This window comes from Brevundimonas sp. (genome assembly GCF_036963785.1).
Classification (GTDB): Bacteria; Pseudomonadota; Alphaproteobacteria; order Caulobacterales; family Caulobacteraceae; genus Brevundimonas.
This window is the reverse complement of sequence record NZ_JBALUS010000005.1, coordinates 55,458-111,856: the sequence shown is the minus strand read 5'-3', so window position 1 is coordinate 111,856 and position 56,399 is coordinate 55,458. Positions and strand designations below refer to the sequence as shown.

Annotated in this window: 53 protein-coding genes (2 of these 53 cut by a window edge); 26 read left to right on the top strand and 27 right to left on the bottom strand. The window is 69.0% G+C overall.

All coding sequences use genetic code 11. The annotated features are described in order from the left end of the window. From V7672_RS12485 to gyrB, 3 genes are all read left to right on the top strand, one after another. Positions 1–343, top strand: partial view of an SseB family protein gene (locus V7672_RS12485; RefSeq protein WP_335624927.1) — the 3' portion only. It extends 74 nt beyond the left edge of the window; the window shows 343 of its 417 coding nt (coding positions 75–417); its start codon lies beyond the left edge, outside the window; it ends in the stop codon at positions 341–343. A gap of 99 nt (positions 344–442) precedes the next feature. After that, positions 443–1,576, top strand: coding sequence for a DNA replication/repair protein RecF (gene recF, locus V7672_RS12480; RefSeq protein ID WP_335624926.1), 1,134 nt, complete (start codon positions 443–445; stop codon positions 1,574–1,576). Positions 1,577–1,732: 156 nt separating this feature from the next. Next, complete coding sequence (gene gyrB, locus V7672_RS12475) at positions 1,733–4,162, top strand: DNA topoisomerase (ATP-hydrolyzing) subunit B (protein WP_335624925.1); 2,430 nt, start codon at positions 1,733–1,735, stop codon at positions 4,160–4,162. 51 nt (positions 4,163–4,213) lie between these two features. Here gyrB and V7672_RS12470 read toward each other — a convergent pair whose 3' ends face one another. From V7672_RS12470 to V7672_RS12435, 8 genes are all read right to left on the bottom strand, one after another. Then, complete coding sequence (locus V7672_RS12470) at positions 4,214–5,488, bottom strand: bifunctional folylpolyglutamate synthase/dihydrofolate synthase (protein WP_335624924.1); 1,275 nt, start codon at positions 5,486–5,488, stop codon at positions 4,214–4,216. Between the two features lie 5 nt (positions 5,489–5,493). Next, on the bottom strand, positions 5,494–6,393 hold the full coding sequence (accD, locus tag V7672_RS12465; RefSeq protein ID WP_335624923.1) for an acetyl-CoA carboxylase, carboxyltransferase subunit beta: 900 nt from the start codon (positions 6,391–6,393) through the stop codon (positions 5,494–5,496). A gap of 10 nt (positions 6,394–6,403) precedes the next feature. Then, on the bottom strand, positions 6,404–7,234 hold the full coding sequence (trpA, locus tag V7672_RS12460) for a tryptophan synthase subunit alpha (protein ID WP_335624922.1): 831 nt from the start codon (positions 7,232–7,234) through the stop codon (positions 6,404–6,406). Between the two features lie 130 nt (positions 7,235–7,364). Next, positions 7,365–8,579 carry a tryptophan synthase subunit beta gene (gene trpB / locus V7672_RS12455; protein ID WP_335624921.1) on the bottom strand — a complete coding sequence of 405 codons (1,215 nt, stop codon included), beginning with the start codon at positions 8,577–8,579 and terminating at the stop codon, positions 7,365–7,367. After that, positions 8,576–9,244, bottom strand: a complete 669-nt coding sequence (locus V7672_RS12450; protein WP_335624920.1) for a phosphoribosylanthranilate isomerase — start codon at positions 9,242–9,244, stop codon at positions 8,576–8,578. The genes trpB and V7672_RS12450 overlap by 4 nt, the downstream gene beginning before the upstream one ends. Positions 9,245–9,275: 31 nt before the next feature. Then, a complete protein-coding gene (locus V7672_RS12445) occupies positions 9,276–10,490 on the bottom strand; it encodes an NAD(P)/FAD-dependent oxidoreductase (RefSeq protein ID WP_335624919.1) in 1,215 nt (404 codons plus the stop codon). Positions 10,491–10,547: 57 nt separating this feature from the next. Beyond that, on the bottom strand, positions 10,548–11,279 hold the full coding sequence (locus V7672_RS12440; RefSeq protein ID WP_335624918.1) for a 16S rRNA pseudouridine(516) synthase: 732 nt from the start codon (positions 11,277–11,279) through the stop codon (positions 10,548–10,550). Then, complete coding sequence (locus V7672_RS12435; RefSeq protein ID WP_335624917.1) at positions 11,276–12,175, bottom strand: class I SAM-dependent methyltransferase; 900 nt, start codon at positions 12,173–12,175, stop codon at positions 11,276–11,278. Before V7672_RS12435 ends, V7672_RS12440 begins: the two co-directional genes overlap by 4 nt. Positions 12,176–12,247: 72 nt before the next feature. Between V7672_RS12435 and recQ the strand changes: the two genes are divergently transcribed. Then, complete coding sequence (gene recQ / locus V7672_RS12430) at positions 12,248–14,113, top strand: DNA helicase RecQ (protein WP_335624916.1); 1,866 nt, start codon at positions 12,248–12,250, stop codon at positions 14,111–14,113. Between the two features lie 15 nt (positions 14,114–14,128). On the opposite strand, the gene V7672_RS12425 is transcribed toward recQ, so the two are convergent. Then, complete coding sequence (locus V7672_RS12425) at positions 14,129–15,106, bottom strand: alpha/beta fold hydrolase (RefSeq protein WP_335624915.1); 978 nt, start codon at positions 15,104–15,106, stop codon at positions 14,129–14,131. A gap of 109 nt (positions 15,107–15,215) precedes the next feature. Between V7672_RS12425 and V7672_RS12420 the strand changes: the two genes are divergently transcribed. After that, entirely contained in the window at positions 15,216–15,668 is a 453-nt protein-coding gene (locus V7672_RS12420; RefSeq protein ID WP_335624914.1) for a surface-adhesin E family protein, read from the top strand. Positions 15,669–15,719: 51 nt separating this feature from the next. On the opposite strand, the gene trxA is transcribed toward V7672_RS12420, so the two are convergent. The 7 genes from trxA to V7672_RS12385 form a co-directional block, all read right to left on the bottom strand. Next, on the bottom strand, positions 15,720–16,061 hold the full coding sequence (gene trxA / locus V7672_RS12415) for a thioredoxin TrxA (RefSeq protein ID WP_209119994.1): 342 nt from the start codon (positions 16,059–16,061) through the stop codon (positions 15,720–15,722). A gap of 112 nt (positions 16,062–16,173) precedes the next feature. After that, entirely contained in the window at positions 16,174–19,599 is a 3,426-nt protein-coding gene (gene addA, locus V7672_RS12410) for a double-strand break repair helicase AddA (protein WP_335624913.1), read from the bottom strand. Next, a complete protein-coding gene (gene addB, locus V7672_RS12405; protein WP_335624912.1) occupies positions 19,596–22,664 on the bottom strand; it encodes a double-strand break repair protein AddB in 3,069 nt (1,022 codons plus the stop codon). Before addB ends, addA begins: the two co-directional genes overlap by 4 nt. Continuing rightward, positions 22,661–23,380 (bottom strand): N-acetylmuramate alpha-1-phosphate uridylyltransferase MurU, encoded by a 720-nt coding sequence (gene murU, locus V7672_RS12400; protein WP_335624911.1) that lies wholly within the window; start codon positions 23,378–23,380, stop codon positions 22,661–22,663. The genes addB and murU overlap by 4 nt, the downstream gene beginning before the upstream one ends. Next, positions 23,377–24,465, bottom strand: a complete 1,089-nt coding sequence (amgK, locus tag V7672_RS12395) for an N-acetylmuramate/N-acetylglucosamine kinase AmgK (protein WP_335624910.1) — start codon at positions 24,463–24,465, stop codon at positions 23,377–23,379. The genes murU and amgK overlap by 4 nt, the downstream gene beginning before the upstream one ends. Continuing rightward, positions 24,458–24,937, bottom strand: coding sequence for a tRNA (adenosine(37)-N6)-threonylcarbamoyltransferase complex ATPase subunit type 1 TsaE (tsaE, locus tag V7672_RS12390; protein WP_335624909.1), 480 nt, complete (start codon positions 24,935–24,937; stop codon positions 24,458–24,460). Before tsaE ends, amgK begins: the two co-directional genes overlap by 8 nt. Further along, entirely contained in the window at positions 24,921–25,766 is an 846-nt protein-coding gene (locus V7672_RS12385; RefSeq protein ID WP_335624908.1) for a GNAT family N-acetyltransferase, read from the bottom strand. Before V7672_RS12385 ends, tsaE begins: the two co-directional genes overlap by 17 nt. A 123-nt stretch (positions 25,767–25,889) precedes the next feature. On the opposite strand from V7672_RS12385, the gene V7672_RS12380 reads away from it, so the two are divergent. Next, positions 25,890–27,998, top strand: a complete 2,109-nt coding sequence (locus V7672_RS12380; RefSeq protein ID WP_335624907.1) for a S9 family peptidase — start codon at positions 25,890–25,892, stop codon at positions 27,996–27,998. 73 nt (positions 27,999–28,071) lie between these two features. On the opposite strand, the gene V7672_RS12375 is transcribed toward V7672_RS12380, so the two are convergent. Further along, entirely contained in the window at positions 28,072–28,383 is a 312-nt protein-coding gene (locus tag V7672_RS12375; protein WP_335624906.1) for a hypothetical protein, read from the bottom strand. 254 nt (positions 28,384–28,637) lie between these two features. Here V7672_RS12375 and V7672_RS12370 point away from each other — a divergent pair, with 254 nt between their 5' ends. The 3 genes from V7672_RS12370 to V7672_RS12360 are packed head-to-tail and all read left to right on the top strand — an operon-like array spanning position 28,638 to position 32,129. Further along, positions 28,638–29,507 carry an alpha/beta hydrolase gene (locus V7672_RS12370; protein ID WP_335624905.1) on the top strand — a complete coding sequence of 290 codons (870 nt, stop codon included), beginning with the start codon at positions 28,638–28,640 and terminating at the stop codon, positions 29,505–29,507. A gap of 38 nt (positions 29,508–29,545) precedes the next feature. Further along, positions 29,546–30,640, top strand: a complete 1,095-nt coding sequence (locus tag V7672_RS12365) for a hypothetical protein (protein WP_335624904.1) — start codon at positions 29,546–29,548, stop codon at positions 30,638–30,640. Between the two features lie 43 nt (positions 30,641–30,683). Continuing rightward, complete coding sequence (locus V7672_RS12360) at positions 30,684–32,129, top strand: AMP nucleosidase (protein WP_335624903.1); 1,446 nt, start codon at positions 30,684–30,686, stop codon at positions 32,127–32,129. Here V7672_RS12360 and V7672_RS12355 read toward each other — a convergent pair. Continuing rightward, the gene (locus V7672_RS12355) at positions 32,126–32,872 is read right to left on the bottom strand and encodes an SAM-dependent methyltransferase (RefSeq protein WP_335624902.1); all 747 of its coding nucleotides are present in this window, start codon (positions 32,870–32,872) and stop codon (positions 32,126–32,128) included. The two genes, V7672_RS12360 and V7672_RS12355, sit on opposite strands and share 4 nt — an antisense overlap. A 128-nt stretch (positions 32,873–33,000) precedes the next feature. On the opposite strand from V7672_RS12355, the gene V7672_RS12350 reads away from it, so the two are divergent. The 4 genes from V7672_RS12350 to V7672_RS12335 are packed head-to-tail and all read left to right on the top strand — an operon-like array spanning position 33,001 to position 36,074. After that, positions 33,001–33,627, top strand: coding sequence for a hypothetical protein (locus tag V7672_RS12350; protein WP_335624901.1), 627 nt, complete (start codon positions 33,001–33,003; stop codon positions 33,625–33,627). Positions 33,628–33,629: 2 nt separating this feature from the next. After that, the gene (locus V7672_RS12345) at positions 33,630–33,944 is read left to right on the top strand and encodes a winged helix-turn-helix domain-containing protein (RefSeq protein WP_335624900.1); all 315 of its coding nucleotides are present in this window, start codon (positions 33,630–33,632) and stop codon (positions 33,942–33,944) included. A gap of 55 nt (positions 33,945–33,999) precedes the next feature. Continuing rightward, a complete protein-coding gene (locus V7672_RS12340) occupies positions 34,000–34,779 on the top strand; it encodes a tyrosine-protein phosphatase (RefSeq protein ID WP_335624899.1) in 780 nt (259 codons plus the stop codon). After that, a complete protein-coding gene (locus tag V7672_RS12335; RefSeq protein WP_335624898.1) occupies positions 34,776–36,074 on the top strand; it encodes an anthranilate synthase component I family protein in 1,299 nt (432 codons plus the stop codon). The genes V7672_RS12340 and V7672_RS12335 overlap by 4 nt, the downstream gene beginning before the upstream one ends. Here V7672_RS12335 and V7672_RS12330 read toward each other — a convergent pair. From V7672_RS12330 to V7672_RS12320, 3 genes are read right to left on the bottom strand one after another with little or no spacing between them, the layout of a single operon-like run. Beyond that, complete coding sequence (locus tag V7672_RS12330; RefSeq protein ID WP_335624897.1) at positions 36,071–36,619, bottom strand: TadE/TadG family type IV pilus assembly protein; 549 nt, start codon at positions 36,617–36,619, stop codon at positions 36,071–36,073. The genes V7672_RS12335 and V7672_RS12330 overlap by 4 nt on opposite strands. Beyond that, positions 36,616–37,155 carry a TadE/TadG family type IV pilus assembly protein gene (locus tag V7672_RS12325; protein ID WP_335624896.1) on the bottom strand — a complete coding sequence of 180 codons (540 nt, stop codon included), beginning with the start codon at positions 37,153–37,155 and terminating at the stop codon, positions 36,616–36,618. The genes V7672_RS12330 and V7672_RS12325 overlap by 4 nt, the downstream gene beginning before the upstream one ends. Positions 37,156–37,157: 2 nt before the next feature. Then, positions 37,158–37,544: a pilus assembly protein N-terminal domain-containing protein gene (locus V7672_RS12320; RefSeq protein ID WP_335624895.1), complete on the bottom strand. Its 387-nt coding sequence runs from the start codon at positions 37,542–37,544 to the stop codon at positions 37,158–37,160. Positions 37,545–37,829: 285 nt separating this feature from the next. Here V7672_RS12320 and V7672_RS12315 point away from each other — a divergent pair, with 285 nt between their 5' ends. The 10 genes from V7672_RS12315 to V7672_RS12270 all read left to right on the top strand — a co-directional run bounded on the left by V7672_RS12315 (position 37,830) and on the right by V7672_RS12270 (position 47,498). Continuing rightward, positions 37,830–38,009, top strand: coding sequence for a Flp family type IVb pilin (locus tag V7672_RS12315; RefSeq protein WP_123288020.1), 180 nt, complete (start codon positions 37,830–37,832; stop codon positions 38,007–38,009). 229 nt (positions 38,010–38,238) lie between these two features. Then, complete coding sequence (locus tag V7672_RS12310; RefSeq protein ID WP_123288020.1) at positions 38,239–38,418, top strand: Flp family type IVb pilin; 180 nt, start codon at positions 38,239–38,241, stop codon at positions 38,416–38,418. 120 nt (positions 38,419–38,538) lie between these two features. Next, positions 38,539–39,054 (top strand): A24 family peptidase, encoded by a 516-nt coding sequence (locus V7672_RS12305; RefSeq protein ID WP_335624894.1) that lies wholly within the window; start codon positions 38,539–38,541, stop codon positions 39,052–39,054. 209 nt (positions 39,055–39,263) lie between these two features. Then, the gene (gene cpaB, locus V7672_RS12300; protein ID WP_335624893.1) at positions 39,264–40,184 is read left to right on the top strand and encodes a Flp pilus assembly protein CpaB; all 921 of its coding nucleotides are present in this window, start codon (positions 39,264–39,266) and stop codon (positions 40,182–40,184) included. Further along, a complete protein-coding gene (locus tag V7672_RS12295; RefSeq protein ID WP_335624892.1) occupies positions 40,181–41,614 on the top strand; it encodes a type II and III secretion system protein family protein in 1,434 nt (477 codons plus the stop codon). Before cpaB ends, V7672_RS12295 begins: the two co-directional genes overlap by 4 nt. A gap of 8 nt (positions 41,615–41,622) precedes the next feature. After that, complete coding sequence (locus V7672_RS12290) at positions 41,623–42,303, top strand: CpaD family pilus assembly protein (protein ID WP_335624891.1); 681 nt, start codon at positions 41,623–41,625, stop codon at positions 42,301–42,303. 6 nt (positions 42,304–42,309) lie between these two features. Next, on the top strand, positions 42,310–43,869 hold the full coding sequence (locus V7672_RS12285) for an AAA family ATPase (RefSeq protein WP_335624890.1): 1,560 nt from the start codon (positions 42,310–42,312) through the stop codon (positions 43,867–43,869). Between the two features lie 8 nt (positions 43,870–43,877). Further along, positions 43,878–45,515, top strand: coding sequence for a CpaF family protein (locus tag V7672_RS12280; RefSeq protein ID WP_335624889.1), 1,638 nt, complete (start codon positions 43,878–43,880; stop codon positions 45,513–45,515). 5 nt (positions 45,516–45,520) lie between these two features. Next, on the top strand, positions 45,521–46,498 hold the full coding sequence (locus V7672_RS12275) for a type II secretion system F family protein (protein WP_335624888.1): 978 nt from the start codon (positions 45,521–45,523) through the stop codon (positions 46,496–46,498). Between the two features lie 28 nt (positions 46,499–46,526). Beyond that, entirely contained in the window at positions 46,527–47,498 is a 972-nt protein-coding gene (locus V7672_RS12270) for a type II secretion system F family protein (RefSeq protein WP_335624887.1), read from the top strand. Positions 47,499–48,125: 627 nt separating this feature from the next. Here the strand turns inward: V7672_RS12270 and V7672_RS12265 are convergent. From V7672_RS12265 to V7672_RS12255, 3 genes are read right to left on the bottom strand one after another with little or no spacing between them, the layout of a single operon-like run. Further along, entirely contained in the window at positions 48,126–48,554 is a 429-nt protein-coding gene (locus V7672_RS12265) for an SRPBCC domain-containing protein (RefSeq protein WP_335624886.1), read from the bottom strand. Positions 48,555–48,594: 40 nt separating this feature from the next. Beyond that, positions 48,595–49,890, bottom strand: coding sequence for an MFS transporter (locus V7672_RS12260; protein WP_335624885.1), 1,296 nt, complete (start codon positions 49,888–49,890; stop codon positions 48,595–48,597). Positions 49,891–49,929: 39 nt separating this feature from the next. Beyond that, a complete protein-coding gene (locus V7672_RS12255) occupies positions 49,930–50,289 on the bottom strand; it encodes a hypothetical protein (RefSeq protein WP_335624884.1) in 360 nt (119 codons plus the stop codon). A gap of 81 nt (positions 50,290–50,370) precedes the next feature. Between V7672_RS12255 and V7672_RS12250 the strand changes: the two genes are divergently transcribed. Then, positions 50,371–51,693 (top strand): amidohydrolase, encoded by a 1,323-nt coding sequence (locus tag V7672_RS12250; RefSeq protein WP_335624883.1) that lies wholly within the window; start codon positions 50,371–50,373, stop codon positions 51,691–51,693. A gap of 5 nt (positions 51,694–51,698) precedes the next feature. Here the strand turns inward: V7672_RS12250 and dapE are convergent, their stop codons facing one another. Beyond that, positions 51,699–52,859, bottom strand: a complete 1,161-nt coding sequence (gene dapE, locus V7672_RS12245; RefSeq protein WP_335624882.1) for a succinyl-diaminopimelate desuccinylase — start codon at positions 52,857–52,859, stop codon at positions 51,699–51,701. A 43-nt stretch (positions 52,860–52,902) separates the two neighbouring features. Here dapE and V7672_RS12240 point away from each other — a divergent pair, with 43 nt between their 5' ends. Together V7672_RS12240 and V7672_RS12235 are read left to right on the top strand one after the other, a co-directional pair. Beyond that, positions 52,903–53,373 carry a cupin domain-containing protein gene (locus tag V7672_RS12240; protein WP_335624881.1) on the top strand — a complete coding sequence of 157 codons (471 nt, stop codon included), beginning with the start codon at positions 52,903–52,905 and terminating at the stop codon, positions 53,371–53,373. Beyond that, positions 53,370–54,638 carry an MFS transporter gene (locus V7672_RS12235; protein ID WP_335624880.1) on the top strand — a complete coding sequence of 423 codons (1,269 nt, stop codon included), beginning with the start codon at positions 53,370–53,372 and terminating at the stop codon, positions 54,636–54,638. The genes V7672_RS12240 and V7672_RS12235 overlap by 4 nt, the downstream gene beginning before the upstream one ends. 15 nt (positions 54,639–54,653) lie before the next feature. On the opposite strand, the gene V7672_RS12230 is transcribed toward V7672_RS12235, so the two are convergent. After that, on the bottom strand, positions 54,654–55,418 hold the full coding sequence (locus V7672_RS12230; RefSeq protein ID WP_335624879.1) for a hypothetical protein: 765 nt from the start codon (positions 55,416–55,418) through the stop codon (positions 54,654–54,656). Between the two features lie 887 nt (positions 55,419–56,305). Further along, a protein-coding gene (locus V7672_RS12225) for a 2'-deoxycytidine 5'-triphosphate deaminase (RefSeq protein WP_335624878.1) crosses the window boundary here: on the bottom strand, positions 56,306–56,399 show its 3' end. 932 nt of this gene lie beyond the right edge of the window; only the last 94 of its 1,026 coding nucleotides appear in the window; the start codon falls outside the window, past its right edge — the gene reads right to left on this strand; its stop codon occupies positions 56,306–56,308.

Sequence of the window (56,399 nt, the reverse complement as noted above, 5' to 3'; positions counted from 1 at the left end):
CCTGGATGACCTCGCGGCGGTGTTCATGCGGGCGCAGGTCGTCGTCATGCTCGCGGAAGACCCGGGGCCCGAGCCCCGGACCCTGTCCCCGCTGACGGTATCGACGCCGCAGGGCTATCCTGCGCTGGTCGTCTTCACCACCGCCGGCAAGTGTTCGACCTGGGCCCATAATGCGCCCCAGTACCCCTATGCGCGTCAGGTTCGCGCCGACTGGGTCCTGAACGTCGTCGGCGATGAGTACGGCGTCATGGTGAACCCCGGCCACACCCTCGGCTTCAGCATGCCGCCGCACGGCGTGGCCCGGATGAAGGCGCGCGGGGCCGCGGCGGGTCAAAGCGTATAGGCCCTGCCATCGTCGGCTTGGGATGGCCCTCAATAGGGATTAGGGAAGGGGGCGGACGACCTTGAGCCCTCCGCGCCTTACCAGCCCCTCGTCGAAGCCGTGATCACCACCCTCACCCTCACCGATTTCCGTTCGTACGGGACCGCGCGGCTGGAGCCGGGGGCGGGGCCTGTGGTGCTGCATGGGCCGAACGGGGCGGGCAAGACCAATCTGCTGGAGGCGCTGAGCCTGCTGACGCCCGGCAAGGGGCTGCGCGGGGCGACGGCGGCCGAGATGGGGCGGCGCGAACCGGGCGAAGCCTCCGGGCGGCCCTGGGCAGTGGCGGTCGAGCTGAACGACGACACCCGGCTGGGCACGGGCGTTCCCGGCGGCGGCGCGGCGCGGCGGATCGTGCGCATCAATGGCGAGACGGCGCAGCCCGGGCGGTTGCTGGAGTATCTCAGGCCCGTCTGGGCGACGCCCGAACAGGACCGGCTGTTTTCCGATGCGCGGGCCGACCGGCTGCGCTTTTTTGACCGGCTGGTGTTTGCCGCCGTGCCCGACCATGCGGCGGCGGTCGCCGCCTACGACAAGGCCCTGCGCGAGCGGCTGCGCCTGTTGCTGCAGGCCGCCGAGGGGGGCGAGGCCGACCCCCTGTGGCTGGACGCGCTGGAGGCCCGGCTGGCCGAGGCGGGCGCGCGCATGGCCGGGGCCCGGGTGGCGGCGCTGTCGGCGCTGCAGGACGCCATCGATGCCCGCGCGGGTCGCCCTTTCCCCCAGGCGGATCTGGGTCTCGCCGGCGAGACTGAGCGGCGCGCAGGAGCAGGCGAGGCGGCGGAGGCGGTCGAGGGCTTTCTGCGCGACGGGTTCCGGACGGCCCGAGCGCGTGACGGGGCGGCGGGTCGCTCGCTGTTCGGCCCGCACCGGACCGACCTGACGGCGCTTCACCGCGAGAAGAACCGCCCGGCGGCCGAGGGGTCGTCGGGTGAGCAAAAGGCGCTGGTGCTGAACCTGATCCTGGCCCAGATCGCCCGGCTGGCCGACCAGACGGCCCGGCCCCTGTTGCTGCTGGACGAGGCCCCGGCCCACCTCGATGCCGACCGCCGCGCGGCCCTGTTCGACGAGATCGAGGCGCTGGGCCGCGAGCGCGGTCTGCAGGCCTTCATGACCGGCACAGAACGCGTGCTGTTCGAGGGTCTGGAGGGGCGGGCGCGGTTCGTGCGCGTGGCCGGGGGCGCCCTCGTCGCCGAGTGAATTCAGGGCGGGCTCCGCCACCCCTTTTCCTCGCAATTCCCGTCCAATTTCCTATATATTTAGCCGGTTCGATACGGGGCAGATTCGTCTGGCCAATCTTCCGTGTCCGCCCCTGTTTTCCGGGCCCGCCAGGCGGGCGTCTTATTGACCGACTTCATGACCGATCCGACTGCCGAGATGCCCGAATACGGCGCCGATTCCATCAAGGTTCTCAAGGGGCTGGACGCTGTTCGCAAGCGCCCCGGCATGTACATCGGCGACACCGACGACGGCTCGGGCCTGCACCACATGGTCTATGAGGTGGTCGACAACGCCATCGACGAGGCCCTGGCCGGGCATGCCGATCTGGTGCAGGTGATCCTGAACGCCGACGGATCGGTCACCGTCACCGACAACGGTCGCGGCATTCCCACCGACATCCACGAGGGCGAGGGCGTCTCGGCGGCCGAGGTCATCATGACCCAGCTGCACGCCGGCGGGAAGTTCGACCAGAATTCCTACAAGGTCTCCGGCGGTCTGCACGGAGTCGGCGTGTCCGTGGTCAACGCCCTCAGCGACTGGCTGCAGCTCAAGATCTATCGCCACGGCAAGTCGCACGAGATGCGCTTCGAGCGCGGCGACACGGTCAAGCCGCTGGTGGTGACCGGCGACGCCCCGATCCGCGAGGATACGGGCAAGCCCCTGACCGGCACCGAGGTGACCTTCTATCCGTCGGTCACGACCTTTTCGCACATCGATTTCGACCTGAAGACGCTGGAACATCGCCTGCGCGAGCTGGCCTTCCTCAACTCGGGCGTGGTCATCAAGCTGATCGACCGCCGCCATCCCGAGCCGGTCGAGATCCTGCTGCACTATGAGGGCGGCGTCGGGGCCTTTGTGCGCCACCTGGACAAGTCCAAGTCGCCGATCCTCAGCGACGTGATCGTCATTCGGGGCAAGAAGGAAGGGATCGAGATCGATCTCGCCCTGTGGTGGAACGACAGCTACCACGAGACCATGCTGTGCTTCACCAACAACATCCCCCAGCGGGATGGAGGCACCCACCTGTCGGCCTTCCGCGCCAGCCTGACGCGCGTCATGGGCGCCTATATCGAAAGCTCGGGCCAGGCGAAGAAGGAAAAGGTCTCCGTCTCGGGCGAGGATGCCCGCGAGGGTCTGACCTGCGTCCTGTCGGTCAAGGTGCCCGACCCGAAATTCTCCAGCCAGACCAAGGACAAGCTGGTCTCGTCCGAGGTGCGCCCGGCGGTCGAGGGCCTGTGCTCCGAGGGCCTGTCGACCTGGTTCGAGGAACACCCGGTCGAGGCCAAGCTGGTGGTCGCCAAGATCGTCGAGGCCGCCGCCGCCCGCGAGGCCGCGCGCAAGGCCCGCGACCTGACCCGGCGCAAGTCGGCGCTGGAAATCTCCAGCCTGCCCGGCAAGCTGGCCGACTGTCAGGAACGCGACCCGGCCAAGTCCGAACTGTTCATCGTCGAGGGCGATTCCGCCGGCGGCTCGGCCAAACAGGCCCGCAACCGCGAGAACCAGGCCGTCCTGCCCCTGCGCGGCAAGATCCTGAACGTGGAGCGCGCCCGCTTTGACCGGATGCTGTCGTCCGACCTGATCGGCACGCTGATCCTGGCGCTGGGCACGGGCATCGGTCGCGACGACTTCAACGCCGACAAGCTGCGCTATCACAAGATCATCCTGATGGCCGACGCCGACGTCGACGGCGCCCACATCCGGACCCTCCTGCTGACCTTCTTCTACCGCCAGATGCCCGAGCTGATCGAGCGCGGCCACGTCTTCATCGCCCAGCCGCCGCTCTACAAGGTGACCAAGGGCAAGCACGGTCGCTATCTGAAGGACCAGTCCGAGATGGACGCCTATCTGATCGAGGAAGGCGTCAGCGAGGCCTCGCTGGACCTGGCCGACGGCGAACGCCGCACCGGCATGGACCTGCAGGGGCTGACGCGCGAGGCCAAGGCCTTCAAGGCCAGTGTGGACCGGCTGTCGCAGCGTGCGCCGGCCTTTGCCATCGAACAGGCGGCGCTGGGCGGCCTGTTCGACGAGAATGCCGTGCTGGATCAGGCCCTGCTGGATCGGGTCTCGACCGGGCTGGACCGTTATGCCGAAGAGGGTGACGGGCCGTGGTCCGGGGCTCCGGGCGATCAGGGCGCCGTGGTGTTCAACCGCGTGCGCCGCGCCGTGGCCGAGACCATTGTGCTGGAAGAGGCGCTGATCCGCTCGCTGGACGCGCGTCGTCTGGGCGAGCGCGCCCATGCCTTTGACGGGGTGTTCGACGTGCCTGCCACCTATCGCCGCAAGGAGCGGACGGCGACCGTGCGGGGCCCGCTGGACCTGTTTTCCGTGGTGCTGGAATCGGGCCGCAAGGGCCTGTCGATCCAGCGCTACAAAGGTCTGGGCGAAATGAATCCGGACCAGCTGTGGGAAACCACCCTGGACGCCAATGCCCGCACCCTGCTGAAGGTGCAGGTCAATCAGGCCGACGAGGCCGACGACCTGTTCGCCAAGCTGATGGGCGATGTCGTCGAGCCGCGCCGCGAGTTCATTCAGGAAAACGCCCTGGACGCCGCCGTCGACGTCTGACGGCCCCGTGCGTCGCTCCCGGCGCTGATCCGGGGGTGATGCGCGGCAGCGTCAGGTCGGCCAGGTATCTTCGGACGCGCCCAGCACTTCCCCCGCCAGATAGAGCGAGCCGCAGATGACGATGCGGCCGGCGCCGAGGTCGAGGGCGCGCCGGACCGCCTCGTCCACGCTGGCGGCGGGCATGGCGCCCAGGCCTTGCCCCCGTGCCACGGCCGCCAGGGCCTCGGCCGGGACGGCAGCGCCCTCAAACGCCACGGTGAGGACCGGCGCATCCAGCAGGCGCAGGGTCTGGAAGAATCCCCCCGCATCCTTTGAGGCCAGCAGGCCGACGATCAGGGCCATGGGCCGGGGGTCGCGGCGCTGGCGTTCCAGCAGGGCCTCGGACAGGGCCCGGCCCGCATGGGGATTGTGCCCCCCGTCCAGCCACAGCTCGGCCCCGGCCGCCTCGGCGCGGCTGCCATAGGGCCCCGCCTTCAGCCGCTGCATGCGGGCGGGCCAGACGGCCGATGTCAGGCCGGCCTCGATGGCGTCCACGGTCAGGCCGAGGTCGAGCGCGGCAGCCACAGCCAGACCGGCATTGTCGATCTGATGCGGCCCGCTGAGCACGGGCACGGGCAGGTCCAGCAGCCGGTCGACGCCTTGGAACACCAGCCGCCCGTGCTCGGTGAAAGCATCGATGTCCTCGCCCATGACCGACAGGGCGACACCTTTCCGGGCCGCGGCGTGGCCGATGACGTCGCGGGCGACCTCGGGCTGGCGGGCGACGACGGCGCGGCCGCCCCGTTTCAGGATGCCGGCCTTTTCGCCCGCAATTCCGGCCAGATCGGTGCCGAGGAATTCGGCGTGGTCGTGGTCCACCGGGGTGATGACGGCCAGCTGCGGCACGGGCAGGACATTGGTGGCATCCAGCGAGCCGCCCAGTCCGACCTCGATCAGGGCCAGATCGGCCTCGACCTCGCTCATGGCGACAAAGGCCGCCGCCGTGGTGCTTTCGAACACGGTCGCCTCGCCGGGAATGGCCTCGATCCGGTCGAGGATCACCGAGAGTGCCGCATCGCTGATCAGCGTCCCGGCCAGCCGGATCCGTTCGTTGAACCGCACCAGATGCGGTGAGGAATAGACATGGACGCGCAAGCCCGCCGCCTCGGCCATGGCCCGCAGGAAGGCGATGGTCGAGCCCTTGCCGTTGGTCCCCGCCACATGGACCACGGGCGGCAGGTTCAGCTGCGGATCGCCCAGCGCCGCGCACAGGGCGGTCATCCGCTCCAGCGACAGATCGATCCTCTGGGGGTGCCGGGCCCGCAGTCGCGCGGAGATCGGGTCCACGGGGCTCAGGCCGCCTTTCGGCCGTCCATCAGCATGGACAGGATCTGGCCCAGCACGCGGGGCAGGTCGGCGCGGGTGACGACGCGGTCGACCATGCCCTTTTCCTGCAGATATTCCGCACGCTGGAAGCCGGGAGGCAGCTTCTCGCGGATGGTGGCCTCGATCACGCGCGGGCCGGCAAAGCCGATCAGGGCCCCGGGCTCGGCCAGATGGACATCGCCCAGCATGGCATAGCTGGCGGTCACCCCGCCGGTGGTCGGGTCGGTCAGCACCACGATGAAGGGCAGGCGGTGGGCCTTCAGGTCCTGGATGGCCAGGGTGGTGCGGGCCATCTGCATGAGGGACAGCGCGCCCTCCTGCATGCGGGCGCCGCCGGCGGCGGTGTAGCAGACCAGCGGCACCTTGCGTTCGATGGCCGCCTCGGCAGCAGCGATGAAGGCTTCGCCCGCCGCCATACCCAGCGAGCCGCCCATGAAGGTGAAATCCTGGACGATGACGACGGCCGGGCTGCCCCCGACCTCGCCATAGCCGATGGCCATGGTGTCCTTGCGGCCCGCCGCCTTGCGCGCCGCAGCCAGACGCTCGCGGTAGGGCTTGCCGTCCGAGAAGTTCAGCGGGTCTTCGGGCACCTCGGGGGTGTCGATCGGCTCATACTCGCCGTCGTCGAAGGTGTAGCGCAGCCGGGTCGGGGCATTGATGCGCATATGGCGCCCGGACGGCGTCACCCACAGGCTGCCCTCAAGGTCCGAGCGATACAGCATCTCGCCGGTGTCGGGGTCCTTGACCCACAGATTGTCGGGCGTGTCGCGGCGGCCGACGATCTTGCGCACGCCGGGCGCAAAGCGGCTCAGCCAGCCACCCCGGGCGGGCGGTTGCGGACGGTCGGGGGTCTTGCGATCAGCCATGGGTCGTCTTCTACACGGTTTCGGCGGCGCGGGCGGTGTGCACGGCGTGCGACAGGTCCCGCGCCAGGGAGAGAACGTCGGCCACCGGGTCGCGGTTCTCGGTCACGGCCGCCTCGATCCGGTCGACGAGGGCCGAGCCGACCACCACCGCGTCAGCCACGCGGGCGATTTCGGCGGCCCGTTCGGCAGTCTTTACGCCAAAGCCGACCGCCACGGGAAGGCCGGTCGCAGAGCGGACGCGCGCCACCGCCGGCGCCACATCGCCGGCCACGGCTTCCTTGACCCCGGTCACACCGGCGACCGAGACGTAATAGACAAAGCCCGAGGTGCCGCGCGCGATGACCTGCAGCCGGTCATCGTCCGAGGTCGGCGTGGCCAGCCGGATCAGCGACAGGTGGGCGGCGTCCAGCGCCTCGACCAGGTCTGCGGATTCCTCCGGCGGGCAGTCGACAATGATGACGCCATCGACGCCGGCCGCGTCGGCCGCACGGACAAAGGTGTCATAGCCCATCTGTTCGACCGGGTTCAGATAGCCCATCAGGATCAGGGGCGTATTGGCATTCCCTTCGCGGAAGCGGCGCGCCAGCTCCAGCGTGCCCTTCAGCGTCAGGCCGGATTTCAGGCCGCGCAGGGCGGCGCGCTGGATGGTCGGTCCCTCGGCCATGGGATCGGAGAAGGGAAAGCCCAGTTCCAGCACATCGGCCCCGGCCTCGACCAGACCGTTCAGGATGTCGAGCGTGGCCTCGGGCGACGGATCGCCGGCCATCACATAGGCGACGAAACCGGCGCGGCCCTCGGCCTTCAGCGCGGCAAAGCGGGCATCGATACGGGCGGTGGTCATTGGGCCTCCGCCGCCGGAAATTCCACGTGAACCCTAAGGGTGCTCAACGGCACGCCGACCAGAACCACCACAGCTGCGACAAGCGTCAGAGCGAGCAGCGGACGTCGGGATGCAAACTCACGAAACGCCCTCACAGCTCCACCCCGAGGTGTTTGGCGACAGAGAAGATGTCCTTGTCGCCGCGACCGCACAGATTGAGGACGACATTGCCGCCCTTGCCGACTTCGGCCGCGATCTCGCCGACGCGGGCCAGGGCGTGGCTGGGTTCCAGCGCGGGGATGATACCCTCCAGCCTCGAGCACAGCTGGAAGGCCTCCAGCGCCTCGGCATCGGTGGCGGCGCGATATTCGGCGCGTCCGGTCTGGTGAAGCCAGGCGTGCTCGGGCCCGATGCCCGGATAGTCGAGGCCCGCCGAGATGGAGTGCCCTTCAAGGATCTGGCCGTCGTCGTCCTGAAGCAGGTATGTGCGGTTGCCGTGCAGCACGCCGGGGCGTCCGCCCTGCAGGCTGGCGGCGTGCGAATTCCCTTCCAGCCCAAGCCCCGCGGCCTCGATGCCGATCAGGCGCACGCCTTCGTCGCCGATGAAGGGATGGAACAGGCCGATGGCGTTCGAGCCGCCGCCGATCGCCGCGACACAGGCGTCGGGCAGACGGCCGTTGCGGGCCGCCAGTTGTGCCTTGGCCTCGCGCCCGATGACGCTCTGGAAGTCGCGCACCACGGCCGGATAGGGGTGCGGCCCCGCCGCCGTACCGATGATGTAGAAGGTGTCGCCGACGTTCGAGACCCAGTCACGCATGGCCTCGTTCATGGCCTCTTTCAGCGTCGCGCGACCGTTGGTGACCGGCCGCACCTCGGCCCCCAGCAGCTTCATGCGGAAGACGTTCGGCGCCTGACGCTCGATGTCGGCGGCGCCCATATAGACGATGCAGGGCAGGCCGAAGCGGGCGCAGACGGTGGCGGTCGCCACCCCGTGCTGGCCGGCGCCGGTCTCGGCGATGATGCGGGTCTTGCCCATGCGGCGGGCCAGCAGGATCTGGCCCATGCAGTTGTTGATCTTGTGCGCGCCGGTGTGATTCAGCTCATCGCGCTTGAACCAGATGTTGGCGCCGCCGTGATGTTCCGTCAGCCGCTCGGCGAAATAGAGCGGGCTGGGCCGCCCGACATAGTGGGTCAGGAAGTCATCCAGCTCGGCCTGGAACGACGGATCGGCACGCGCGGCATCCCAGGCGGCCTCCAGCTCGTGGACGGCGGGCATCAGGGTCTCGGCGACGAACCGGCCGCCGAACGGACCGAACCGGCCCTCGGCGTCGGGCCAGGCGTAAGCGTTTGAGAGCGAAGCGTTCAAGATGACTGTTTCCCGGGGAGGGTACCTACGGCCTCAAGGAAGGCGCGGATGAGGGCCGGTTCCTTAACACCCGGCGCGCGCTCGACGCCAGAGGACACGTCGACCATGGGTGCGCCGGACAGCCGCACCGCCTCAGTGACATTGCCGGGGGTAAGGCCCCCCGCGAGGAACCACGGACGCGGCAGGTGGAGCGCCTGCAGCAGCGTCCAGTCGAAGCTCAGGCCCATGCCGCCGGGCAGGGTCGCGTCGGCCGGGGTGCGGGCGTCAAACATCAGGTGATCGGCCACTCCGGCCCAGTCGGCGACGGGCTTGAGGTCGTCGGGGCCAGAGACCGGCAGGCATTTGATGATCCCGGCCCCGGTCTGCTGGCGCACTGCCGCGGCGCGCGCGGGGGTCTCGTGGCCGTGCAGCTGGATGAGGTCGGGGGCGACGCGGCGGCTCAGGGCGTCCAGCAGGGCATCGTCGGGGTCGACCGTCACCACCACCACCTTCGCGCGGCGGTCCCCGACCATGCCGGTCTGGTCCAGCAGGCGCCGGGCGTCTTCGGGCGCGAGGTGGCGCGGGCTTTTCTCAAAGGCCACCAGACCGATGAAGGCCGCGCCCGCCTCGACAGCAACGGTCAGGGTTTCGGGGGTCGTCAGCCCACAGATCTTGGCCAGGGTCATACCGGTCAGGTGGACCTGCGGGCCCGGACGGTCAAGCCTGATAGAGGTCGGCGTCGGGATCGGCGCGACCCCGGATCGCCGCCGAGACCACCTGGCTGGCGATCACCGAATAGGTGATGCCGTTGCCGCCAAAGCCCATCACGGCCCAGGCGTGCGCCATGTCGGGGACGGGCGCGATGGACGGCAGGCCGGTCGCGCTCTCGCCGAACGCCCCGGCCCAGATGTAGTCGACCTCGAACGCCAGATCGGGCAGCAGGCGCAGAAGCTTCTCGCGGATGGTTTCGCATTTGCGCTTCAGCTTGTCCGGGTCCTCATGCGCGCCGGGGGCGTCCTCGTCCTCGCCGCCCACGATCAACCGCCCGTCGCTGGCCATGCGGAAATAGAGGTAGGGGTCGGACGCTTCCCAGACGAGGGTGTCGCGCAGCCAGGCCGGGCAAGGCGTGCGTTCGGTCGAGGCCAGCGCCCAGGTCGAGATGACCTTTGCACCCGGGGTCGGCACGCCGTCCGGAAACTCATAGCCACAGCAGAACACCACATGACGGGCGCGCACCGCGTGGCCCGCATCGGTCAGCAGGGTCACACCGTCGGGGTCCGAAGCGGCCTGCGTCACCTCGACCGGCGAATAGACCACCGCCCCGTCCGCCTGGGCGCGGCGCAGCAGGGCAGCGGCGAGCTGGGCGGGGTCTGCGCTGGCCGAGCCGGTGGACAGGATCGCCCCGGTCCGGTCGAGGCCGAACCGCGCGCGCAGGTCGGCGGGACCGAGGAAGGTGCTGTCCAGCCCGACGTCGGCCCGCGCGTCGGCCTCGGCCTCCAGCGCGCGACGACCGTACTCATCGCCGGCCAGATAGAGGGTGTCCTTGTCCTGGAGGCCACAGCGGATGCCCTCGTCCGCCACGATCTGCTTCAGCGCTTCCACCGCCGCGCGGGAGCGCAGATACGCCCGGCGCGCATCCGGCATGCCGATCTGGTCGGCCAGCGCCGTCAGCGGCAGGTCGATCTCCCATTGCAGCAGGGCCGTCGAGGCCATGGTCGATCCGGTCAGGGGCGGGCGCCGGTCCAGCACCACCACCGAATGATCGCGGCTCAGCTCGCGCGCCATGAAGGCGCCGCTGATGCCCGCGCCGATGATGGCAATATCGACTGAAACGGCTTCGGTCAGCGCCTTCACCGGCACGCCGAGGCCATAGCTGTCGGCCCAGACCGACCGGCCGGTCCTGAGATCCCGCTTCTGTGTGGCACCGCTCATCGACCGTCCCCTGTTGTGGAGCGATAGAGCCCCAGAGGTCCGGGGGTTCCGGCGGCGTCACTGAAAGATCAGATCGACCTCTTCGGGCGTCAGCAGCCGCCATTCGCCGGGCGCCAGATCGTCGGGCAGGGTCAGGGCGCCGACCCGTTCCCGGTGCAGGGCCTCGACGTGATTGCCGACGGCGGCAAACATGCGTCGCACCTGATGATAGCGGCCCTCGGTCACCGTCAGGGTCGCCTCGGTCGGGGTGATGACCTCCAGGAGGGCAGGCGACAGGGGCTTGTCCTCGCCCTCCAGCACCAGCTCGCCCGAAGCGAACAGGGCACCTTCGCCGCCCTCCAGCGGACGGGCCAGGGTGGCGCGGTAGACCTTGGCCACATGGCGTTTGGGGCTGATGATCCGGTGCAGCAGGGCCCCGTCGTCGGTCAGCAGCAACAGGCCGGTGGTCTGCTTGTCCAGCCGTCCCACGGTCGAGATGGCCGGATCGCGCTGGCGCCAGCGACCGGGCAGAAGGTCGAACACCAGGGCGCCGTCCTCCTTGTGCGAACAGGTCATGCCCAGCGGCTTGTGCATCATCATGACCAGCCCCGGCAGGGGATCGAGCGGTTCGCCGTCGATCTCCATCCGCGACGGCAGGTCGGGCGAAAGCGCGATCCGCTTTGACACATCGGTCAGGTCCACCCCGTCCAGCACAATGCCGCCGGCCTTGGCCATCCGCGCCATTTCGGTGCGCGAGCCATAGCCGAGCGAGGACAGCAGGCGGTCGACGCGGGCGGTGGGGGTCTTCACTTCTTCGCCTCGATGATCTTGTAGCCCTCGCCCTCGACCACGGCGCGGACCGCCTTGAAGGCCGACTTGAGCCCGGCCTCATAGGGCAGGTGCCGGTTGGCCACCATCCACAGCATGCCGCCGGTGCGCAGCGATTTCGCCGCGCGGTCGATGAAGGCCTGCCCCAGCGCCCGGTCTTCGGCTCCGCCGTCGTGGAAGGGCGGATTGGCGACGACGAAATCCAGATCGGTCAGGTTGTCCAGCGTGCGCACATCGGCCCACAGGTGCCGGGCGCGCGGGTCGGTCAGGTTGCGTCGCGCCGCCTCGACCGCGCGGCGGTCCAGATCGATCAGGGTCAGTTCGGTGACGGCCTCCTGCGCCAGGACCACCTGCCCGAGCGCCCCATAGCCACAGCCGAAGTCGGCGCCCCGGCCCTTCAGCGCGCCCACGTGACGGATCAGCAGGGCCGTGCCGGGGTCGACCCGGTCCCAGGCGAACAGGCCCGGCTGGGTCCAGATGCCGGACTCGTGGTCCTGTCGCAGGGCCCCCTCGGCAATCGCGGCCTCGATGCCGGTCAGCGTCTCGGGCCGGACCCCCAGGCAGCGTTTGAAGTGGGCCTTGGACACGACCTCGCTGGCCACGCCAAAGCCGTCCAGCTCCTTCGACAGGCGGGCGCCGCCCCGGGTCTTCAGCGCCATGGCATCGATCCGGCCGCCGGGCTTCAGCGCGCGCAGCACCAGCGCCAGCGTATAGCGTCGCTCGACGGCGCCGGCGGGGGCATGGACCACGGCGTGATCGACGCTTTCCGGCGCGAGGTCTTCCAGCACCTCCGCGCCCGGATGGCGCGGCGAGACCTGCAGGGCATCGCCGGGCGGATCGAAGATGAGGGGCGGGCGACCATAGATCAGGCTGTTCATAGGGCGGCCTATAGCGGCAATTGTCGCGGCGGGCACGGGTGACACGTCCGGCCCCATCCGGCAGAACCGGGCATGGCCTGTGATTCGTCCGCCAACGGGAGCCCCCCGACCGCCCGATCCCTGCTGCAACGCATCTGGGGCCACGACGATTTTCGCGGCCTGCAGGCCCCGGCCATCCAGGCGGTGCTGGACGGACGCGATGTGCTGGCGGTGCTGCCGACCGGCGGCGGCAAGAGCCTGTGCTACCAGATCCCGGCCCTGATGCGGCCCGGTCTGGCGCTGGTGGTCTCGCCCCTCATCGCCCTGATGAGCGATCAGGTGGCGGCGCTGGACCAGCTGGGCGTACCGGCGGCGCGGCTGGACTCCTCGCTCGATTCCGACGCCCGCGCGGCGCTGTGGAGCCGGATACGGGCCGGCAAAATCAAACTGCTGTATGTCTCGCCCGAAGGTCTGGCCCAGTCGTATCTGCTGGACCGGCTGGCCGAGCTGGACCTGTCGCTGATCGCGGTCGACGAGGCCCACTGCGTCTCGCAATGGGGTCATGACTTCCGGCCCGACTATCGCAATCTGGGACGGCTGAAGGCGCGCTTTCCTCATGTGCCGACCGTGGCCCTGACCGCCACCGCCGATGCCCGGACCCGCGCGGACATCCTGCAGTCGCTGAACATCGGCGCGGCCGAGGTGTTCGTCGACAGCTTCGCCCGGCCGAACCTGCGGCTGTCGGCCCTGCCCAAGGCGGGAGGACAGGCGAAGACCGAGGCCCAGGTCGTGGAACTGGTCGAGGCCCGGCGCGGCGTCTCGGGCGTCGTCTATTGCGGATCGCGCAAGGGCTGCGAGCGGCTGGCCGAGGCGCTGGCCAGCGCCGGCCATGACGCGGTCGCCTATCACGCCGGCCTCGAGACGCGCGAGCGCCACGACCGGCTGACCCGGTTTCTGGAGGCCGATCAGGGGGTGATCGTGGCGACCATCGCCTTTGGCATGGGGGTCGACAAGCCGGACGTCCGCTATGTGCTGCACGCCGACCCGCCCGGCTCGCTGGAGGCCTATTGGCAGGAGGTCGGCCGCGCCGGCCGCGACGGCGACCCGGCCGAGGGCATCACCCTTTACGGCTCGGCCGATGTGGCCTGGTCGCTGAAGCGGCTGGACGGCAGCCCCATGGATGCCGAGGTGATGGCCGCCCAGAGCCGCAAGGTCTGGCAGCTGTATGCCATGCTGGACGGGGCCGTCTGTCGGCCGCAGGCGGTACGCCACTATTTCGGGGAAGAGGGCGCGGAGCCCTGCGGCGTCTGCGACCTGTGCCGCAGTCCGCCCGAACAGGTGGCCATAACGACCGAGGCGCAAAAGGCGCTGGCCGCCGTGCACCGGCTGGAAGGCCGCTATGGCCGCGGCCGGGTCATCGACCATCTGACCGGGCGCCAGAAGGACGGCGAGGGACTGGGCCAGGGCCTGTCGACCTGGGGCATCGGGCGCGACCTGCCGGTCAGCGAATGGCGTCGCATTCTGGATCATCTGGTGTTCGAGGGCCTGCTGATTGAGGACCCGAACGAAGGGCGTCCCCTGATCGGCCTCGGCGATCCCGAGGCGGTGCGGGCCGTCTATCGCGGCGCGCATGAGGTGCGGCTGCGGCGGGAAGCCCCCCAGGCGGCGCGGTCCGCCGGCAAGCGGGCCCCGGCCACCGACCTTGTGGCGCGGCTGCCCGCCGGGGCGCGCGAGCGGTTCGAGGCCCTGCGCGGCTGGCGTCGCGAAGTGGCCCACGCCCAAGGCGTGCCCCCCTATGTCATCTTTCAGGATCGCACCCTGCTGGCGCTGGCCGAGGCGCAACCCGCCAGTCTGGAGGCCCTGTCCACCGTGCCCGGCATCGGCAAATCCAAGCTGACCACCTATGGCCGGGCCGTGCTGGAGGTTCTTGGCCGGGCGCGCGACGCCGAGGCCGCCTGAGCGCCGGATCCGGCTTCAGGGCGCGCCCAGAAACTCATCGACCGCCGCCATGAAGCGGACCGGCTGGTCGATCATCACCATGTGCTCGGCCCCCTCGATCGGCACCAGCCGGGCCGGCCGCCTGAGGCCGCGATACGCCTGACTCCAGGACGACTGCAGCTGATAGCGGGGCGAGTCCTCGCGGCGGCTCCAGCCATAGACGACGGTCACCGGCACATCGATGCGCGCCAGATTGGGGCGCAGGTCGACGGTCATGACCTCATACAGGCTTTGCGCCAGCACGCGGGCGTCGCCACCCTGCCAGCCGACCCAGGCCTCCAGCGCACCGACGGTCGAGCCCATGCCCTCGGCCCAGGGCTGGCGCGCCAGGGCGTCGTCTCCCAGAAACAGCACGGCCTGATAGGCGACGGCGGCGATCGGCTCCAGGTCCTGTCCCGTGGCCCGGTCATCGACCAGCGACGGGAAGAAGGGCGCGGCATCGACGATCATCACACGGCCCAGATCGATCCGGGGGTCCGACGCCAGTCTCAGCGCGATCTGCCCGCCCATGGAATGGCCGATGACGGCCGGGTCGCGCAGGCCCCGGCTGCGGATATAGCGGGCGACCTCGGCGGCCACCGGAGCGGCGACCAGCCCGCGCCTGTTATCGCCTGCCCCCAGTTCGCCAAACCCACGCACTGACACCAGATGTACCCGGTGCGTCCGGCTGAGCCGCTCGGCCACCGGCTCCCAGATGAGGGCGGTCGAGGCCAGACCCGGGATCAGGATCACATCGCGGACCGGCTGACCGGGATCGCCCGGGCGCGGCTGACGGACCTCGACGACGATCCGGTTCGAGGTGAACCGCGCCTGCGGAGCGGCGGGACTTGCAGGCTGGCCCGGGACTTCGGTGGCGGGTGTCGCCCGGGCAGGTGCCGACGCTGCATCCGGCGCGTCCGCCAGGGGCGCTGCCAAGGCAAACATCAGACTGATCAGGGCAAGTTGGGAAATCATGAGGCCATCCTCATCATGAACGCGGCCCGGATGAGGCAGATCATCCGGCTCTTGCCAAATTTGCGTGATCGGCTTTTTCTGTCACCGGATCTTCTTGGGGGAGACACTGATGCTGACTTCGATCCTGACTGCCCTGGTCCTCGGCCTGATGCCCGTGGCCGACCAGGACCCACCGATTTCGACCGCGCCGGTTTCCGACTGGCATCCCTTTTCGCGCAGCGCCACCACCGCCTATCTGGCCGATGCCGCCCAGATTGTGCCGACCGAAGGGGGCACCCGGGTCCGTGTGGCGCGCGTGCCGTTGAGCGGCGATGACTTCAGCCACGAGGTCGACACCTACGCCCTGCGTTGCGGCAGCCGCGAAATCCGCTTCCTGTCCACCGACACCTATGACGGTACCGGCGAGCTGGCCGAGCGCTACGAGGAAAGTGTGGAGGCGTGGGACACGGTCAGTGAGGGCACCAACTATGGCTTCCTCTATGAGGTTGTCTGTGAAGAAAAACGGTCCGCCCAGGGGTCCTACCCGAGCGTCACGGCCTTCATCGGCCAGACCCGCAACTAGCTGCCGGGCCCCGGAGTGGGGGACTCAGGCAGTCTGATCCGTCATTCCGGGCTAGGCCGCGTCGCTGCTGCCGATGCCCTGTTCGGCCAGCCATTCGGCGATCTTGCCCTTGGGGATGGCGCCGACCTTCATCGAGGTCATCTGGCCGTCCTTGAACAGCATCAGGGTGGGGATGCCCTTCACGCCCAGTTTTGACGGGGTCATGGGGCTGTCGTCGATGTTCAGCTTGGCGACCGTGACCTGACCGGCCATTTCGTCGGCGATCTGTTCCAGGGCCGGGCCGATCTGTTTGCAGGGACCGCACCACTCCGCCCAGAAGTCGACCAGCACGGGGGTGGAGGCCTTCAGCACATCGGTCTCGAAGCTGTCGTCGGTGACCTTGATCGTCGTCATGGGGAGGCTCTCTGCAGGCGGGGCGACAGGCGCCCCTCGGCTATCGGATGTGGGACGAATCCCGTCCCGTTCAAGGTGAAGACTACAGGGCGGGTGTCAGCGCGTGAAGCGCCTAGTCGATCAGGGCGTCCGGCACGGGCATCAGCCGCGGCCCGTCCGTCCAGACCAGCGCGGCCTCGACCGCCCGCTCGGGATACAGCCGCCGCAGCAGGGCGACATAGGCCGCCATCTGCAGCAGATGGGCGGGATCGGTGCGATCGATATGGTCGGGCGCAGGCCGCTGGGTCTTGTAGTCGATCACAAGCACCCGGTCGGGCAGGACCACCAGCCGGTCCATCCGTCCGGACCAGGCGATGCCCTGAACCGTACCTGTCAGAGCCACCTCGGCGCGCGACCCGCGACCGAACACGGCGGCAAAGCGGGCGTCCTCCAGCACACCGAAGGCCGCGCCGGTCATCTCGGCGATCTGCCCGGGCGTCAGGCCGGGTTCGCGCGCCAGCAGGCGGTCGGCGGCGGCCCCGCGGTCGGCGGCCGGCAGCTCCGGCAGACGCTCGAGCAGCCGGTGGATCAGCGTGCCGCGCCTCAGCCGCGACAGCCCCCCGTCCCGGCCCCGATCCAGCGGTGAGGGCGACGGCGGTCCGGCGTCCTCTCCGACCTCGGCCAGGCGAGAGGGCGCCCGGGCGCGCAGGCCGGCATCGGGCGGCGGCGCGGTGTGCGTCCAGTCCGGCAGGGCCTTGCGGGCGGTCGCAGCAGGCACGGCGCGCAACACCGTCACCGGCGCCGGGCCATAGCGCCGCCGTCCGTCGTCCAGTTCGTCCACATCCGACAGCCCGTCGAAAGTCTGGGAGATAAGGTCCCACCAGCTGCCGTCGGCAAAGCCGTCCTTCCGCCCCGCCATGCCCCGGCCCATGATCACCAGCCGGTCCCTTGCCCGGGTCAGCCCGACATAGAGCAGGCGCAGACTCTCATCGGCCGAGGCCTGCTCGCGGGCCGCGCGCGCGGTGGCCAGTGCCGGGCAGTCCTCGTCCTTCCGGCCCCCCATCAGCCAGGCAGCAGCCGGAGGCGTCAGGCCTTCCTCGACCTCGGGCGCCACCTCGAACAGGGCCGCGCCGCGCGCCCCGGCCTTCGCCGTCGTGTCGGGCAGGAAGACCACCGGCGCCTCCAGCCCCTTGGCCCCGTGCACGGTCATGATCCGCACCTCGCCGCGCGGGCCCTCCAGATCGCGTTTGACCTCGACCTCGGCGGCCTCCAGCCGGTCCAGCACGGTCTCGAGGTCCGACACCCCCTGCCGGTCCAGCGACAGGATCAGCGACAGGGTCTCGTCCAGCGCCTCTTCGGCCTCGCGGCCCAGCCGCTCCAGCATCCGCACCCGGCCGGTCACGCCCTCGCCGTCCGTGCGGTTCAGCAGGCCGGAGACGAAGCCAAAGGCGTCGCGGTCGCGCTGGCTCCGCGCCCAGTCGCCCAGCGCATGGGCCCGCGCCCACAGCGGCTGCTCATGCGCCCGGGCCTGAAGCTCGTCCCACAGCGGCCCGCGCCCCTCGCGCCCCGCCAGGGCATAGAGGCTGTCCGGTCCGTCGAAGTCCGGCAGGTCGCACAGCGGCCCGCGCAGCATTTCGGCGAGACTGAGCTCATCGCCGGGGAACAGGGCAAACCGCATCACGGCCTTGATGTCGTCAAAGGCGATATGGCTGGACAGCTTCAGCCGGTCGGCCCCGGCCACCGGCACGCCCTCGGCCTTCAGGGCGCGGATGATCTCCTCAAAGGTCGGATCGCGCCGCCGGACGAGGATCAGGAAGTCGTCATAGCCACAGGCGCGCCAGGCCTTGTCCTTCGGGTCATAGACGGCGTCGCCCTGATCGACCGCGCGGCGGATTTCGCGGGCCAGTGCCCGGGCCAGCTTCTTCCGGCCATGGGTGGCGGGTTCATGGTCGACCGGCACCCACGGATCCTGCTCGACCGCCTCATCGTCGAAGAACAGGGGCCACAGCTCGATCGAGCCGGCATGACCGGTGCGGGCGGGGACATGTTCGGGCGCCTGCTGAAGCGTCTGGCCGGTCAGGGCGCGCGCCCGCTCGGGGCCTTCAAAGACAGCATCGACGAACTGCAGGACCTGCGGCGTCGAGCGGTAGGAGGTGGTCAGCTCAATGCCCTCGAAGGCACCGCCGGTGGACTTGATCCTCTGGTCATAGGCCTGGGCCTCGCGCCGCAGCCGTTCGGGGCGCGCCCCCTGGAAGGAATAGATCGACTGTTTCTCGTCCCCGACCGCGAAGACGGTTCGCGTCGAGGTCTCGCCGCCGAAGAACTCGCCGGTCAGGGCGGTAATGATGTCCCATTGCTCGGGGGCGGTGTCCTGCGCCTCGTCCACCAGCACATGGTCGATGCCGCCGTCCATCTTGTAGAGCACCCAGGCGGCGGCCTGTGCCTCGGTCAGGAGGGCGCGCGTGCGGTCGACCAGATCGGCGAAGTCGAGGGCCCCCGACCGGTCCTTGGCGTGCTGATAGAGGGCGGCATAGGCGGTCGCGAGCGTCGCCGCATGACGCGACCGCTCGGCCGTGCAGGCCGCACGGCACGCCCCCAGCGTCTGGCAATAGCTGTCCTGAAGCGCGGTCAGGCGCGTCATCACGCCGGGCGGCACCGACTTTGTGCCCATCTTCGCATGGGGCGCGCCGTCGGCCTTCAGGAACAGGCGGCGCAGCCCGGCAAAGCTCAGGCCCTCGGCCAGCGCCTGTTGCAGGACGGCGGCCTTCTTCTGGTCGGTGACGGCGCCTGCTGCCAGTTCTGCCGCAAGCGCCCGCGCTTCCCCCGCATCGAAAGCGGCCAGCCAGTCGCGCTCCAGCCCCTCGACCGTCACGCCGGCTCCGGTGCCGGTCAATGTATGGATGTCGCAGGCCTCGCCCCGCGCGACCGCCTCGACCCAGGCCGAGATCTTCAGCCGTTCGGCCTCAAGCGTCGCCAGCAAGCCCTCGAAGGTCTGGAAGTCGAGCGTAACGGCGAAATGGCGATAGGCCTCACCCAGCGGTCCGTCGCCGTCGGCCAGCGCCGCGCGCGCCAGATCATCGCGCGCCTCGCGGGACAGACGCCGCGCCGCCTCGTCCTCCAGAACGGCAAAGCCCGGCGTCACCCCGGCCTCCATGGGGAAGCGCCGCAGCAGCTTTTCGCAGAAGGCGTGCAGGGTCTGAATCTTCAGCCCGCCGGGGGTCTCGAGTGCGCGGGCGAACAGGCGCCGGGCACGGGACAGGGCCTCGTCGTCATAGTCACCGGGGGCGCCCCCCTCCAGATCGGCAAGGGCGCGGGACAATTTGTCGTCGTCCATGACGGCCCACCCGCCCAGCCGCGCGAACAGCCGGCTCTGCATCTCCGAGGCGGCGGCCTTGGTGAAGGTCACGCACAGGATGGCGCCGGGCGCCGTTCCGCCCAGCAACAGGCGCGCCACCCGGCTGACCAGAGTGGTGGTCTTGCCCGACCCGGCATTGGCCGAGACGAACACCGACAGGGTCGGATCGGCGGCACGCGTCTGGGGGTGCAGCGGCTCGCTCATCCGCCCTCTCCCTCGCCGTCGGCGGCACCCATGACATGCCACTCCCAGACCCGCGCCAGATGGTCATAGTTGCCGCCGCGCAAGGTCATGAATTTCGGCACGGCCCACGACCGATAGGGCGTCTCGTCCCGGTCGAAATGGGCGATGCGCCGGGTCAGCCCCTCCAGCGCGTCGCCGGTCGCGGTGGCGGTGTCCTCAAGCCCGGCGGCCACGGTCTTCCACTCTCCCCCCTCGCCGCGCCCGGTGGGGCGGACATAGGCCAGCTCGGCCACGGGGCCCCGGCCGATCTCCGGGCCAAAGCCCCCGGCCTCCAGTATGGCGGCGGTCAGGGTCAACTGGGGCGCGAGGCCGGCCTCGACCTCCTTCTTCGACGGGGCCATGCCGGTCTTGAAGTCGAGGACGGCGGCGCCACCCGGCCAGGTCTCGATCCGGTCGGCATAGGCCTGCAGCACAAAGTCGCCGCCCGGCAGGGTCAGGGTCATCCGCCCCTTCCTTTCCGCATGCAGGGTGACGGGGCCATCCGTGCGGGCGCGGCGGATGCGCTCCTGCTCCGCCAGCCAGCGGGCCGACGCTTCGGCCAGCGGTTGCTCGCGGGCCAGGGCCGCGTCGTCAAAGCCGGCCTTGACCAGTTCGGCGACAATCCGCCCGGCCAGCGTCTCGGCAAAGTCATCGCCCATGTCGTCGGGGCGCTCCAGCGTCAGGGCCTCGATGGCGGCGTGAATGGCATTGCCCCGTTCCATGGCGGTGGCGGGCTGGCCCGGCCGGTCGAGGGATTCCAGCCCCAGAATCCACTGGGCATAGAGGGCATAGGGATCGCGAATCCAGCGCTCGACCCGGGTGACGTACAGGCTGCGGGGGCGCTGATCGACAGGCGGCCGGGGCTCGGGCCGGCTGGCCGGTCGCGGCACCAGATCGGGCGGGCTGTCCAGCATGCGGGCGAGCTCGCGCACCGGATCGTCCGTGGTCAGGGTCACCGGATGCTTCGCGGTATCGGCCCCGGCTGCCAGCATCTGCAGCCGCCACAGCCAGCGCGAGCGCACGGTCGGCTGGCCGTTCCGCCGCTGGCAATGGACCAGCAGGGCCGCGGGCGCCGAGGCCGCCTGGACGAAATCCTGCGCCGATTGACCGATGCGTTTCTCCGGCGAGGGCAGGTCCATGGTCGCCCGCATGGGCCGGGACAGGAAGGGATCGACCGGCGCGGCGGGCGGCCAGACGGTCTCCTCCAGTCCGGCCAGGATCATCCGGTCCGACCGGACCAGTCGCCCCTCAATGGCGCCGAGAATGCGCAGGCGCGGATGGGTGGCGCCGCCCTGACGCACCGTCTGTTCGTCGAGCAGTGTGCCGATCAGGGCGGCAAACTCGGGCCGGGTGACGGCGCCCAGCGCCCCACCCGCCTCGATCAGTTCGGCCAGCAGGGCGGAGGCGGCGTCGCCATCGCTGCCGGACCAGGCCGAAGGACCGGCGAGGCTCTCGATTGCGGTGACCAGCGCCCGGGCGGCTTCATCCAGCGGGGCCTCGGGCCGGAAGGCCGACCGGGCGGCGGCCGAGAGTGTCTCCAGCCGATCAACCAGAGCCAGGGCTGCGGTCGCGCCTTCGGGCGGGGTGTCGCCGGCGCCGCCGCGCCCTCGCCCCTGCGGCTTGAGAAGCCTGTGGCGCAGAACCGACCCGTCGCGTGGCGCGGCGCCGCGAAAGCCGTACAGTTCCAGATGCGCGACGGCGGCCTCGTCCAGACCGGGGCGCACGCGCGGATGCTTCAGCAGCGACAGCAGCGTCGGGGCATCCAGAGGCCGCTCCATCCAGCGCGCCACCAGGTCGACCAGCCGACCGGCGGGCAGGGTGCGCAGACTGACCCCGGCGGAATTGTCCGGGCGGATGCCCCATCGCTCCAGCCGGGCGGCAACGCGCCGGCCCAGATCCAGATCGGGTGTCACGAGGGCGCAGGTGCGGCCCGGCACCTCCAGCGCCTCGCGCATGGCCAGGGCGAGGGTCGCGGCCGTCGACTCCTCGTCTGGCAGGTCCAGCAGGGTCAGGCCCTCCAGGCCGCGTACCACGGGATCGACCGGATCGCGCGGCGCGGCCTCGGCGCGAAGGCCGGAGATGGCGGTCCGCCAGTCGCCGGTGGTCTCGGCTGGCCTGAGGGCCTCGTTCAGGACCCGCTCGCGGGCCCGACCGCCGGTCTGGTCGACGCCACCGGGCACGGGCCAGGGCCGCACATCGGTGCGCGAGATTCCGCTGCGCTCCAGCAGCAGTTTCAGGGCGCCCTGCGGATGCAGGTCATCGACCCTGCCCCACACATCGTCCGGAAGCGTGCGATCCAGTCCGGGCAGGATGACGGCCCCCTGCGGGGCGTGGGCCACGGCATCGAGCACCGCAGCGGCGGCCGGGACCGTGCCGGTCGATCCTGCGGCCAGAACCGGGGTCAACGGGGGGTGTTTCGACCAGTGCTCGGCCAGCAGGCGCAGCAGGGTCACCCGCCGCCAGGCCGGGTCGACCAGCCCCAGCGCCGCCAGCCGCTTCGGCCAGGCCTCGACCCCGAGGGCCAGGAACCGGGCCTGTTTGCGCCAATGGTCGGCCAGGTCCCCTTCGATCAGATCGGCGACGCGACCGGGGTCCTCGATCTCCTCGATCTGGCAGGACTCGAGGAACTGACCCAGGGTGTCGGCGTGGGCCAGGGCCTCGCGCACCGACAGGCTGCTGTCGAATTCCTCGACGATCATCCGGGCCAGCTCGAACCGGCGATGCAGGGGCGAAATGGCGGGCGGAAGGTCCAGCCCCAGCCCGCCGGGCGTGAAAGGGGCCTCGTCCTCTTCCAGATCCCCGAGCGCGCGCACCTGCGGCATCAGCACAGGCCGACCGTCGCCCACCGCCAGCAGGGCCTGTTCGAACGAGCGCACCGCCCGCCGGTTGGGCAGCAACAGCATGGCGTCGCTCAGGATTTCCGGTGACTGGCGCCCGGACCAGTCCAGCAGGGCCGCCGCCAGATCGTTCAGGAAAGGCCGGTGCGCGTCGATGGAATACCAGCGCGGCGCGAAGATGTGCGGGAAGGGGGCGAATGGGTCCGTCACCCGGCCTCTCGCGCCAGCCGGGCCTCAGCCTCATCGCGCGCTCCGGGATCACCGACGTGCATCCAGTCGCCGTCCAGCACGCAGCCGAACAGCCGCCCTTCCGCGGCCGACCTGCGCCACAACCCGCTGAGCGAGAAGGGGCCGTCAGGCCCGTCGGCAACATAGCCGGGCCGGCAGATGTGCACGCCCATATAGGCATAGGGCGCCTCGGCCGCCTCGCCCCGGAAGGTCAACTGTCCGTCCTCACCGAGGAAGAAGTCCCCGCCGCCCTCGAAGCCGATGGACCCCTCGCGCCGCGCCAGCAGAAGGGCGGCGTCCATCCGCTCGGGGGCCCACAGGCTGGCGAGCTTCGCCAAGGCATCGCTCCGATCGGTCCAGACGCTGTCGATATTGGCGACGAACACCGGATCATCGCCGAGCAGGGGGATGGCCTTTTTCAGGCCCCCGCCGGTCTCGAGAAGCTCGGCCCGCTCGTCCGAAATCGTGATCTCCGGCCCTTGCCCTCGGCCAGCCAGATGCGCCTCCAGCCGGTCGGCGAACCAGTGGACATTGACGACGGCGCGCGCGACCCCGGCGTCGGCCAGCCGGTCCAGCACATGGTCGATCAGCGCCCTTCCGGCCACCTCGACCAGCGCCTTGGGCCGGTCATCGGTCAGGGGCCGCATCCGCGTGCCCAGCCCGGCGGCCAGAACCATCGCTGAGGTCGGACCCGTCATCCGCGCATCTCCTTCGGAACATGACGGTCGAACCAAACCCGGACCTGCGACAGTTCCGGTCGTTTCAGGTTTTGTTCCAGATGGCCCCACATGCGCGGCATGAACTGGCGATAGCGGGGCTTGCCGTCACGCGCGATCAGCCGGGCGAAGACGCCGAGGATGCGCGCCTCATTGAGGGCGGCCAGCGCGGCATAGTCGGCGCGGTAGGCCGCCCCGTCGACCTGCATGATGTCGATATAGTGGTCCAGTGCCGCCCGCTCGATCTCGGGCGACACATCGCGCCGCGCGTCCTGCAGCAGGGAGTGCAGGTCCCAGACGGGATGGGCCAGAACGGCGTCCTGAAAGTCGATCAGGCCGACGCGCCGGAACCCCTCACGCCCGGGCAGCCACAGCAGGTTTTCGGCATGATAGTCGCGGTGCGCCATCACCCAGGCCTTGGCCTCGCCCATGGCCGCGACCGGCGCCCACGCCGCCTGCCACTCCGCCCGGGCGTCGGGGCGGAAATCCAGCGCCGGCATCAGTTTCGGCATCCATTCGGTGAACAGATCGGCCCCGGCCTGCAGCGCGGTCGCGTCATAGGTCAGAAGCGGCCAGTCCCCGCCCGGTCCCGACAGATGATCCGGCAGGGTCGCGGTCAGGTGCAGCCGGGCCAGGGCTTCCACCGCCTCGATATAAAGGGCCCGCTCGTCGGCGCCGTCGGCGATCACCCGGGCATAGAGATCGTCGCCGAGGTCCTCCAGAACCGCCAGACCGTTTCCCGCATCCAGCGCCACGATCTCGGGTGCCGACAGGCCGACCGCGCGCAGATGGTCCGCCACGGCGGCAAAGGCCTCGATCCGTCCGGCGGACAGGCGGGCGGTGGCATTCCAGCCGTGGGCGCGGCGTTCCTCCGGCGTCCACGCCGGGTCGCACGGCGGGCTCTCCAGCGCCGGCGCCTGATCCATCAGCATCAGGGTCGAGCCCGCAGGCGTGGTCAGCCGCTCATAGCGCCGGGTCGAGGCGTCGCCGGGCAGGGGGTCGCGCCGCGCCTCGGCCAGCCCCGCTCCGGCGAGAAAATCGGCGATCAGGCCATTCCGGTCAGACATGCAGTTCCTTCAGCTTTCCGGCCCAGGCCCCGTGGCCTGCCAGGTGGGCCCGGCGGCCCTCGCCCTCGCTCTCCAGCGTGACCGACAGCCGGTCGGGGCTCAAGGCCTCGGCGCCGCCTGTCCCCAGACGTTCGGGCCATTCGATCAGCACGGCCCCATGGTCCAGGGCTTCATAGAGGCCGATCTCCTCGATCTCCTCGGGATCTTCCAGCCGGTAGAGGTCGAAATGGGCCACCGGCGGGTTACCCTCATAGAATTGCACGATCGTGAAGGTCGGGCTGGGCACATCCTCGTCGGGCCGGGTCAGGGCCCGGATCAGGCCGCGCGCCAGCGTCGACTTGCCCATGCCCAGATCGCCGTTCAGCAACAGGGCCTCGCCCGGCGCGACAAACTGCGCCAGCGCCACGCCCAGTCGGGTGGTCGCCGCTTCGTCGGCCAGGGTGATCTCGCGCACCTCAGGCAAAGGGTGCATCCGGCTGTCCTGGCAGGACCCGCTCGACATAGGCCTTCAACGCATAGGTGGCGCGCGCGGCATCGGTATCGAGCCGTCCGGCGGGAATGGTCGGCCCGACCGTCAGGCGAAAGGTGCCGCCGGCCTTGTTCAGCATCTCGTGAAACAGGGTGATGTCGCGCAGCTCGGGCGAAATGCGCGCGAACAGGTGGAACAGCCGCGAATACGGCCCCGACATATGGATCGGCACCACCGGCGCCCCGTATTTGCGGGCGAGACTGACGGCGGTCGGGGGCCATTCGGGGTCGGTCAGACTACCGTCCCTGGCGATGCGCGCCAGCCGCCCGGCAGGGAACAGCACGACCGGCCGCTCGGCCTCGAAGGCGGCGCGGGCGGCCTCCAGGGTAGCGCGGGTCTTTTCGCGGGTGCGCTTGGACGTCACCCATTCGACCGGAATGACCACTTCGCCCAGTCGCGGCGCCACCCGCAGCGCGTCGGCATTGGCAAAGAAGATCGCATCCGGCCGTCGCGCGCGGATGGCGTCATAGGCGGCGATGCCGTCGGCGATGCCGGTCGGATGGTTGCTGATGATCACACAGCGGCCGCTTTCCGGAATCCGGTCGGCGTTCATCACCTTCACATCCAGCGCCAGCAGCTTCGAGACGTAATCCAGCGCCTCGGCCCCGCCCATCGGCGCCACCGCATCGGCCATCCGCCGCGCCTTGCCATAGCCCAGCAGGGCATAGAGGAACGGCCGGATCGCCGGCCAGCCGACCGAGCCGGTCAGCCGCGGCGCGCGCTCGGCGATCAGCACATCGCAGATATGTCGGGAATCGGGGGCCACCGTCATGATCCGGTTGTCGCCGCTCCGGCGCGGTCGGGCAAGCGTGGTTTGCGAGCAGGCTTTGCCGGAGCCGCCCGGCGGTGCTACGCCTTCGCTCCTTCGTTTTGGCAAGCCCAAGAGGTCCGGCGCATGCGATCCCTCCCGACATCCCTGATCCGCTCCACGGCGGCTGCCGCCGCTCTGGCCGTCAGCCTGATGGCCGCCCCGGCGTCGATGGCCCAGGAGCCGTCGCAAGATGGGGCCGCCGAGCCCTTTACCTATGACATCATGCTGGGCCTCAACCGCCTGTCGGACCCGCAGGTCTCGCCCGACGGTCACTGGGTCACCTATCAGGTGCGCGAGGTCGATCCCGTGATGGGCGGCGGCGGCGCCACCGTGTGGCTTCAGGACCTGACCGGCGACGCCGAGGCCCGCCCCCTGTTCCCGAATCGCGGACAGGGCAACACCGTCCGCTGGGCCCCCGACGGCGGCACCCTCTATTTCCTGTCCTCGCGCTCGGGCTCGAACCAGATCTGGGCCACCGACACCGAGGGTACCGATCCGGTTCAGGTCACCGACCTTCCGTTCGACGTTCAGGGCTACAAGGTCTCGCCCGATGGCGAGCGCCTGGTCGTGGCGCTGGCGGTCTATCCCGACTGCGAAACACTGGCCTGTTCGGTCGAGCGGGCGGACGCCGAGGCGGCCCGCGACAGTACCGGCCGCGCCTATGACCGGATGTTCGTGCGCCACTGGGACACCTGGAATGACGGCACCCAGAACCATCTGTTCGTCGTGTCGCTCGGCGCCGACGGCCGGGCCGAGGGTGACCCCGTCTGGGTGACGCGCGGCTTTGACGGCGACACCCCCTCGAAGCCGTTCGGCGGCGAAGAGGACTTTACCTTCACCCCCGACGGCGAGGCGATCGTCTTCTCGGCGCGCGAGGCCGGCACGACCGAGCCGTGGAGCACCGACTTTGACCTGTGGCTGACCGATGGCCTCAGCGACAGCGGCGACTTCACCAATCTGACCGACAGCAATCCCGCCTGGGATGCCGGTCCGGTGTTCTCGCCCGACGGTCGCACCCTGGCGTATCGGGCCATGTCGCGCCCGGGCTTCGAGGCCGACAAGTTCGCCATCATGCTGCGCGACATGGAGACCGGTCAGGTCCGCCAGATCGCCGCCAACTGGGATCGCTCGGCCGACAGCCTGGCCTTCAGCCCCGACGGCAACACCCTCTATGTCGCGGCCCAGGACACCGGCCACCACCGGCTGTTCGCGGTCGATACGCGCAACGGTGCGGTCATCCCCTTCACCGGCGAGGGTTCGGTCGGCAGCCACGCCCTGACCCCCTCGGGCATCGTCTATGCCCAGGCCGCGCTGGATCAGCCCGGTGACCTCTGGTTCAAGACCTACCGCGGCCGCGAAATGCCGCGCCGCCTGACCGAGGTGAATCCGGTCGCGGGCGAGCTGGCCTTCGGCGAGGCCGAGCAGTTCGCCTTCGAGGGCTGGAACGACGAGACCGTCCACGCCTGGGTGATCAAGCCCGCCAACTATGTCGAGGGCGAAAAATACCCCGTCACCTTCCTGATCCACGGCGGCCCGCAGGGCACCTTCAGCAACAACTGGTCATGGCGCTGGAACCCCCAGACCTATGCCGGCGCCGGCTATGCGGTGGTGATGATCGATTTCCACGGCTCGGTCGGCTACGGCCAGGCCTTCACCGACGCGATCAGCCAGCACTGGGGCGACCGCCCGCTGGAGGACCTGCAAAAGGGCTGGGCCCACGCGCTCGACACCTATGACTTCCTCGACGGAGACCGGGCCTGCGCGCTCGGGGCCTCGTACGGCGGCTATATGGTCAACTGGATCGCCGGCAACTGGCCCAATGCCTTCAAATGCCTGGTCAACCACGACGGCGTCTTCGACACCTTCAACATGGGCTTTGCCACCGAAGAGCTGTGGTTCACCGAGTGGGAAAACGGCGGCACCCCGTGGGAAAACCCGCGCGGCTACCAGGAATTCAACCCGGCCAACCACGTTGACAAGTGGAACACGCCGATGCTGGTCATCCACGGCGAGCAGGACTTCCGCATCCCGACCTCGCAAAGCCTGTCGGCCTTCACCGCCCTGCAGCGCCAGGGCATCGAAAGCCGCCTGCTGATCTTCCCGGACGAGAACCACTGGGTGCTCAAGCCCCAGAACAGCCTGCAGTGGCACAATGAAGTGTTCGGCTGGCTGGACAAATACATCGGCGAATAAGCAGTCGCCGGAGGCATGAAAAAGGGGACGCCGGATCAGACCGGCGTCCCCTTCGTCATATCTGGATGGGCGCCTAGCGGCGCAGCTCGGCGTGTTGCTCGCTGATCCGCTCAAAGCGGGCGTATTCGCGCTCGGTCATGCAGCGCGGGGCTTCCCAGCGCTCACCGGCGTCGCGCGCCGCCAGCAGATCCTGGGCCGATACGAACACGGGCCGCTCGCCGTATTCGCGCTCAAAGCTGGCCCGGGTCGCGGCGTCCTCGGCACAGATCATCACCGTCTGGGCAGGGGCGCGCTGGCTCTTCGGGTCGACCGAAGCCGAGGCGGGCGCGGCGGCCGCAAGGGCCAGACCGGCGGCAAGGGACAGGGACAGGGCAGTGCGGATCATGGGCGTAGGCCTCCAGCAAAAAGGGGACGCTCCCGGGCGCCTTCCCACACAGAATGCGCCGATTGATCTCAATGTAAATATTATATGACAGTTTGTGACAGAAAAAATGACATCTGCTTGGTATACGGCCTGTTTTTTCTGCGGGCGCGGCGTCCTTCTCCGCCTTGTCCCACCAGCCAAACGCCCACCCCGGCAGCCAAATCGTCCGTTCGCGCGTATCTAGGGTCCCCATGACGTCAATCCCGAGTGCATCCATGACCCGTCGCGCCACCCTGGCGACCCTGCTGGCCGGGTTTGCTGCCGCCTGTTCGCCGCTGGGCCTGCTGAACAGTCTCGGCCCGCGCGATTCCGGCGCCCGGCGGGTGGCCCGCGACCTTCCCTATGGCGGCGACCCGCGCCAGAAGATGGATGTCTATGCCCCGACCGGCGCCTCTCCCGGTTCGCCCGTGCCGACGCTGGTGTTCTTCTATGGCGGGGGCTGGGATTCGGGCTCGCGCGACGTCTATGGCTGGGCGGCCCAGGCGCTGGCGGCCAAGGGATTTGTCGTCGTCCTGCCCGACTACCGGCTGGTGCCCGAGGTGCATTTCCCCGGATTTGTCGAGGATGCCGCCCTGGCCACGGCGGTTGCCGCTGACCGTGTCAGGGATTTTGGCGGGGACCCCGACCGGCTGGGCGTGCTCGGCCATTCGGCGGGCGCCCACCTGGCCATGATGATCGCCCTGGACCGACGCTATATGGCCGCGGTCGACCGGCCCGGACTGATCAAGGCGGCGGCCGGTCTGGCGGGGCCCTACGAATTCCTGCCGTTCGACGTGAAGGCCGCCGTCAATGCCTTCGGCCGGGCGCCCGACCCCACCCTGACCCAGCCGATCACCTTTGCCCGGGCCGATGCCCCGCCCCTGTGGCTGGGCCACGGCACCGACGACACCGTCGTGCATGCCGAGGACACCCGCCTTCTGTGCGAACGGATGGACGCGGTCGGCGGCACCTGCACCGCCCGCTTCTATGAGGGCCTGGACCACGCGGATCTGGTCGCAACCTTCTCGCCCCTGTTCCGCAAGAAGGCCCCCGTGCTGGCCGAGGTCTCTGACTTTTTCCACCGGACCTTGGATCGTCCGGCCTGAGCGCGCACAGTGCCGCAAAGCTTTGCGGAGGTCCTGACATGAAACGCCCCCTTGCCGCTGTGATCGCCCTGACCGTCCTGATGGCGACCCCAGTCCTCGCGCAGGAAGCGGTGGAGCGCGCCGAGGCCGAGCATCTCGCGACCACGCCCCTGCCGTTCGATGCGCGCGAAGAGGCCCGTGAATGGCGCCTGTGGTGGGATGAGGCCGACCCGTCCGAGCGCCCGGCCATGGAGGCGCAGCGGGTGACCGAACTGGAGGTGGCGGCCTGGAGGGACCGGCAGCTCGCGCGCTATGAGACCGACTTCGACAGTCTGGCGCGCACCTGTCCCGAGGGCGTGACGGATGTCTGTCGCGTCGATGGTGCCGGTGTGACCATCGTACCCGGCGACGCGGAGGCCGGCATACAAGCGCATCCCCTGTACTGGCAGCAGTTGAGGATGGGGGGCGAGTGGGACATGCCCCGGGCGGCGGTCATCCTCTACACCCCCACGGCCGACGGCCGGCTTAAAGCCGCGACCTGGGTCCAGACGGCGATTGTTCACGAGCCGCCGGTGGTGATCGAGGGACAAGGCGACCTGTATGTCGCCGTGCCCGGCTATCATGACGGCACCGGGCGGATGAATGCCGATGTCCTGTTCCGCTGGACCCCCGACGCCGGCCGCCCCTTCACCCAGATCGACGTGACCAGCTGGAAGGCGGACCTCGCGGACCAGCTGCCGCCCGGCCTCGCGGTATGGAAGGGCGTCGGCTATCGCTGGCCGGCCCTGATGGCCGAAACCAGCCTGTGGCAGGACAATGATGCCAACTGCTGCCCGACCGGCGGCGATGCCTGGCTGTCGCTGGCGATTGAGGGGGACCGTCTGGTGATTGAGCACCTGCAGGTCAATGATCCGCTCATCACCGCCGCCACGACCATTCCGGCCGACATTCTGGGCTGGGCCGGCCGCAGGCTGGGCTGCGACCACTGGATGGGCGAAGAGGCCTATGACGCCGAACGCGGCGCCCAGATCGAGGCGGCCGTCACCGAGCTTCAATGCGACACCCTTGAGGCCGACGAGGCGGTGCTCGTCGCCCACTATGCCGACGATGAGGTGGCTCTGGCGCAGGTCGAACGGGTGCGCGGCGGCGAATAGATTGCCGTCTCGCCAAGGTCATACTGTTCCGCTAGAGGAGGCCATGACAGAGCAAATGACCCCCGACGCGGCCATCAGCCGCCTTGAAATCCTTTACGCCAAATCCGTCGACACCCTGCGCCAGGCGGTGCGGGACTTCGTCGATCACGGGACCCGCCCCGATCCGGCCGCCCGGGCCGAGGGCCTGTTCGCCTATCCCGAACTGCGCGTTCGCTGGCACGGGGACCGGCCCCAGGACCTTCAGCCCCGCGCCTATGCCCGGCTGTCGAAGCAGGGATCCTATGCCACGACCGTCACCCGGCCGGATCTGTTCCGCAGCTATCTGAAGGAACAGCTGACCCTTCTGGCCGACGAATATAACGCGACCTTCGAGGTCGGTCTGTCCCGCCAGGAAATCCCCTTCCCCTATGTGCTGGACGGGGCCGAGGTGGCGCTGGACCGCTCGATGACGGCGGCGCTGGCCCGCTGGTTCCCGACCACGGAACTGGCCCACATCGGTGACGAGATCGCCGACGGCCTGTTCGATACCTCCGGCGACTTTCCCCTGTCGCACTTCGACGGGCTCCGGACCGACTTCTCGCTGGCGCGGCTGCGGCACTACACGGGCACGCCGGTCGACGACGTCCAGTCCTACGTCCTGTTCACCAACTACAATCGCTATGTCGACGAGTTCGTCAGCTGGGCCATCGCCGAGCTGAAACGCCCCGGCAGCCCCTATCAGACCCTGTCCTGCGCCGGCGGGGTGGTGATCACGCGCGACACGCCCGACCCCGAGGCCGCGATCAGCGACACGGCCTGGAAGAAGCACCAGATGCCCGCCTATCACCTGACGGCGCCGGGCGCGAAGGGCATCACCCTGGTCAACATCGGCGTCGGCCCCTCGAACGCCAAGACCATCACCGATCATCTGGCCGTGACCCGGCCGCACGTCTGGCTGATGATCGGTCACTGCGGCGGCCTGCGCGCCAGCCAGTCGATCGGCGACTATGTGCTGGCCCACGCCTATCTGCGCGATGACCATGTGCTGGATGCGGTGCTGCCGCCGGACATCCCCATCCCCTCGATCGCCGAGGTCCAGCGCGCCCTCTATGACGCGACCAAGTCGGTCAGCGGCATGCCCGGCGATCAGGTCAAGCTGCGCCTGCGCACCGGCACTGTGGTCACGACCGACGACCGGAACTGGGAGCTGCGCTACACCCGCTCGGCCCTGCGCTTCAACCAGAGCCGCGCCGTCGCCATCGACATGGAATCGGCCACTATCGCCGCCCAGGGCTATCGCTTCCGGGTGCCCTACGGGACGCTGCTGTGCGTGTCGGACAAGCCGCTGCACGGGGAGATCAAGCTGCCGGGACAGGCCAACCGCTTCTACGAAGGCTCGATCTCGGAACACCTGCAGATCGGCATCCAGACGGTCGACCTGCTCCGCGAGGAGGGCGAGCGCCTGCACTCCCGCAAGCTGCGCGCCTTCGACGAGCCGCCGTTCCGCTAGGGCGCGGGCTTGCGCATCAGCTGCAGGGCAAAGCCGGTATAGGGCCGGGCAAAGGTCAGGAAGGACCGGACCCGGTCGGCGGTCGCCTCGATGTGCGGGCGCTCGATCCGGTCGGGATGGGCAGCGATCCACGCCCGGGCGGCGCGGTCCATGGTCTCGATATAGGCCTGCCAGGTCGCATCGTCGGCGATGTGGGTGTCCAGCACCTCCAGCCCGGCGGCCCCGGCGGCGGCCGTCCAGTCCCCAAGCGGCGTGCAGGCATTGGTCAGGGCCATGACCCGCTCCAGCGGTTCGGGCGGGGTTTCGCTCCAGTACAGGTCGCCCCAGACCAGCAGCCCCCCGGGCGCCAGATAGGTCGCCAGCTCGCGGAAGGCGTCGTTCGGGTGGCGGTGCTCCTCGCCCACCGGGTCGGTGGCGCCGACGCACAGGATCACATCCTGGGGCGGCAAATCCTCCAGCAGCGTCAGGGACCGCATCCGGCTGAGCGTCACCCGGTCCGCGACCCCCGCCGCATCGATCCGCGACTGGGCCAGGGCAGCGACGGCCATGTCGACCTCGACCGCCTCGACCTCCATGCCAAAGTCGCGGGCCAGACAGATGGCCAGCGCCGCATTGCCCGCCCCGATCTCCAGCGCCCGGCCGCCCGGCTTCGGGGCGGCCGGCGCCAGAAATCCCCGGAAGGTCTCGAGCGTCAGGGCGTTGCAGACCTCGATGACCTCATAGGCCAGGCGGTGGAAATTCATGCGCATGGGCCAGCCGTAGCGCCATGGCTCATCATGGCCACAAGAAAGTACTTTACATTGCAAAGTTGATGAGGCAATCAAGGGTCACACACGGGGCGCAGTGCCCCCGCTGACTGGAGGTAAGGGCCATGCCCCATCACGACACCGCGTCCCCGCAGGACGACATCGCCTATATCCGCACCCTCGCTGAAGAGGGACGCCACACGCCGCTGCTGAACGGCCCCGTCATGGTGGCTGCGGCCCTGATCTTCGGCCTGGCCAGCGTGGCGCAGTGGGCCATCCAGCAAGGGGTTGTCGCCATCGACCCGTGGGCCCAGCTGTGGGTCTGGGTCGCGGCCGGGGGCCTGTTTGCCCTTGCGCTGATGCTGCTGATCCGGCGGGCCAGCGGCAAGCCCGGCTACAGCTCGACCAGCAATCAGGCCGTCGGCGCCGCCTGGTCGGCGGTGGGCTTCGGCATCTTTGCCACCTGGGTCGCCTTCCTGGCGGTCGGACTGGCCAATGGCGACTGGTCGCTGATGCGGGCCATGCCGATCGTCGTGTTCGCCGCCTATGGATCGGCCTGGACGGTCGCGGGCACCATGACGCGCAAGACCTGGATGAAGCTGACGGCGCTCGCGGCCTATGCCGGTGCCGCCCTGCTGGGCGTCTTCATGAACAGCCCGATCGGCTATCTGGTGTTTGCGGCCCTGCTGGTCTTCGTTGCCCTGCTGCCCGGACTGGCGCTGATGCGTCAGGAGCCCCGGGAGGGGGTCTGAGCATGGCCGATACTCCTCCTGATGTCTTCGACATCAATGAGATCGACGACGTCATTCATGGTCGGGTGCGGCTGGGCATCATGGCCTATCTGTCCAGCGCGGGCATGGCCGACTTCAGCGACCTCAAGACCCGGCTGAAGACGACGGACGGCAATCTGTCGGTCCACCTCCGCAAGCTGGAGGAGGCGGGCTTCGTCGAGATCACCAAGCGCTTCGTGGGCCGCAAGCCCCTGACCGAGGCGCAGCTGACCGATGCCGGACGGACGGCCTTCATGGCCTATCTGGACACCCTGTCGGCCCTGATCCCACCCCGCTGACCCGCCAGACGAACGGTCACGGTGGCATGCCCTCCCGACTGCGCTATGAGAGGGTATGACCGAGCGACTGAGGCGTTTTGAGGCGATCGACAACTTCCGCGACTTCGGCGACTACGCCGGGGTCGCGGGTCGGCATGTGCGGCCCGGGCGGTTGTTCCGCAGCGCCCATCAGGCCCGAGCGACCGAGGCGGATCTTGCGGCGCTTGCGGCCCTGGACCTTGGCGTGGTGGTCGATCTGCGCCGGCCCAGCGAGCGCCGGGGCCAGCCCAGCCGTAGGCCCGAGGGCTTTGCCGCCCGGCTGATCGAGAGTGCCCACGATGACGGGGGTGAGGCGCCCCATATGACCTTCCTTAAGACGGCCGATCTGACCGAGGACTCGGGCCGGGCCTTCATGACCGACACCTATCGGCGTCTGCCGTTCGAGGCGTCGCACATCGATCTGTTCCGACGCTATTTTGAAGCCCTCGCCGAGAGCGACCGGCCGGTGCTGATCCACTGCGCGGCGGGCAAGGACCGGACGGGCCTGCTGGCGGCCCTGACCCACCATCTGCTGGGCGTGGGCCACGACGACCTGATGGCCGACTATCTGCTGACCAATACGGCGGTCGATCTGGAGGGACAGGCCGGCTTCGTGGCAGAACGGCTCAAGGCCATGACAGGGCGCTCGGCCTCGCATGCGGCGGTGGTCGCTTTTCTGGGCGTGGCGCCCGCGTTTCTGGACGCGGCCATGGCCGAGATGAGGGCGGTGCACGGGTCGGTCGACGGCTATCTGGTCGAGGCGCTGGGCATCGATACAGCCCGGCGGGAGCGGATTGTGGAGCGGCTGTCGGCATGATCCGGCCTTATGCGGCGCGGCGGGAACGCGCCCTGCCGTGGCGTGACCCGCTGGAGGTGCTGCAGGCGATCGGGGCGCGAGACGGGATGCTCGGCCTGTTCAGCGGCACCGGGGGAAGGGTGATGATCGCCGCAGATCCCGATGCTGTCCGGCAGATCGACGAGGATACGGCGGCCGTCACGGCCCTGCTGGATGATCCCGCCTGGGCTGAGGGGGCGGTCCAGCTACTGGCCTATGACGGGGGTGCCCGCCCGGCGACGGGGCCGCGGCCGTCGGTCTGGCCCGACCTGATGGCGGCGCGTTATCCGGCCTGGCTGGTGTTCGAGACCGCACCCCGCACCCTGACCGCGATCGGGCGGGGCGAGGACGCAGGCGCGGCCGAGCACGCGCTGGATCAGGCCGTGGGCTGGACACAAGCCGGACGCCCGCAGCTTGCCGTCGAAGGCCCGCTGTCCCCGCGCTTCGACGCGGAGGGCGACGAGGCGGGTTATCGCGCCGCGGTGGCCGATGTCGTGGCGCGCATCGCGGCGGGCGAGCTGTTCCAGGCCAATATCGCCCGGGCCTGGACCGGCGAACTGAAGCCCGGGGCCGACCCGCTGGATGTCTTCCTGCGGCTGGTCAGCGACAGTCCGGCACCCTATGCGGCCTTCTGGCGGCTGGGCGAGCGGGCGCTGGTGTCCAACTCGCCCGAGCTGTTCCTGACGCTTGAGCCGGGCGGGCGGGTCGAGACCCGGCCGATCAAAGGCACGCGCCCGCGCCGCGCCGACCCCGCCCTGGATCAGGCGGAGGCGGAGGCCTTGCGGGCCTCGGCCAAGGATCGGGCTGAAAATCTGATGATCGTCGACCTGATGCGGAACGACCTGTCGCGGGTCTGCGCGCCGGCGTCGGTTCAGGTCGACAGCCTGTTTCAGCTGGAATCCTACGCCAATGTCCATCACCTGGTCTCGACCGTCAGTGGCCGCCTTTCGCCGGGGCAGGGCGTCGGAGAGGTGATGGCCGCGACCTTTCCGCCGGGTTCGATCACCGGTGCGCCGAAGCATCAGGCCATGAAGGTCATCGCCGGCCATGAACCCCCGCGCGGGGCGTGGTGCGGCAGTCTGCTGCTGCGGGAGGGGGCGGGGACGCTGACGGCCTCGGTCCTGATCCGGACGCTGGCCTTCGAGCAGCGGAAGGGCCGCTGGCACTGGCGGACGCAGGCGGGAGCCGGGATCGTCGCCGACAGCGATCCGGCGGCGGAGTCCGACGAGGTCCTGTCCAAGATCTCGGCGATCGAACGCGCGCTGACCGAGGCCTAGGGCACCAGCGCCACGCGCTCGACCGTGCGCGGGCGTAGATAGAAGGTGTGCGAAAAGGTGGTGATGCCCGGCATCATATAGTCGACGGGGGAATCGTAGTCGTAGAGCGACTCGGACACGATCACGCTCTCGCCGATCGCGATCAGGCCAACGGGCACGGTGATGCTGCTGCCGGTCGCCCGGGCGGCGATGCCGCTGCCCCGGCTCCAGTCAATGCGCACCGTGCTGTCGTTGATACGCCGGGCGCTGGAAACCCGGAGGCTCATGCCGTCTGCCGTGAAGGGCGCCATGATCAGCTCGCCGACCTGGAAGATGTCGTCGATCTCGCCGCCTGTGACCCGCTCTTGCTGGGCGATCAGGTCGGCGACCATGGCGGCCGAATGGCTGGCGCGCTTCTGGGCCATATAGCCCTGACAGAACTCGGCCAGACCGAAGTAGAAGAAGATCATCACCGGAGCCAGCATGGCGAATTCGACGGCGGAGACCCCGCGCCGGTCCGCGCCCAGCTTGCGCCACGGACGCCTGAGGATGCCGCGGCTCTTCACCGGTAAGGCTCGTTGCGAAAGGCGGTGGTCGCGGTCAGGATCGCCTTGCCGTCTCCCATCCGGGCCAGCCCCTGTTCGAGGAAGGGGGTGAACAGGGTGTGCCGGTACCAGGCCCGCACCAGCATCAGGCTGCCCGGATTGCCGTGGTCATAGCCCAGGCCCGCTTCGCTGAAGCTCTCACCGGCCGTCGGGTCGGGGGGATTGGGATTGGTGAACTGCGGAATCTCGCGCACATCGACCGTGACCTTGGTCGCGCAGTCGCTGGTGAAGATGCTCATCCGGGCGCACAGGGCGGTCTTGAACTGCTCGGCGTTGAAGTCTTGATTGTCGGCCTGACCGGTGCGGACCAGCCGCCCGCTCTCGATCACGGCGTTTTCGAGCATCGAGTCGAGCACGAAGACAAACGCCAGTTCGAGCACGGCGAACATCATGAAGAAGAAGGGCATGGCCACCATGGCGAACTCGACCGCAGTCGAGCCGCGCCGTGCCGCCAGAAAGCGGTCCAGCGCCGTTCGCGATCGGGCCACTCGAGGCATGACTACGGTGTGCCGGTCGAACGCAGGGTGGGCGAGCAGGTCGTGCCACAGGCCATTTCGGTCACCTCGCCCCCGCGCCAGACCCGCACCTGTCCGGAGTCGCCGGCGCTGACGATGATCTGGCTCTGGAAGACGGTGCGACCGATGCTGTCGACGGCGACGATCTGGGTCACGCCATAGCCCTTGCCGGTCACGAACAGGGTGTTGGCATCGACCACCGTGACGTCGGCGATCTGCGGATTGCCGACGATCACGGATCCGGCGGGGGCGCGCAGCTGGATGCGGGCGGACTGGTCGATGTCGACGCGCAGCGGGTCCTGGGCCAGGGCCGGGGCGGCGACGCCCGAGGCTACGAGGGCCGCGGCGGCGAACATCAGGGAGCGGGGCATGTAGCGAGCCATGGGGCGATCTGCCTTCCAATATCATCAGCGCGCCCGCGTCAGGCGCGCGCGAGGCCCAAGGGACCACTGAATCCTCAAGAAAGGCTGAAAGCCTGTCGGATCGGCATTATTAGAGTAAATGATCTGGTAACCATGAATATAACAAGCAAAGCTGTTCACTTTACTTGTCCTTAAGCCGTGCCGTGCATGATGAGGGTGTAGGGGGTCAAGCGGGCAAAAACCGACGACCCTGATGGTGCAATCGTTAGCTCGCTCAAGGAAAAGGACTATCACATGACCAAGTTTATCTCGCGTTTCGCCCAGGACGAATCCGGCGCCACGGCCATCGAGTACGGCCTGATCGCGGCCCTGATCGCCGTCGTCATCATCTCGGCCGTGACCGCGCTCGGCACGACCATCAAGACCAAGTTCAATGCCGTTGTGACCGGCATGGGCGGCACCGCCGGCGCCTAACGCCGACACGTCTTGAAACCGAATGGGGGGCCGGAGCGGCGACGCTTCGGCCCCTTTTCGTTGATACCCTGTGGAGCCTTGCCTGAACAAAATCAGAGTAAACGACGAATAACCATTACTCTCGACGGCTCCTTAACTGCCTGCCGCTAGTCTGATCGTGCAATCCGGGGGCCGAGCGGGCGACCGTCTCCCCCATTCACGCCCGCAAAGAACCGACCAAGAGGACACCATGACCAAGTTTATCTCGCGTTTCGCCCAGGACGAATCCGGCGCCACGGCCATCGAGTACGGCCTGATCGCGGCCCTGATCGCCGTCGTCATCATCTCGGCCGTGACCGCGCTCGGCACGACCATCAAGACCAAGTTCAATGCCGTTGTGACCGGCATGGGCGGCACCGCCGGCGCCTAACGCCGACACGTCTTGAAACCGAATGGGGGCCGGAGCGGCGACGCTTCGGCCCCTTGTCGTTGGCAGGGGGGCTCCTTCAGGGAAACCCCGTTTTAACGCGTGTCGTGCAAGGGTTCGGCCATGGACACACTGACCCTGATGCTGCTGGCGTCGCTGCCCGCCCTGGTGATCATCGCCGGGCTCAAGGATCTGACGTCGATGACGATCCCGAACTGGATCTCGCTGTTCCTGATCGGGGCGTTTTTCCCAACGGCCCTGGCGGTCGGGCTGCCGTTGTCGACGGTCGCCGCCCATGTCGGGGTGGCCCTGCTGGCCCTGTTTGCCGGCGCCGGGATGTTTGCCCTGCGCTGGATCGGCGGCGGTGATGCGAAATTGATGGCGGCCTCATGCCTGTGGCTGGGGGTTGCGGGGTCCGGCTATTTCCTGCTGTGGACCGGCATCGTGGGCGGGGTCTTCTGTCTGGCCCTGATTTTCGCCCGTTTTCACGCCCGTCCCTATTTGTCCGGGGTGCCCGGCTGGGTGTCGCAGTTGATGGAGCCCAAGGGCGACATCCCCTATGGCGTGGCCATCGCCGTCGGCGCCCTCCTCGCCTATCCGGCCAGCACCATGGTCGAGCGGTTCGCCGCCGGCCTCTAGACCGAAATCGGTCCAGTTTTACCCGAGAGCCTGACTCACGGCATCGGCGGAATCACGAAGCGACTCCCCCTCGACCGATAAGGCTCCAGCCCGGGAAGCACTTGTGAATCCGGGCTTAGGGGAGCGTTAACTCGCGCCCTTCATGGTCGTTAACGGTCAGGTTGCCCGGGGCATGATTCGGGTTGACCGCTTGCCGCCGGAGACCCTGGATGAAGCCCGCCCGTATCGTCGTGATCTGCGTTGCGGCCATCTCTGCCATCGGCCTGGCATTGGTGGTGCGCACGATGGGCTCGTCCTCGGGCCAGCCGACCACGCCTGCCGCCGCTGAATCGCCTGCCCAGCCGACCGAGCCGATGGCCAAGGTGCTGGTCGCGGCCAAGGACCTCCAGGCGGGCAGCCGCCTGACCGCCGCCGACATGGTCTGGAAGGACTGGGCCGTCAGCGCGGTCGACGCCACCTTCGTCACTGACGGCACTGTGCCGATTCCGGCCAGGGGCCAGACGGCGCCCGCGGTCCAGAAACCCGACGGTGCCGTAGCCCGCGTGACCCGGGCCGCCACCGAGGCGGTGACCCAGGCTTCCAAATCCGATTTCGTCGGCGCCGTCGTACGCGAGACCATTCTGGCCGGAGAGCCGATCGTGGCGCGCAAGGTCGTGCCGGCGGGGGACAGTGGCTATATGGCCGCCTATCTGGAGCCGGGCATGCGCGCCATGGCCATCCGCGTGACGGTCGAGACCGCCGCCGGCGGCTTTATCCTGCCCGGTGATCGGGTCGATGTGCTGCTGACGCGCGAGACCAATCTGGCGAATATGGGCGCCCAGGAAGGCGACCGGCCGCGCTTTGCCTCTTCCACGGTGCTGCAGAACGTCAAGGTTCTGGCGATCGACCAGTCGACCCGCGTCTCGGATTCCGAACAGGCTGTGGTCGGCGCGACCGCCACGCTCGAGGTCCGGCCCGGCGATGCCGAAGCCCTGGCGCTGGCCAAGTCCGAGGGTGAACTCAGCCTGGTGCTGCGCTCCTATGCCGACACCGGCGGGCCCTCCGGCCGGGTCGGCGCGGCGCCCAGCGCCGAGAGCGGCACGGTGCGCGTCTATCGCGGCGGCGAAACCGAAGTGGTGGTAGTTCCATGAGCCCGACATCCCGCCTGATCCGAAGCGGAGGCACGGCCCTTGCGGCTGCGGCCACCCTGCTGCTGGGCATGGCGTTCACCGCCCAGCCGGTTCAGGCCCAGAGCCGCGAAGTGGTGACCATGGGCACCGGCACGCGTCTGGTCAGCCTGCCGCGCGGGACGTCGATGGCGGTCGACCTGCCGAATGACGCCCGCGATGTGATCGTCTCCAATCCGACGGTCGCCGAGGCGGTTCTGCATACCCCGCGCCGCATCACCATCATCGGCCTGGCGCCGGGCGAGACCGATGCCGTGTTCCTGGACTCCGCCGGTCGCTCGATCCTGACACTGCGGATCCGCGTCGATGCCGGGGTCAGCGCCCTTCAGGACACGCTGAGCCGCATCCTGCCAGGCACGGACGTGCGCGCCGAGGCCGTCAATGACCGGATCCTGCTGACCGGGACTGTGTCCAGCCCCGGCGAGGCCGACCGCGTCACCCAGATCGCCAGCGCCTTCGTCGATGCCCCGGAAAAGATCATCAATATGATGACCATCACCGGCTCGGATCAGGTGATGGTGCGCGCCCGCGTGATCGAGGTGCAGCGCTCGGCCGTGAAACAGCTGGGCTTCGATGTGACCACCATCCTGGATACGGTCGGCGACGGTCTGCAGCTGACCAACTCGGCGACCTTTGCCGTGGCCGGCAGCCAGCTGGGCGGCGGTAGCCTGCGCTATACCGACGCCAACAATGACGGCGAGGGCCTGACCGGCACGCTTCGGGCGTTCGAGCGGGCCGGCCTGGTGCGGGTCCTGGCCGAACCCAATGCCACCTCGGTGTCCGGCGAGAATGCCGAATTCCTGGCGGGCGGCGAGTTTCCCGTGCCCGTCGGTCGCGATGACCGCGGCAATATCCTGATCGAGTTCAAGCCCTATGGCGTGCGTCTGGCCTTCCGCCCGATCGTGCTGTCGGGCGGCCGGATTTCGCTGCAGCTGTCGACCGAAGTGTCGGAGCTGAGCACCTCCGGCGCCTTTACCCTGGGCGGCACCGCCGACAACGCCCTGGTCATCCCGGCGCTGAATGTGCGCCGCGCCTCCTCGACCGTGGAGCTGCCCTCCGGCGGATCGCTGATGATCGCGGGCCTGCTGCGCGAGGATACGCGCCAGAACATCGACCAGCTGCCGCTGCTGGGGGACATCCCGGTGGCCGGCGGCCTGTTCCGGTCGCGCGACTATCTGTCGAACGAGACCGAGCTGGTGATCATCCTCGAGGCCTATATCGTCTCTCCGACCAGCCCGAACGAGCTGCAGACCCCCGCAGACGGCCTGACCATCGCGGGCGATGCCTCGACCCTGCTGTTCGGCCAGTTGACCCAGACCTATGGCCCGGCGCGCCAGACCGGCGATGCCGCTCCCGCCCGCTGGGTCGGCCCGGTCGGCTATGTGATCGAATGAGGCCGGACATGACCGCACGCACCCCTCGCACCCTGGTTGTCCTGACCGCCGCCGCCGCCGCGCTGGCCCTGTCGGCCTGTGGGGGAGGTGGCGCCGGCGGTATCACGCCGCTGACGCCGATTTCGCAATACTACATGCAGGTCGAGCCGGGCCTCGACCGGATCGCCCTGGCCGTGCACGACCACGGCATGTCCGCGAACCAGAGCGCGGCCATCGATGCCCTGGTCCAGCGCTACTGGGCCTCCGGGACGGGCGGGTTGCTGATCCAGGCCCCGGGCGGCGGCGATGCGGCGGCTTCGGATCTGGCCTGGTCGGTCAAGTCGGCCCTGGCCGCGCACGGCGTGCCCGAAGAACGTATCCGCGTCGAAGGCTATGACGCCCCCGATCCGCGCGCACCGGTGCTGGTCGGCTTCGACATCGTCCAGGCGGTCATTCCCAACTGTGCCGCCGTGAACGGTGCCGGGCGCCCGCGCTATTCCAACGCCCCGTCGCCCGGCCTCGGCTGTGCGGTGACGGCCAATATGGCCGCCCAGATCGACGATCCGCGCGACATCGTGCGCCCGCGCGCCATGACGCCCGCAGACTCCGGCCGCGCCGCCGTGGTCTTCCAAAGCTACCGCGCTGGCGAGGCGACGTCGGCACCCCAGGATGAATTGGTCAGCGGCCGCATTGCGCGGGCGGTGGATTAGGGCCCGATGAACGCCTCAGCCTTTCCCCGACCTGAAGACGCCTATGACGCGGACGTGGACGAGTCCTTCGACCTCGACATGAGCTATGCCCGGACGGACGCGCCCGCGCCCGCGCCCGCGCCCGCCCCTGTGCCCGCGCCTCAGCCCGCTCATGAGCCGCTGCAGTTCACCGCCCCGATCGGCAGCGCGCCGTCGGCCTTCCCGGCGGCGACCGTGCCTGCCGACCCCTATGGTCAGGGTGAGTCCTTCAACCCCGTCGGCGAACTGGTGGCCGGGGCGTCGGCGGCGCTGGCCCCTCTCGAACCGGCCCTGCCCGAGGTCGCCTCCAGCCCCGGCTATGGACAGCCCGACTCGTCCGGCGTGTCGATCCCGCGCATCGCCATCCACGTCTTCGCCGAGCGCCAGGACACGCTGGCCGCCGCTGACCGGGCGGGAAAGGACCGGCGCATGGCCCGCGCCACGACCCACATCCGTGTGGGCGGTATTCCGGCGGCGATCGAAACCTATGCCCATGAGCCGACCCCGCCGCTGATCATCGTCGAGTGCCTCAAGGACCCCCACAGCCTGCTGGCCGAGATCGACAGCCTGGCCGAGGTCTGCGACGCGGGCACCAAGGTGGTGGTGATCGGCGCCACCAACGACATCCTGCTGTTCCGCGAGCTGATGCGGCGCGGGGTCAGCGAATATCTGGTCGCGCCTCTGCAGCCGCTGCAGCTGATCGCGGCGATCGGGGGCCTGTTCTCCGACCCGGCCCAGCCGTTCGTCGGCCGCTCGATCGCCTTTGTCGGCGCGCGGGGCGGAACCGGCTCGAGCTCGGTGGCGCACAACACCGCCTATGCGATGAGCGAGCGGATCGGCGCCAATACGGTGATCGTCGACTATGACCTGCCGTTCGGCACCGCCGGTCTGGATTTCAACCAGGACCCCCTGAACGGCGTCGCGGATGCGCTGAGCCAGCCGGATCGTCTGGACGCCACCCTGCTGGACCGGATGATGGTCCGCTGCACCGACAAGCTGAGCCTGTTTGCCGCCCCGGCCACACTGGAGGCGGACTGGGACATCTCGGTCGAGGCGTTCGAGGAGGTGACCAGCCGCATTCGCGCGACCGCGCCCTTCGTGGTCCTGGACCTGCCGCACATCTGGAGCGGCTGGATGCGCCGCAGCCTGATCTCGGCCGACGAGGTGGTGGTGGTGGCAACCCCCGATCTGGCCTCGCTGCGCAATGCCAAGAATATGATCGATCTGGTCCGTCAGGGCCGGCCGAATGATGCACCGCCGCGTCTGGTGCTGAACCAGGTCGGTGTGCCGGGGCGGCCCGAGATCCCGGCCAAGGACTTCGGCGCGGCGCTGGGGGTTCACCCCAGCCTGATCATTCCGTTCGAGCCCAAGGTGTTCGGGACCGCCGCCAACAACGGGCAGATGGTGCTGGATCTGAACGACAAGTCGAAGTCGGCGGCCGCCTTCCAGACCCTGGCCCAGATCGTCTCCTGCCGTGAGATGCCGGCCGTGGCCGGACCCAAGGCCAAGGGCAAGTCGATGTTCGGCAACCTGTTCAGGAAGGGCTGACGGGACCCGTGTTTGGCAAGCGCACACAGTCGACGGCCCCGGGAGGCGCGGCCCCGCGTCCGGCTCCCACCGCGCCGGCCGCGGCTGAGGCGCGCGAGCCCAAACCCGGCATCCAGACAGAGGCCTTTGCCTTTGGCTTTGACGAGGCCGAGGCGGCGCCCGCGGGCCAGACCGCCGAGGCCCAGGCGACACGGCCGCCCTCCGAACATGCCGACCGGCTGGACGCCCTGGCGGCCCGCCCGCAGGCGCGTCCGCAGGCCAAGGCCCCGCCGGCCCCCGACCCCGCCCGCGCCAAGGGGCCCGGCCCCCGCGCCACTCCCGCCTTCGAGCAGATGAAGAAGGTCCAAACGGTCACCGAGATCGTCCGGGAGCAGTCCGACTATTATCACGCGACGAAGACGACCATCTTCAACGCCTTGATGAACACCATCGATCTGTCCCAGCTGGCCCAGCTGGACCAGAAGGCGGCGTCCGAGGAAATCCGCGACATCGTCGCCGAACTGGTGGCGATCAAGAACGTCTCCATGTCGGTGGCCGAGCAGGAGCATCTGGTCCAGGACATCGTCAACGATGTGCTGGGCTATGGCCCGCTGGAGCCGCTGCTGGCGCGCGACGACATCGCCGACATCATGGTCAACGGCGCCGGCCGGGTGTTCATCGAGGTCAATGGCAAGGTCCAGCTGACCAATGTCCGCTTCCGTGACAACACCCAGCTGATGAACATCTGCCAGCGCATCGTGTCGCAGGTCGGCCGCCGCGTGGATGAAAGCTCCCCGATCTGCGACGCCCGCCTGCCCGACGGCTCGCGCGTCAACGTCATCGCCCCGCCGCTGGCCATCGACGGCGCGACCCTGACGATCCGGAAGTTCAAGAAAGACAAGCTGACGATGAAGAATCTGGTGGAGTTCGCCTCCATCAGTCCTGAGGGCGCCCGCGTGCTCGGGGTCATCGGGGCGTCGCGCTGTAATCTGGTCATCTCGGGCGGCACGGGCTCGGGCAAGACGACCCTGCTGAATACGCTGACGGCCTTCATCGACCCGACCGAGCGGGTCATCACCTGCGAGGATGCGGCCGAACTGCAGCTGCAACAGCCGCACGTCGTTCGGCTGGAAACCCGCCCGCCCAACCTTGAGGGGCAGGGCCAGATCACCATGCGCGATCTGGTCAAGAACTGTCTGCGGATGCGTCCCGAGCGGATCATCGTCGGTGAGGTCCGCGGACCCGAAGCCTTCGACCTGCTGCAGGCCATGAACACCGGCCACGACGGCTCCATGGGCACGCTGCACGCCAACAGCCCGCGTGAGGCCATCAGCCGCATGGAGTCGATGATCACCATGGGCGGCTATGGCCTGCCGTCCAAGACCATCCGCGAGATGATCGTCGGCTCGGTGGATGTCATCATCCAGGCCGCCCGCCTGCGCGACGGCTCGCGCCGCATCACCCACATCACCGAAGTGGTGGGGCTGGAAGGCGACGTCATCGTCACCCAGGACCTGTTCGTCTATGAGATCACCGGCGAGGACGAGAACGGCAAGATCATCGGCCGTCACCGCTCGACCGGCATCGCCCGCCCGCGCTTCTGGGACCGCGCCCGCTACTATGGCCTTGAGCGCGAGCTGGCCGAAGCCCTCGACGCGGCGGAGTAGCGCCGATGCTGGCTCTTCTCGCAGCGGTGCTGGCCTTCATCACCATCGGCTCGGTCGGCTGGGTGCTGGTCGGCGGCGACGATTCGAGCGCCCAGGCCGTCAAACGTGCCCAGACCTTCGGTGGCCCCAAGGTCGACAATGGCCGTCTGAAGAAACAGGCCGCCGCCAACACCCCCGAGTCGCGCCGGAAGCAGATCGTCGACCAGCTGCAGGAAGCCGACCGCGCCGACCGCAAGGCCCGGATGTCGCTGAAGGCGCGCATTCGCCATGCGGGGCTGAGCCTGACCGTCCGCACCTTCTGGATCATCAGCGGCGGGCTGGGCGTCACCGCCCTGCTGGTGGCGCTGATGTTCGGGCTGAACATTCTGATGGGGATGGGGCTGGCGCTGATCTTCGGCCTCGGCCTGCCGCGCTGGGTTTTGTCCTTCATGGCCAAGGGGCGGATGAAGAAATTCTCCAGCCAGTTCGCCGACGCCGTCGACGTCATCGTGCGTGGCATCAAGTCGGGCCTGCCGGTGCATGACTGTTTCAAGATCATTGGCCGCGAGAGCCCGTCCCCGCTCGGCCCCGAGTTCCAGAAGCTGGTCGAGGGGCTGGGCGTCGGCCTGACGCTCTCGGAGGCGCTCAACAAGATGTATGAGCGCATGCCCACGCCCGAGCTGAAATTCTTCTCGATCGTCATGGCCATCCAGCAGAAGACCGGTGGCAATCTGGCCGAGGCCCTGACCAATCTGTCGACGGTCCTGCGCGCCCGGCGGATGATGGGCGAGAAGATCAAGGCCCTGTCGTCCGAGGCCACGGCCTCCGCCGGGATCATCGGCTCGCTGCCGCCGGCCGTGATGATCCTCGTGACGCTGACGACCCCCGCCTACATGATGATCCTGTTCACCGACCCCCGGGGCCAGTTCATGCTTCTGGTGGCCGTGGCGATGATGTCCCTGGGCATCTTCGTCATGAAGAAGATGATTTCGTTCAAGTTCTGATGGGCCCCGTTTCGATGGACATGCTGGCATGATCCAGTTCCTGACCAATCCGCAGAACCTGCTCAGCGTGGGCGTGGCGGTGGCCGTGTTCGCCACCGTCTTCACCCTGCTGTCGTCCATGGGCGGCGGGGCCGGGCTGGACAAACGGATGAAGGCTGTCGCCGCCCGCCGCGAGGAGCTGAAGCGCCGCTCGCGTCAGGCCATGGCCACCCAGGGCTCCAGCCTTCGACAGTCGGACGAGGGCTTCAAGAAGCGGGTCGTCGACCAGCTGAACCTGACCAAGCTGCTGGAAGATCCCAAGGTCGCCGAAAAGATGACCCAGGCGGGCTATCGCGGACCCAGGCCCCTGACGACCTTCTATTTCTTCCGCTTCTCCATGCCGTTCATCTTCATGGCGGTGGTGACCTTTTACCTGTTCGTGTTCAATGACTTCGGCCTGCCGTTCATGACGCGGGTGACGGCGGTGATGGCGGCGGCGGTGGTCGGCTTCTATGCGCCGAACCTCTATCTCTCGAACCGCATTTCCAAGCGCCGCACCTCGATCATGCAGGCCTTCCCCGATGCCCTGGACCTGCTGCTGATCTGCGTCGAGGCGGGCATGTCGATCGAGGCGGCGGTGCAGAAGGTCAGCCAGGAGATCGGCGCCTCGTCCATCGATCTGGCCGAGGAACTGACCCTGCTGTCAGCCGAGCTCAGCTATCTGCCGGACCGGCGGCTGGCCTATGAAGGGCTGGCCAAACGCACCAATCACCCGGGCATCCGGTCGGTGGCCACGGCCATGACCCAGGCCGAGACCTATGGCACGCCGCTGGGCACGGCCCTGCGCACCATGGCCAAGGAAAACCGCGACCTGCGCCTGTCCGCCGCCGAAAAGAAGGCCGCGGCCCTCCCGGCCAAGCTGACGGTGCCGATGATCCTGTTCTTCCTGCCGGTGCTGTTCATCGTCATCCTGACCCCGGCGATCATCAACATCCAGGACACGATGGCCAAGGGCGGCTGACCTCAAACGTCGGGCAAGCCCGGCGTTCAGCCGCGCCCCGTTTGAGGCCGTACGCCGGGCCCACGTTGCGGACCTCTGGTTTCAGGCGTTGGCGCAACGGCCTCCAGACGCTCCACGCGGCTGCGATTCCAGCGACTGATGACCACTGCCGCGGATCCTTCTCCGCGAACGTCGGCGGCGGACGCAGGCAGCTGGCGGACGCCGTCGGCCGAACGGACCAGGACCGCGTCCACATAGCCCCGATCATCCAGAGTCGTCCCGACGACGACGCCGATGAGGCTTCCGTCGCGGGCACGGACCTCCGTGCCTACAGCAAGGTCGGTCTGGGTTGAGACTCGCCGTGGCCGCATTGGGGCCGACCCGTGATCGTAAACGGTCACGGGACCTATCCCGAGTCGCCCGACGCCTGCGCGGTTGGCGTCGGGGGCCTGTGCGGCAGAATATGATGAGGCAGACGGGCCCAGGTTGGGCCTGGTATGGGCGGCGGCCGGATGGGCCGTGCACACGGCCAGGGCAAGAGCTGTGCCGGCGACGAGGAGAGACGTCTTCATGGGACCCTCTTTATGACGGGCCGCGCTCAGCCCGAGACGACGGTGCCCTCGATGCCGCAGGGTGTCAACGTCCGCCTCAGCCCTCGGCCACGACCTTCAGCCGGTCGCAGAGGTCGCCGAGGGCGTCGCGGATCACGCCGCGGTGCTTGTCCATGAACAGTTCGGCGCGCAGGCCCTGGAACATCATGCCCGTGGCCAGGATGCAGGAGTCCTTGTCCAGTTCCTCGATCTCGAAATAGCGGACGGTCGAAAACAGCCAGCCGCGCTTTTCCACCCAGATCAGCTGGGCCAGCGGCTGCCACTCGTTGATGCGGCCGTCGACCGGCCGGGCGGCCATGCCCGGCCAGGTCTCGGTCATGCGGATCGGCGCGCCAAAGGCCAGCTGACCCTCGACGTCGGTCTCATAGGGGTTCCAGCGGCTCCAGCCCGGGAAGTCGACCAGCACGTCCCACAGGCGGTCAGGGGTCGCCTGAATGCCCACTCGTTTTTCGATGCGTGTGTCCATGGCCGGGGATGTGCCACGAGATGCCGCGTCTGACTACTGTCTAGCGATTGCCTTCGGGACCGGGCTGTGACGCGGGGGCGGTGTCGGGACCGGGCGTCTCGTCGCGGTCGGGCAGGTCCTCCGGGCCGACACGCAGCACCGGACTGAGGAAGCAGCCGATCAGGGCCAGAAGGCCGAGGATCACATTGAAGACGAACGGCGCGGGCTCCATCAGCTCATACAGGCCGACGCCGATGATCGGCGGCGCCAGGAAGCTGATCCCGGCCAGTGACATCATCAGGCCCGCGACTGCGCCCTGTTCGTGCGGGCCGACCGACAGCGACGACCCGGCGGTAAAGCCCGGCCGGGCAAAGCCGACCCCCATCGAGACGACGGCATAGCCGACCACCACCCCGAAAAAGCCGGGCGAGGCGATGCTCATGGCATTGCCGACCAGCGCCAGCCCTGCCCCCCAGCGCATCAGGTCGCGGGGCTGCATCTTCAGCATGGGGATCAGGCCCCACTGCACCATCAGGGTGGCGGCGGCCCCGGCCAGCATGGCCACGCCGATGAAGGGCTGGGCCTGCGAGGGTGCCAGACCCTCGACCGCCAGTTCGTCGATGACATGAAAGCCGAGGACGGAGATATTGATGGCCTGCACCGCCATCAGGGCGAGGCCGTACAGCAGATAGTCCTTGATGCGCGGATCCCGCCACAGGCCGCGACCGGGATCGCGCAGCCGGTCGGTCGGCTGGCGCACCACATCGCCGCTGGGCAGGTAGCGCCACACGGCCCACAGAACGACCGCGCCCATGGCGGCAAAGGCATACATGGGGCCGGCCAGTCCGACGAGCGGCAGGACGAAGAAGGGCGCCAGCGCCGGGCCGACGACCGTGCCCAGCCCCTGCGCCGAGGCCAGCCAGCTCATCGCCTGGGTCCGCTCGGCCGGGGTCGTCCGGTCGGCGACATAGGCCTGGGAGGCGATCGGCGCCGCCGAGCCGAACAGGCCATAGACGGTGCGGGCGACGACCATCAGGGAGAAGGCGACGACCGCCAGCAACCAGCCTTCCAGCCCCGCCGTCGCGGCCAGGCCGAAGCCGCTCATCGACAGGATGAAGCCGCCGAGGCCGATCAGGATGACGCGCTTGCGGCCCAGCCGGTCCGACAGCCGCGCCCAGACCGGCGAGGTCAGGGTCCACATCAGGGCCGAGATGGCAAAGGCCCCGGCCACAAGCGTGTCGGACAGCTCGAACGCCCGCCCCAGCGCCGGCAGGACCGACTGCAGCGCCATATTGCCCGCCGCCGCGATCAGGCTGACCGCGAACAAAAGCATGAAGGTGGGGCTCTTGAGGTTCACACCCCCTCGATAGGCCCGGGGGCGGCCCCGTGGCCAGCGTCAGGAGGCGGACGCCGGATCAATTCGTGTGGCGTCGGGTTTCCGGCGTCGGCCGTCGCGCAGGCCCAGACTGTCGCGGATTTCGGTCAGGTCGGTGCCGGGCTGGATGACCAGCAGCTTTTCGGGCGCGCGGGCATTGGTGGCGACAACGGCGCCCTTGGGGCAGAGGTCAAAACAGCCGGTCTCGACCACGGCGACGGTCGCCTTCAGCCCCTTGCCGGGCTTCAGCCAGCGTTTCATCGCCTTGGCCAGGCTGCGGTCCTGGTCCGGGCCGAACCCCTTGCGTTTCAGCTTCTTCGAGCATTTGCGGCATATCAGAACCACGTCCTGCCACTCGGTTTTGGCGGTCTTGATGGGCATGGGACTCCAGATTGGACGGGGCCTGTGCTTGTGCAAGGCGGCACAAGGGCACAGCATGAGGGGGCAGGCAGGGAGGCTCAGATGATCGGATACTTCAAACGCGTGACAGTCCTGATGGGGCTCACGGCAGCGCTGGCGCTGGCCGGGGCGGCGCCCGCGAGCGCCCAGTCCATCGAGTCCGCACAGGTCGAGGCGGCGGTCGTGGCCGTCATGCCCGATGTCGTCCTGTGGCGGCGGGACTTTCACCAGAACCCCGAGCTGGGCTTTGCCGAGCATCGCACGGCCGAGGTGATCGCCGACCATCTGCGCGGGCTGGGACTGGAGGTCCGGGTCGGGGTCGGCAAGACCGGAGTGGTCGCCATTCTGCGCGGCGGACGGCCGGGCCGGACCGTGGCGCTTCGGGCCGACATGGATGCCCTGCCGGTCGAGGAGGCGACGGGCCTGCCGTTCGCCTCGACCGCGATCGGGACGTATCAGGGGCGCACCGTGCCGGTCGCCCACGCCTGTGGCCACGACGCCCATATCGCCATGCTGATGGGCGCGGCCGAAGTGCTGGCCGGCATGCGCGACCAGATTTCCGGCACCATCGTCTTCATCTTCCAGCCCGCCGAGGAAGGGGCCCCTCCGGGCGAGCCCATGGGCGGGGCGGCGCTGATGATCGCCGAGGGGGTGCTGGACGATCCCCGGCCCGAGGCGATCTTTGGCCTGCACGTCGTGCCGGGCCGGCCGGGCACGATCTTCTATCGGCCGGAAGGGTTCATGGCAGCGTCGGACCGGGTCGACATCGTCCTGTCGGGGCGCCAGACGCACGGGGCCTGGCCGTGGAAAGGCATTGATATCATTGCCGTTGCCAGTCAGGTGGTCCAGACGGTCAACACGCTGACGGCGCGCACGGTCGACCCGACGGCCACGCCGACCGTCTTCACAATCGCCACGATCGAGGCGGGGGTGCGCTACAACATCATCCCGGACGAGGCGCGGCTGAGCGGGACGCTGCGCACCTTCGACATCGCCCAGCGCGATGATCTGGTGGCGCGGGCCGAGGCGGCCATCGGTCATGTGGCGGAAGCCTATGGGGCGACGGCGGAATTCTCGGTCAAACAGAATGCGGCGCTGGTCTATAACGACCCGGCGCTGTCGGCTTGGCTGGCCCCGGTTCTGGAAGAGGCGGCGGGCGAGGGGCAGGTCAATCCGGCCGTCCCGCCGACCACGGTGGCCGAGGATTTCAGCTACTACCAGGCGGAAATCCCGGGGGTTTTCTGGCATCTGGGGGCCAGCGCCGCGAGGGTGGATCCGGCCACGTCGGCGCCCAATCACTCGCCGATGTTCGACGTGAACGAGGATGTGCTGATCGTGGGGGTGAAGGCCCACGTCTTCACCGCCCTGCGGTTCCTCGAACAGTAGGGATTTCAGGCGGTTCGCGCGAACCAGGTGCGGATCACGGCGGCGTAGATCTCGGTCAGGGATTCCAGCTGGGCGACCGGCACCTGCTCGTCGATCTGGTGCATGGTCTGGCCGACCAGACCCAGCTCCAGCACCGGACAAAGCGCGCGAATGAAGCGGGCATCGGAGGTGCCGCCGGTGGTCGAGCTTTCCGGCCGGATACCCTCGACACCCTCTACGGCGGCCTCGACAGCCTCTACGAGGGGACCGCGATCCGTGAGGAAGGCATCGCCGGAGCACAGGTGTTCGAGCGTGATGGCCAGACCGGTCTCGGCGGCGACCGCAGCGGCCTGGTCGTCCAGCCACTTTGACAGGGCGTCGCCCGTGTGGGTCGGGTTGAAGCGGATGTTCAGCCGGGCCGTCGCCTCGGCCGGAATGACGTTCGACGCCGGATTGCCGACGTCGACCGTGGTGATCTCGAGGTTCGAGGGCGGGAACTCGGGATAGCCGTCGTCCAGATGGGCCTCGGCCAGACGGTTCAGCAGCCGGACCAGCACCGGGACCGGATTGGCGGCCCGGTCGGGATAGGCAACGTGGCCCTGACGGCCCTTGACCGTGATCCAGCTGTTCAGCGAGCCGCGCCGGCCGACCTTGATCATGTCGCCGAGGTGTTGGGAGGAGGAGGGCTCGCCCACCACACAGGCGTCGATCCGCTCGCCCTCGGCCATGAGTTGCTCAACGACGCGCTTGGTGCCGTGCAGGGCCGGGCCTTCCTCGTCGCCGGTGATCAGGAAGGACAGGGAGCCGGGCACGCCGGCCTCGGCCAGCACGCGCGAGACGGCGGCGAGCCAGCAGGCGATGCCACCCTTCATGTCGACCGCGCCCCGGCCGAACAGCACGCCGTCCCGGACCTCGGCGGCGAAGGGATCGTGCGACCAGGCGGCGACCGTGCCGGTCGGCACGACATCGGTGTGGCCGGCGAAGCAGAGGTTGGGCCCCTCGGTCCCCCGCCGGGCATACAGGTTCGGTGTGCCCTCGAACGGCAGGTCGCGACAGGTAAAGCCCAGCCCCTCCAGCGCCCCCTTCAGCGTCGCCATCGCCCCCGCATCGACCGGGGTGACAGACGGGCTGCGGATCAGGTCGCGGGTCAGGGCAACGGGATCGATCAGGCGGGCTGGTGCGTGCATGGCTCCATGCTTTAGGAGGTGTCAGGACCTGCGAGAAGACCCCATGCCCCGTATCGATCTGAACACCGCGCCGCGGGCCGACGGCACCGGCTATCCCGAGGAACACGCCGGGCCGTGCAAGGCGCGCCGCCGGATGCGATTGGGCGATGCCGTGGGGCTGGACCAGTTCGGCGTGAACCACCTGACCCTTCCGCCCGGCGCCTGGTCCAGCCAGCGTCACTGGCATGAGGGCGAGGACGAATTCGTCTGGGTGCTGTCGGGCGAGGTGGTACTGATCGAGGATGAGGGCGAAACCGTCCTGCGCGCCGGCGACTGCGCCGGGTTCAAGGCGGGGGTCGAGAATGGCCACAGGCTGGAAAACCGCAGCGACCAGGACGCCGTCCTGCTGGAGGTCGGCACCCGCAAGCCGGGCGGTGATTACGGGGAGTACCCCGACATCGACATGACCTTCCGCTCGGGTGTGTTCTCGCACCGCGACGGCACCCCCTATCCCAAGTCTGACCGCCGCACGTGAGCGACGACGGACCCGCTTCCTCTCCGCTGCACGAAGGCCCGGCCAGTCCCTGGTCCGTGCCCGATTTCCGCTGGCTGTGGCTGGGGCGGCTGAGCGCCGTGCTCGGCATCCAGATCCAGTCCTCGGCCCTGTTGTGGCAGGTCTATGAGATCGCCCGGCGCGACCATCCGATCGAACAGGCCAGCCTGTATCTGGGCCTTGTCGGTCTGGCGCAATTCCTGCCGCTGCTGGCCCTGACCCTGCCCGCCGGGGCCATGGCCGACCGGCGCGACCGAAAGACGACGGTCATCCTGTCTGTCCTGGTCGAGGGCAGTTGTGCGGCGGCCTTCCTCGGGCTGGCCCTGAGAGGCGATCCGCCGCTGTGGGGGCTGCTGGCCATTGCCGCCGTCTTCGGCGCCGCGCGTGCGTTTCTGGCCCCCGCGACCCAGGCCTTCCTGCCCATGGTGGTCGGACGCCGCGCGCTGGCCCCCGCCATTGCGGCGCAGTCGATCGCCTTTCAGACCGGCGCCATCGCGGGCCCCGCGCTGGGCGGGCTGATCGTCGGCCTGTCGGTGCCGCTGGCCTATGGCGTCTCGGCGGCGATGTTCGCCGTGGCGGTCACCTCCCTGCTGCTAATCCGCACCTCGGGCCGCCCGCCGGTCATCCAGACGGGGCTGACCCGCATTCAGGCTGTCACCGAGGGGCTGCGCTATGTCTGGAAGACCAAGATTGTGCTGGGCGCCATCTCGCTGGATCTGGTGGTGGTCATGCTGGCGGGGGTGGCCCTGCTGACCCCGGTGTTCGCGCGCGACATCCTTGAGGTCGGAGCTACGGGCTTTGGCCTGCTGCGGGCCTCGTTCGGGGTCGGGGCGCTGGGAATGGCCGTCTATCTCAGCCGGTTTCCGATCACGCGGAATGGCGGCACCTGGATGCTGGCGGCGGTCGCTGTCTTCGGCCTCTGCACCCTGACGTTTGGCCTGTCGCGGATGGCCTGGCTGTCGGCGCTGGTGCTGCTGATCGGCGGGGCGGCCGACATGATCAGCGTCAACATCCGCCAGACCCTGATCCAGCTGGCCACGCCCGATCACATGCGCGGCCGGGTCAGCTCGGTCTCCATGCTGTTCATCGGCGCCTCGAACGAACTGGGCGAGGCCTATTCCGGGGTCATGGTGCGCCTGCTCGGCCCCGTGGGGGCTGCGGTGTTCGGCGGGTTCGGCGCGCTGGCCTCCACCGGCCTCTGGGCGAAGATGTTCCCGGACCTGCGCAAGGCCGACCGGCTGGAGTGAGGCCGGGCCGCGCGACTAGACGGGCACGGCGGGAACCGGAGGGTGCGCCGCCCGGGCGGGGGCACGGCCGGTCAGGGCCAGCTCGGCCTGAAGGAAGACGACGGCCAGAATGGCGACGGCCTCGGCCATCTCCTCGAACAGTTCGTGCTGGAGGAGCACGCCGGCCGAGACCAGCAGGGCGATGCGAACGACCGAGGCCCGATCCAGCGGGGGATGGCGCAGCAGAGGCGCCAGCCATTCCGGACGGAGGCTCAGCAGGCCGGCCGCGCCCACCATGCCCCAGCCGACCGCCGCATAGGCGATGTCGTAAAGGCGGGGCGAGATGAAGTTGTGCAGATTGGTCTCGGCCTGGAGGTTTTCGGAGGCGAAGGCCCCGGTCGAGGTCCAGTGGAAGATGTGCTGGCCCCAGCTCGCCTCTTCCCCGAAGGCCAGAACGGCGAACAGGGCGAGGCTCGCCCAGGCGGCGATCCCGAGGACCCCGCGTGAGACCATCGCCTGCCGCGCGGCCAGGAGGGCGATCAGGATCAGGCCGACGGCGGTGACGGTTTCCACCACGCCGCCGTCATAGGTCTCGGCTCCGAACAGCCAGGGCGCCGCCAGCCCTTGTCGCCACAGGAACAGGGTGACAGGCACCAGCGCGCCCCAGGTCACCAGCAGGACGCCGATGCCGAAACGGGACAGCCCGGCCCGCGCGGGGTCTGCGCCCGGCTCCCTGACCCGCCACGCATGGAGCACCACCCCGAGGCCACACAGCGCGGCCAGACCTGTACTGATCGCCATCCAAGACATGGCAGTCTCCCGAGGCCCTGTTCCGAAGTGATCCGGGCCGGGATGATTTCAGCAGGATATGTGCCAGCGGCGGGGGCACTTCACCGGCCTGTGGGCCAAGACGGTTCCGGCCCTCAGGAAGGCGGACCGGTTGGAGTGAGGGGGACTTGCGGCCCGAGCATCCGGGATCCAGGCTTCAGCCATGTACGACCCGCCAGGTACCTCACTGTTCTATTTACGCCTCGCCGTCGGGAGCGTCGTCGCAGCCACGCTTGCTGCAATTGGGGGCCGGTATGGGTTGGCCGTGCTGCTCGGATTGTTTGGTGCCCTGTGCTTCTGGAAATCCTTGCGAGCCAAGGGCACCGACTACTGATGGCCGGCCGTCGTCCTCGGGCTTGACCCGAGGATCGGTATCACGCGCTCACGTCAACAGGCCTGCCCGGACCGACCCTCGGATCAAGTCCGAGGGTGACGAATTGGGGCGTGAGCGGCCTCAGACCTGGGGACGACTCCGGGGGCGGGTGAAGTCGAGGTTGCACGTGTCGCAATGCGTCGGGAAACGCATCAAGGGGAGCGGCCAAAAATATGGCTCGGGGTAGGGCCAGGCTTTGCAACGCGGACAACGCATCTTGATCATCAGGAAAATGAAGTAGGCCAGGCCAGTTCCGAAAAGGGCAATCGAAATCAGGCCTTCGGGAGCGCGCAGGGCGTGGGCCAGCCACCCTGCCCCGATCAGCACGATCGGAAACCCGAGAAACAGCAGTCGCAGTCGGGTGCGGTGAACCATGTTTACAGCATGGGCCACTGTCGGCGGGCGCTCAAGCCGTGCAGCCGTTTCCGCCCCCTCCACGGCCTTCGGCGGTCCCCCTCCCCCATACGCTTCGCTATGAGGGAGGATATCAGGCCCGGAAGTGCTTGCTGAGCTTCAGGCCCTGGCTCTGGTAGTGGCTGCCGCCTTCGCCGTAGAGGCGGTCGGGGCGTTCAGTCAGGGGT

Excerpts from the sequence above, each read along its gene's own strand:
- gyrB (WP_335624925.1), top strand. The coding sequence starts at position 1,733 with ATGACCGATCCGACTGCCGAGATGCCCGAATACGGCGCCGATTCCATC.
- accD (WP_335624923.1), bottom strand. The coding sequence starts at position 6,393 with ATGGCTGATCGCAAGACCCCCGACCGTCCGCAACCGCCCGCCCGGGGT.
- trpA (WP_335624922.1), bottom strand. The coding sequence starts at position 7,234 with ATGACCACCGCCCGTATCGATGCCCGCTTTGCCGCGCTGAAGGCCGAG.
- V7672_RS12450 (WP_335624920.1), bottom strand. The coding sequence starts at position 9,244 with ATGACCCTGGCCAAGATCTGTGGGCTGACGACCCCCGAAACCCTGACC.
- V7672_RS12445 (WP_335624919.1), bottom strand. The coding sequence starts at position 10,490 with ATGAGCGGTGCCACACAGAAGCGGGATCTCAGGACCGGCCGGTCGGTC.
- V7672_RS12435 (WP_335624917.1), bottom strand. The coding sequence starts at position 12,175 with ATGAACAGCCTGATCTATGGTCGCCCGCCCCTCATCTTCGATCCGCCC.
- recQ (WP_335624916.1), top strand. The coding sequence starts at position 12,248 with ATGGCCTGTGATTCGTCCGCCAACGGGAGCCCCCCGACCGCCCGATCC.
- V7672_RS12425 (WP_335624915.1), bottom strand. The coding sequence starts at position 15,106 with ATGATTTCCCAACTTGCCCTGATCAGTCTGATGTTTGCCTTGGCAGCG.
- V7672_RS12420 (WP_335624914.1), top strand. The coding sequence starts at position 15,216 with ATGCTGACTTCGATCCTGACTGCCCTGGTCCTCGGCCTGATGCCCGTG.
- trxA (WP_209119994.1), bottom strand. The coding sequence starts at position 16,061 with ATGACGACGATCAAGGTCACCGACGACAGCTTCGAGACCGATGTGCTG.
- addA (WP_335624913.1), bottom strand. The coding sequence starts at position 19,599 with ATGAGCGAGCCGCTGCACCCCCAGACGCGTGCCGCCGATCCGACCCTG.
- murU (WP_335624911.1), bottom strand. The coding sequence starts at position 23,380 with ATGACGGGTCCGACCTCAGCGATGGTTCTGGCCGCCGGGCTGGGCACG.
- amgK (WP_335624910.1), bottom strand. The coding sequence starts at position 24,465 with ATGTCTGACCGGAATGGCCTGATCGCCGATTTTCTCGCCGGAGCGGGG.
- tsaE (WP_335624909.1), bottom strand. The coding sequence starts at position 24,937 with ATGCACCCTTTGCCTGAGGTGCGCGAGATCACCCTGGCCGACGAAGCG.
- V7672_RS12385 (WP_335624908.1), bottom strand. The coding sequence starts at position 25,766 with ATGACGGTGGCCCCCGATTCCCGACATATCTGCGATGTGCTGATCGCC.
- V7672_RS12380 (WP_335624907.1), top strand. The coding sequence starts at position 25,890 with ATGCGATCCCTCCCGACATCCCTGATCCGCTCCACGGCGGCTGCCGCC.
- V7672_RS12375 (WP_335624906.1), bottom strand. The coding sequence starts at position 28,383 with ATGATCCGCACTGCCCTGTCCCTGTCCCTTGCCGCCGGTCTGGCCCTT.
- V7672_RS12370 (WP_335624905.1), top strand. The coding sequence starts at position 28,638 with ATGACCCGTCGCGCCACCCTGGCGACCCTGCTGGCCGGGTTTGCTGCC.
- V7672_RS12365 (WP_335624904.1), top strand. The coding sequence starts at position 29,546 with ATGAAACGCCCCCTTGCCGCTGTGATCGCCCTGACCGTCCTGATGGCG.
- V7672_RS12360 (WP_335624903.1), top strand. The coding sequence starts at position 30,684 with ATGACAGAGCAAATGACCCCCGACGCGGCCATCAGCCGCCTTGAAATC.
- V7672_RS12355 (WP_335624902.1), bottom strand. The coding sequence starts at position 32,872 with ATGAATTTCCACCGCCTGGCCTATGAGGTCATCGAGGTCTGCAACGCC.
- V7672_RS12350 (WP_335624901.1), top strand. The coding sequence starts at position 33,001 with ATGCCCCATCACGACACCGCGTCCCCGCAGGACGACATCGCCTATATC.
- V7672_RS12345 (WP_335624900.1), top strand. The coding sequence starts at position 33,630 with ATGGCCGATACTCCTCCTGATGTCTTCGACATCAATGAGATCGACGAC.
- V7672_RS12340 (WP_335624899.1), top strand. The coding sequence starts at position 34,000 with ATGACCGAGCGACTGAGGCGTTTTGAGGCGATCGACAACTTCCGCGAC.
- V7672_RS12335 (WP_335624898.1), top strand. The coding sequence starts at position 34,776 with ATGATCCGGCCTTATGCGGCGCGGCGGGAACGCGCCCTGCCGTGGCGT.
- V7672_RS12325 (WP_335624896.1), bottom strand. The coding sequence starts at position 37,155 with ATGCCTCGAGTGGCCCGATCGCGAACGGCGCTGGACCGCTTTCTGGCG.
- V7672_RS12320 (WP_335624895.1), bottom strand. The coding sequence starts at position 37,544 with ATGCCCCGCTCCCTGATGTTCGCCGCCGCGGCCCTCGTAGCCTCGGGC.
- V7672_RS12315 (WP_123288020.1), top strand. The coding sequence starts at position 37,830 with ATGACCAAGTTTATCTCGCGTTTCGCCCAGGACGAATCCGGCGCCACG.
- V7672_RS12310 (WP_123288020.1), top strand. The coding sequence starts at position 38,239 with ATGACCAAGTTTATCTCGCGTTTCGCCCAGGACGAATCCGGCGCCACG.
- V7672_RS12305 (WP_335624894.1), top strand. The coding sequence starts at position 38,539 with ATGGACACACTGACCCTGATGCTGCTGGCGTCGCTGCCCGCCCTGGTG.
- cpaB (WP_335624893.1), top strand. The coding sequence starts at position 39,264 with ATGAAGCCCGCCCGTATCGTCGTGATCTGCGTTGCGGCCATCTCTGCC.
- V7672_RS12295 (WP_335624892.1), top strand. The coding sequence starts at position 40,181 with ATGAGCCCGACATCCCGCCTGATCCGAAGCGGAGGCACGGCCCTTGCG.
- V7672_RS12290 (WP_335624891.1), top strand. The coding sequence starts at position 41,623 with ATGACCGCACGCACCCCTCGCACCCTGGTTGTCCTGACCGCCGCCGCC.
- V7672_RS12285 (WP_335624890.1), top strand. The coding sequence starts at position 42,310 with ATGAACGCCTCAGCCTTTCCCCGACCTGAAGACGCCTATGACGCGGAC.
- V7672_RS12275 (WP_335624888.1), top strand. The coding sequence starts at position 45,521 with ATGCTGGCTCTTCTCGCAGCGGTGCTGGCCTTCATCACCATCGGCTCG.
- V7672_RS12270 (WP_335624887.1), top strand. The coding sequence starts at position 46,527 with ATGATCCAGTTCCTGACCAATCCGCAGAACCTGCTCAGCGTGGGCGTG.
- V7672_RS12265 (WP_335624886.1), bottom strand. The coding sequence starts at position 48,554 with ATGGACACACGCATCGAAAAACGAGTGGGCATTCAGGCGACCCCTGAC.
- V7672_RS12255 (WP_335624884.1), bottom strand. The coding sequence starts at position 50,289 with ATGCCCATCAAGACCGCCAAAACCGAGTGGCAGGACGTGGTTCTGATA.
- V7672_RS12250 (WP_335624883.1), top strand. The coding sequence starts at position 50,371 with ATGATCGGATACTTCAAACGCGTGACAGTCCTGATGGGGCTCACGGCA.
- dapE (WP_335624882.1), bottom strand. The coding sequence starts at position 52,859 with ATGCACGCACCAGCCCGCCTGATCGATCCCGTTGCCCTGACCCGCGAC.
- V7672_RS12240 (WP_335624881.1), top strand. The coding sequence starts at position 52,903 with ATGCCCCGTATCGATCTGAACACCGCGCCGCGGGCCGACGGCACCGGC.
- V7672_RS12230 (WP_335624879.1), bottom strand. The coding sequence starts at position 55,418 with ATGGCGATCAGTACAGGTCTGGCCGCGCTGTGTGGCCTCGGGGTGGTG.